A 56,454-nucleotide genomic window follows, 5' to 3' on the forward strand; every position below is an offset into this window, starting at 1 on the left:
CTGCTGTGAATGCAAAGTCAGCATTGCCTAAATCTCTTTTCGGACCACCTGTGAAATCCGCATTACCTAAATCTCTTTTTGGGCCACCTGTGAATGCAAAGTCAGCATTGCCTAAATCTCTTTTCGGACCGCCTGTGAAATCWGCGTTACCTAAATCTCTTTTYGGACCRCCTGTGAAAGCAAAATCAGCGTTACCTAAATCTCTTTTYGGACCTCCTGTGAAATCTGCRTTACCTAAATCTCTTTTTGGACCGCCTGTAAAAGCTGTTTGATTAGACAATATATCTGTTTTTTTATCTGCATTTACAAATGATGTAAGGATAGTACTCAATGCTAATGCTGCTATGATTGATTGTTTTTTCATGATTTTTATTTGAAGGAAGGGGATRTAATATTTTATTAGTTTTTAGATGCTATCGATGTATGTAATTAGTCGGCCTGGCCTAAATCTTTTCTGAAACCAGAGGTTGAAGGCGCAAGGGCTACGGCCTCTGGCGTTGCCGATTTTTTAACAGTAGTTTGCGATGATAAAATGCCGGTTGCAGCTGTTAAGCTCACAATGGTTATGATGATAAATTTTTTCATGTCGTTTTTAATTTTTTGAGTTTTTTTAATGTTTTTATTGATCATTTGAAATTTCAGTCGGCATTACCAAGGTCCCGGCGTGCGCTGTTTTCGTAAGAGTGCAGCGAAGCTGTTTCATGAGTTACAGTTTCCTTTTTACAAGAAAAGATTCCTCCGGTGAATAAAACTGCCAAGGTGATAGTGATAAATTTTTTCATGATCTTTTATATTTTTTGTACTTGCTATAATCTAATTCCGAATGCCTGTTTTGCTGTCCTGATAATCAGTCAGCATTTGCCAGGTCTTTTTTAAAGCCCGAATCAACCTTTGTAAAACCTGCGGCCTGTGGCTGCTCAGCTTTTTTTTGTGATATCAAAACCGCTGATGATAAAACTCCTGTGCTTGCTACAAGCAATGTTAAGAGTGTCAATTTTTTCATATTTATAAATATTTTATATTAAAATTTTATTGTTTTAAGTATTAATTAACCATATAGATCCAACAATTAGTAAAGGCTTTTTTTGATAGCCTGTAAAAAATCTTTAGCTATATTTTATCCTTTTTCTTTTGGCAACATTTTGCAATACTTTTAAAAGTCCTTGCATTTTTGCCTTCATTTTTACATATTTTATAAAAATAAATTATTAAATTTAAACACGATAACCTACAGTTATCAATAAAGCAACTTTATACTTTATCAATTATATTTAAGCAACAGGTAGCGTATTAATATCCATATAACGTTTTTCAATATTTTTCACTGCCAAAAAGCAGCATGAAGCACAATTTTTATGCTTAAAAATACTATTAAACGCACATCACAATACAAATTAATCAACTGTATATCAATCAATTAACAAGGCAAATATAGATATGTTTTTTAATTTCCAAGAAAAATCCATAAAATAATTATCAACATCTTTTTCTTTAGGATTACTGATATATTTCAGCATAATTTATAACTTTCACTTTAAATACATCGTAACAGCGCTTTAATGAAAAGAACCATCGTATTTCTTTTATATTTTTTTACCGCATTTGCCTTATACGCAAAGGATCTTGATGGGGATGCAAAGGCGGATACCAGCGAAATTATCCGCATAAATAAACAGGCGCTGGCCAATCGCTTAACCGATCCGGAGCAGACGGTTATTGATGCTACAAAGGCTATGGACCTGGCCCGCAAATTAAATTACAACAATGGCATAGCCGAGGCATACCGTGTTTTGGGCCTGGCCAATTATTATCTGGACCAACCTGAAAAATCATTCGAAAATTATTTAAGTGCCGCCACTTTTTTTGCCAAAGCCGGCAACCTGGGCGGTGAAGCCAAGGTGTACAATAACATGGGCAACCTGTACCGCGATCATGACGCCAATAAATCGCTCGATTATTTTTTTAAATCCCTGGCCATTGCCAACAAAATAAACAATGTAGATTTAATTGCTTCATTAAACCTCAATTTAGGTAACGTTTATACCCGCAAAAACAGCTACAGCCAGGCACTAAAATATTACAACAACAGCCAGGCAATTTTCAAGTCGCTGAAAGATTCGGTAAACCTGGTACAATGCGCTCAGAATATTGGCGTGGTTTATTTTAAACTTGGGCAATTTGATAAGGCACTGGCCATGTTGCTGGAGGCCAACGCAAACGCTAAACGACAGGATTTGAACGAATCAATTGCCAGTATTGATTTAACGCTGGCATCGCTGTACATGAACCAGAAAAAATTTGATGAAGCCGAGAAAATAGTAAACGAGGGCATAAATTATACCCGGCTGGTAAAAGACCCAAAACTGGAGTACGACTATAAACATACCAGTTACGAGTTGGAATATAACCGTAAAGATTACGCCAAGGCCATGTTTTACCTGCGTGAAATATATAAAGTTGATAGCGCCACTTTTAAAACCAATACATCGGTGCAAATGAAACTGATTGAGGCCACCAGAAAGCAGGAGGAACAGGTAAAGGAGAACGAACGGATTGCCGAACGGCAGGCATACGACCGTACAAAATTTTGGGCCGTAACCATTGTTGCCGGCCTTTTACTGGTTGTTATTGGCTTGCTTTTTGGCAACGTAAAACGAAAAGCCAAAACAAATGCCCAGCTTACCCTGCTTAACGGCGAAGTATCCCGGCAGAAGGATAACCTGGACCGTATAAACCATCACCTTGAAGAGATTATTGACGAGCGCACGAAAGACCTTCAAATTAAAAACCGAAAGCTCTCCGAACATTCATCTTACCTATCGCACCAGATTCGTGGGCCAATAGCAACCTTGCGCGGATTGATTAACCTGGAAAGAGAAGGCCTTGTTGACGAAAAGGAATGTATAACTATGATGGATAAATGTGTATCGGAAATTGACGAAAAGATCATCGAGATGAGCGATATGCTGCACGGGCCGGCAAGGACCTGATAAGTCAAAATTAAAAATTCAAAAGTCAAAACTAAACCTCGCGCCGGTAAATCGGAGTAGGCTATGTAAAATCAAAACGGAATTTACCTTCAGCCGCATTATAAATGCTACGCTGACGTAGCTTCAAATTGTACCCTCCCCCATCCTCAAATAAAAAGGGCTGCGTTAATTAAAATTAAAAGCCATGGGCAGTGTACTGTGTATCTGGGCTTCAAAAAGCCCCAGGTAAATACAATACCACGATATCATTTGTAGTATAAGCAACTGGCGATGCCTTTTGTAACCTTGCGTTTCAAAAGCAATGGTATCATTGCCAGCAGTAACAAAAAACCTTACTTCGCCCTTGCTGGGCTTAAAGGTTGACCTTAACATATCAAATGCTTTAACTTTTAGCTTGCTGTTCGGATCATGAATGGTGCCGTCTTTTAAAGCTTCGTTTTTTGAAATGGATATCAGGTAGTTGGACATAACAGTATATTGTTTTTCAGGGTAAAAAACAGGCAACAATTTTTACTCCAAAAACCTAAATAACAAAGCGGTATAAACCTTTTATGTTTATACCGCTTATAAATTTTACAAAAGTTTCCTTTAGTTAAATATAATTAATCAATATTTAACATCTAAAAAACTCTTTATGAGCAAAGTGTAGCAATTACTGTATGATAAACCCAGATGTGTTAGGTTTACAACACATCTATTAAATTATACCGCCACTGCGCTTTTATTGCGCAATTCTTCATAAAGTAAAATTACCTTACGCTGCAGGTTGGCAATTTCCGCTTCACGATCAACAAGTTTTTTCTGAGCTACACTCAGGTTTGATGGAGTCAGGTCAATTTCTTCAGCATCAAGTGCAAGCAGGTTCACCACATTCAGTTCAAATATATTTGCAATTTGTTCAAGTCGCGATAAGTTGATATCCGTGACACCTGTTTCAATTTTTGAAAACGCCGGGATAGAAATACCTAACCGGTTTGCTACGTCTTCCTGGCTCCAGCCATGTTGGTGGCGTAGGGTACGAATGTTTTTGCCGACAAACTTATTTGTCTTCTTTTTTGTAATCTCGCTCATTTGTGGGGTATCAATAATAAATTAGTTCAAAAACATAACCAAACGTTATGCCATTGTTAATTTACCTTAAAATATGTGTCCGTCGCACACAATAGATTGGGGACGGGAGCAAGAATGGGGAAACAATTCCACAAAATGTGGGGTTAACTGTTAGTTTATATTGTTAATTATATACAGCTTAGCAAATTTAAGTAATAGTTGTTTTTGGCCAATTTCTTTAAAAAAGATGGTTGCTTTAACATCGGGCTTGTTACCTTCCAGGCTAAGCACTTTACCAAATCCAAAACGCTCGTGTTCAACCTCCATACCTACCTGCAGGTTTGTTGTATCGGATGGTTTAAAACCAGCCGACACCACATGGGCCTTTGCCAGTATCGATGTTGTTTTTATTGGTGCCGATGTTGCCGGCTTGGGTTTCGAAAATGCGTCGGCCTGCTTATTGCCACCGCCTGTCCAGGCCTTGCGCTCGTCGTCAAAAAACGGGTTATTACTGGTGGTGGTTTTGGCACTATAATCAAGTTCCAGGTATTTGGCATCTATTTCATCTAAAAAGCGGCTTGGTTCGCAGCTAATAAGCGTTCCAAACTTAAAACGAGATGTGGCATAGCTGATGGTGAGCTTTGATTCGGCGCGCGTTACAGCCACATAAAACAGGCGGCGTTCTTCCTCCAGATCACTGCGCGAGTTGAGCGACATTTGCGATGGAAAAAGGTTTTCCTCGAGCCCGACCACGTTCACCTGCGAAAACTCAAGTCCTTTTGATGAGTGTATAGTCATCAATGACACCGTGTCGGCATCCTTATCTTTATCCTTATCATCATTGGTAAGCAGGGCAATATCCTGCATGAAAACATCCAGACCTTTCTCCTCGATGTCTTCACGTTCACTAAACTCCTTGATCCCATTCAACAGCTCCTGGATATTTTCGTAACGGTTAAGACCCTCTACGGATTTATCCTCATAGAGGTCTTTTAAAAGCCCTGAGTGCTGCGCAATATACAAGGCCGACTCATAAGCCGATTTGGTTTTAGCCAGCACCTGGAAGCTTTGAATCATGGTTGCAAAGGCAGCCAGGGTTGATGGTGGTTTACCATCATAATATTTAGCTGGTTCGGCAATTACCTCCCAGGGAGTTACCTGGTGAGCATCGGCACTTACAATTATCCTATCAACACTGGTATCGCCTATGCCGCGTTTGGGGTAGTTGATAACACGTTTTAGCGCTTCCTCATCATTGGGGTTAAACGTAAGGCGGAAATAGGAAATTAAATCCTTGATCTCTTTTCGCTGATAGAATGACAAGCCCCCATAAATTTTATACGGAATACCCAGCTTACGCAGGGCCTCCTCCATCGAACGGGACTGGGCGTTTGTACGATACAGAATGGCAAAGTTATTCCAGTTTTTGCCCAGGCGGCTCCTGTCTTCCATAATCGACTCGGCCACCATCTTCCCCTCTTCATTATCGCTAAAGGCACGCATGATCTTTATTTTATCGCCGGCTTCCTTCTCGCTAAAAACATTCTTTTTAAGCTGCTCCTTGTTATTGCTGATGATACTGTTGGCAACATTAACAATATTTTGGGTCGACCGGTAGTTTTGCTCCAGCTTAAACACCTTCAAATCAGGGTAATCCTTTTCAAAATTCAGGATGTTTTGAATATTTGCACCACGGAAAGCGTAAATACTTTGCGCATCGTCACCCACAACACATAAATTCTCGTTAACAGCAGCCAGTTTTTTCACAATCAGGTACTGCGAAAAGTTGGTATCCTGGTACTCATCCACCATCAGGTATTTAAACTTATGCTGGTATTTATTCAACACATCCGGGTGCAGTTTAAGTAGTTCGTTGGTTTTGTACAGCAAATCGTCAAAATCCATGGCTCCGGCACGGAAGCACCGGGTAGCATACAGTTCGTAAATTTTACCCAACTGCCCACGCCCAGTAGCTGTATCGTCGGCCTGTATCTGCTCGTTTTTATTATACTCTCTGAAAGATATCAGGTTGTTTTTTGATGCCGAAATACGGTTAAGCACAAAGTTTACCGCGTACAGTTTATCATCAAGGTTAAGTTCCTTGATAATGGCACGCAATACGCTTTTACTATCGTCGGTATCGTAAATGGTAAAGTTGCTGGGGTAGCCGATCTTCCCGGCCTCCACGCGCAAAATTTTGGCAAATACCGAGTGAAAGGTACCCATCCAGATATTTTTGGCTTCGGGGCCAACCACATGCGTAATACGCTCGCGCATTTCGCGGGCAGCTTTGTTGGTAAATGTTAATACTAATATATTAAATGAGTCGACACCCTTACGAATAAGGTGCGCTACCCTGTAAGTGATCACCCTTGTTTTGCCCGATCCGGCACCGGCGATAATCATCACCGGTCCGTCGGTTTGTTCTACCGCTGCCCTTTGTTCGGGGTTTAAACCCTGTAAATAATCCAAAATTTTTTCCTCTTTTTCTTAAAGCAGCGAAATTAAGGTTTTGTGCCGAAAGGGGAAAGTAAGATTAGTATAGAAATACTAACAATGAGTTTGGGATGTGCAGATTTCAGATTACAAATGTGCAGATGTTGCCTGATGTGGTCTGAAACCGGAATTTTTAGAATTCATCGAATTGGTTGAATTTTAAAATTCTTTAATTCGTTAAATTCAGGTTCAGACAGCATTTACACATTTGTAATCTACACATCCATAATCAGTTAACTCGATTTTTTTATTTATTCCTCTTCATTATTAACTATATATTTAATACATTCGTGTAATACATCAGTTGAAGCAAAAAAGCAGCTTAATAAATTAAAAACGTTTCTATTTTTGATATTAAAATGACATTATAATATTCAAAAATAAAAACAATTAACCTAAAAGAAACTTATCTTAATAACAATTAAAACACTGCTACTATGGAAACCAGGGAGAAAGAAAAGAACGAAGCCACTAAAGAAATGCGCGACCCTAAAACTATTAAACAGGAAAAAATCGACGCAGCGAAAGTTATTGCCAAAAGGTACAAGAAAAAGCCTTTGCTGTAAACGCGCCACGCAAAAAGCCTGTTGAACTTAGCCCACCGGGCTTTTTGTGTTTATAATTTAACTTTGCTTACCCCTATTTTGGCGGATGATTATATCGCATAAGTAACCTTGGCAGCGACAATTTAAATTCTCCCCATCCTATTCAGCATCTTGCTAAACTTTATTTCCAGGTGGCACATGTATTCGCACGGGCTCTATCAGCATAAATAAAACAGCCGCACGTAGCAAAGCTGTTACCAATTGAATAACAAACCATTAGCCCGAATTACTAAATTTGAACAAAACCTTTTTTATGAGCCAGATAAACAAAGATGACATTAAACAAGAAGTTTTTGACCTGTACGATGATTATGCGCACAACCGGCTTAACCGACGCGATTTTGTGCAAAGGCTATCGCTTTATGCCGTTGGCGGCTTAACTGTACCCGCGCTGATGAGTTTCCTGATGCCCGATTACCAGGGCAATGTTCAAATTAAGCCTGATGATCCGCGCTTAACGTCGGGATACATCAATTATCCATCGCCAAAAGGTGGCGGAACAATCAAAGGATTGCTATCAAAACCGGCAGACGCTAAGAATAAATTGGGTGGAGTTATCGTAGTTCATGAAAACCGTGGCCTTAACCCTTATATTGAAGATGTAGGCCGAAGAGCCGCCCTGGCAGGCTTTATTTCACTGGCGCCCGATGCACTTACGCCGCTGGGCGGCTATCCGGGTAATGACGATGCCGGCCGTGCCCTGCAAAGCAAACGCGATAAAGGCGAAATGGAAGAAGACTTTATAGCAGCTTACAATTACCTAAAAAACCATAAAGATTGTAATGGCAAAGTTGGCGTGGTAGGTTTTTGTTTCGGCGGCGGCATAGCCAATACCATGGCCGTACGTGTGCCCGATTTGGCAGCTGCCGTGCCTTTTTACGGTGCCCAGCCCGCGGTAACAGATGTACCTAAAATTAATGCACCGCTGATGCTGCATTATGCATCGCTGGATAACAGGATTACCGAAGGCTGGCCGTCCTATGAGGCGGCGCTAAAAGAGAATGGTAAAAAGTACCAGGCATTTATTTACCAAAACGTAAACCATGGCTTTCATAACGACACCACACCCCGGTATGATAAAGCCGCCGCCGAACTGGCCTGGAAACGTACGATTGATTTTTTTGGGGAGCAGTTGAAATAATGAAACCGTTTAAAAACTCATCCGCGCCTGTCTCCGCTGTTCGGTTTTCGATTATTGCTGCAGCAAATACTTTTAATGACATTAAAGCTTGACGGTACTATATTTTACTACCCGTAAAATCATCAATGCTCCATTTGTAACGGCCTATACCAGATAAAACCAATCCGGCGCCGGTAAAAACAAAAACGGGGTAATTAAACGGAGCTCCGATGCCTAAAAAAATAGCCATAGATAAGCCGAACGCAAGGGTCAGCAGCGCCGCTCCTAACGCTACCTGTTTAGTTTTATAACCTATTATAAGGCAAATGCCAAAAATAATTTCGGCGAGGGTGGCCAATGCTGCCATTACATTGGCCAAAGTACGGTTTAAAAAAGGTGTTAATGTATTGGTGTAATCAACAAAATGCTTCCAATCGCCCCAGGCTACTCCGGTTGATCCCTTTGGGCCCAATACGCCCAGCCTGTCCAACACCGGCAGTATAAATCCCAGTCCGAGCGCTATACGTAAAACTAATTGTGCTATTCCTGATGAGTTTTTCATTGATGATTGTTTGAAGCACCAAAGTTAAAAACTTATCCTTTCATTAACCGTTGGTTTAACTTGTAAAACCGCAAACTATAACCTACAACCATTTACTAAACCAATCCAGCGTCATTTTAAAATGTTCGGGCGTTGATGTATGAAAGAGCTTCGGCGTTACATCGCGACTAATTTTATCTGTAGCTTTTTTGGAGGCATAGGCCTGCATAGCCGATGCATAAGCAATGTTTGCGCCGGGCAATGGGCAATTAGGATCGTTCTCGGTACCAACAACCAACAACGCTCGTGGCGCCATCAGCCGAAGCATGGAAGGGCAGTCAAATTCGCCGGTAATATTGGGCAGTAATTTATCCCATACGGCTTTCACGTTGCGTTTATTTAAAACAGAATCGCCAAGGTCTTTAGCAGCTTGTAAATGCACCGACTGGATAGTCCTGGCACGCCCTTGCCATTTATCATTATCTAACGACCATTTAAAACTCTGTACCGAAATATCCAGCACAATTACCTTTATCCGCTTATCTGCCGATGCCGCAAGCCAGGTTTCCATACCGCCCATAGATATACCACCCATACCAATACGCTTTGCATCAACATCCGGCCTGCTCACCAGGTAATCCGTTACCCGCCACAAATCAAACGCGGTGTCGAATAAAAACGGGTGGGTTTGACGGGTTCTGTCCTTATTTTCCCAGGCGGCGGTGGCAGCTGCTACATACTCTGTTGAGCCATGCGCGCCGCCGGCAATGCGTTCGCCATGAAAACGGGCATCAATGGCCACGCCCATGATCCCGCGTTTGGCCAACTGATACAATATTTTTTTGTTATCCTCTTTGCGGCCGCCCGTGCCATGTAAAAAAATAACCGCCGGGCATGGCCCGGTTCCGGTAACCGGTTTGTAAATAAGCATGGGTACCCTTTCATTTTTTTCGCTGTAAATAAAACCATGCTCTATAATAACCGAATCTGTTTTGGTTACCTCAAACGCAGGATTTAACGGAACCCGCGGCCTTTCCAGCAGCTTTTTAAAATCGGCAGTCACCTTATCGGCAGGCAGATAATCTATTTGCTGCGCAAATGAAGCAAGTGAGCAAAACCACAACGCAACGGTTGGGTAAAGTATCCTGGTTTTAAACAACATAATGGAACAGATTTATGGGTACAATGTATAAAACATAGCGCTTAATATTTGTAACAATCCCATTAGATATTTATTTCAGGTATTGCAATCTTGCTCAAATGCGTTCGGCCCACGGCTGGTATTTCAGCCAGGCGCAGGCCTAACAGTGCAATTATCAATAACCAGCGCGGCAGCCCTTATTACAATACTTTATAAACCTGCCCTGTTTGGCTGCCCAGTACGCTTTTGAGGTAAGCCTGCGTTACCCGGTGCATGCTAACCGGGATATGACCATGAAAATATGGGAAATAGGCCGGCGATTCTTCTACCACATCGGGCGCCACAGCATTTATGCGTACGTTGTTTTCAAGCTCGACGGCTGCTCCGCGCACAAAACCGTTTATAGCGCCGTTCATCGCGCTTAAATTGGCCCCCAACACAATCGGATCCTCGGCCAATGAGCCCGATGTTAGCGTGAACGACCCTTTCGGGTTGATGTAGTGCTGGCCTATCAATACCAGGTTAACCTGTCCCATCAGTTTGCTGTTAACTCCTATCCTGAAATCGGCATCCTTCATGCTGCCCAACGGCCCAAAATGGCCATCACCACTTGCGCAAACCAGGGCATCAAACTTGCCTGCTTGTTTGTAAAAGTTTTCTATCGATTCGGGCGAAGAGATATCTACCTGCAGGTCGCCGCTTTTTGATCCGGCCTTTATCACTTCATTGTCCTTTTGTAATGCTTCGGTAATGTGTTTTCCAATTGTGCCGGTGGCACCAACAATAATTATTTTCATAGTTGCTCTCTTTTTTTCAACAATATTAAGCCAATACTCTACTTTTGTCAAGTAATGGCACAATTGTCAAGTATTGACAAATTTGTCACTAATGTTAAATACCAATATGTTAGCAGCAGAAATAAATAAAAAATATATCGACCCGGTTTGCGATTGCCCCATAACGGCAGCCATTGGCATTGTTGGCGGCAAGTGGAAACCCGTTATTATCTGGATTTTGATAACCGGACCCAGGCGCTTTGGCGAGTTACATAAAACAATACCCGGCATAGCGTTGAAAGTTTTATCGAGGCATTTAAAAGAACTGGAAGCCGATGGTATTATAACCCGGAAAGTATATGCCCAGGTACCACCGAAGGTAGAGTACACGCTTACCGAAAAAGGACAGTCGCTCAACGATGTTATGCAGCTACTGGCCGATTGGGGCCGCAAAAACATTGTGGTAGCGGGATAAACCCGGTGATGAAATTCGCACCATATTAAAGCCATATTTGTATAATAGTTGGCAGGATGTTAATGCAGCGAAAACTAAACTTACCTTTGAATCATCTCGCAAATAGCCGTAAAATGGAACAGTTAGCCGCTTTATTTACCCAAAAATTAGGAATGAATATCAATCATTTCGAAACGTTTTGTGCCCGGCTCAAAACAAAAAACTTAAGGAAAAAAGAACATTTGATCAGCGAGGGGGCGGTATGTGATTTTATTGGTTTTGTATCATCCGGAACACTCAGGTCATATGTAAGGAATGATGAAGAGGAATTTAACAATGATTTTTATTTTGATAATGATTTTGTAAGCGCCTATACCAGTTTTTTAACCCAAACAGCCACCAATTGCAATATAGAAGCCCTAACTGACTGCACCATCCATTATATCAGTTACCAAAAGCTAAATAACCTTATTGCGCAGGATAGCGCTTTTCTTAAGCTCAGCAAATATATTTCTGATACGTACTTCATCAGGAAATGTAAGCGGGAAACGTCGTTTTTAAAGTATTCGGCATCACAGCGGCTGGAAAGCCTGAATTCCCTTTATCCGGGGATAGAACAGCGGGTTTCGCAATACCATATCGCGTCTTATTTAGGTGTTAAACCCGAATCGCTCAGCCGCATCAAACTCTTAACATATATCAATAAATAAGATATGCTTTAAACTGAACTTCGTACTTCATTAATCAACATTGAAGTATGCCAATAATCAATTTAAAAATAAGCGGCCCCGAAGATCCCGCTTTAGCACAACGGCTTTCAGCCGAGATCAGCAGAATCACAAAAGATGTTTTGAACAAAAAACCTGAAGTTACGGCAGTCGCCGTATCGTTTGTTCCTGATTATCTCTGGTTTATCAATTCCATGTCCCTGGCCGAATTACAGGCAAAAAGCTTTCATCTCGACATCAAAATCACCGACTCATCCAACCTTAAAATTGATAAGGCCAATTATATTGATGCCGTACATATTGCTTTAACTACGCTTCTTGGCAATATCCACCCGGCAAGTTACACCGCCATCCAGGAAATGAAAGCAGATGCATATGGCTACAACGGCACAACTATGGAGTATAACTACATCACTAATCAAACAAAACCTAACATAGTTAGCCCTGGCGTTTAGCGCCGTATTAGTATCACATTCATCTGTATTTGTCACCTTCATAAATCTTATAAAATCACCCGGAATGAAAACCATAAAACTCATCTCGATAATACTATTGATAACCGTACAGCAATCACATGCTCAACGGGCCACAGCCAATAAAAAAGAAATAAGCACCATTATAAACACCTACATAAAAAGCGTAATTGAAAAGGATTCCACAGCATTTTACAATTTGTTCAACGATGGCCCTGTCACCTGGTGCGCCGCCCTTAAAGACGGGTCGCAGGCCAAAGAAATAGAGCGGAGGGGAGCAAAAAAGGCAGGCAGTAATTATTTTTCGGGAAGCTACAAAGGCTTTTTCAGATCATTATTCAACTATAAAACAACCGAAGACAAGTTTGATAATATTCAAATTATTGACGATGGAACGGTTGCATCGGTAACTATGGATTATAGTTTTTGGGCCGATAATAAAATGACCAACTGGGGCAACAAATACCTGGGCCTGATAAAACGAGATGGAAAATGGAAGATCACCAGCGTTATCTATTCCCTGGAACTCATCGAATACTTTAAGCAGCCAGCACTAAAAGAACGACAAAAACTTACTGTGCCGGGTGCTGTACAATGAATTTTCAGCCGGGATGCTCACAGCATGAAGCTTACAGGTAATATCCCGGTTTGAAATTTAACTTTCAGTTGTAGCTGCAACGCCATATCTTATTGCCGCTGCAAGTATATCAAGGCTTATATCTTTTATCGTTTTAAACTTAATGCAATAACCGGTCACGCTGGCCTTGCCCAATGTTTTTCCATACGTTTGGGCTAAGTATGTTTTATCCTTAATGCCGAGGATATAAACAGAGATTCCGGTTGTGTTTGCGCTCAGGCCAATCTGATAAAACTCCCTGGTTTTGCCATCAGCATATTTTATGGTGTAAGATCCATAGCCTATGTTAGGATTTGAAACCGTTTTATTTTCACTGTCTTTACCATCAAGAAACCATAGTTTGCATCCCGGTAATACCTGAAGTATAAACTCATGCAACTCTTGCATTTCGCCACGTTTCGGTTCGGGCTGGCTGCCGATATACGTTTTGATTTGTTCTTGTATGTTCATATCAAATATTGAATTATGGGTTTATTAATTCAGCTTTTTTAAAGCTCGCTTTATTTTTGGTCATTCACCAATTCGCTTCTTTTACGTTTCTTCGAAAGTAACTTCCGCTTTGCTTTGGTTCACCATTCAAATTTCAAACTGGTAAAAACTACCAGCTTACAAGCCTTATATTTTTTAAAAAACTTTCGCTTATTCAAGCAGACTAAAAAAAGTTAAATAGCTTAAATTGCGTTAACAGATTTATCAAGCCGCTATAAACCAAATCTAAGCTTAACAGATGAAAAATCCCGAAAAAAATACAGAGTCATTTATTCACACAGTCATTCGCACCATTATTACTGCAACTATAATTGCTGTCATTTTGAATTGGTTGCACGTATTCCCATCCGGCGGAAAAAGTAAACTTGTGCTGTTTGAAATGATTTGGGCGGTAGTCTTTCTCATTGTTTTTGGCGGGCATTGGCTGGAGTTATTATTTATTAACCGCGTAAAATTCTCCTTACCCAAAAACATGACATCGTTGTATGTAATAAGAATTGTTTACTGGTTTGTATGCGCTGTGCCCCTATTTTTTGCAGCGAATTTAATTGCTGATTTATTTTCGGCTAAAACAGTGCAAATGGGTCGCTGGTGGATGTTTGGCTTTTTTTATATCGGCATTCAACTGCTGATGCATGCTATTATGCAGGTAAGGTTTAAAAAGAGTTTTTATAACGGTGTTTACTAACGGCTTTTATAATTACTGAACCGCCAACTAGCCCGGGGCGCTATATTCTGGCTAAATCACTAATATAGACACCTCCTGTCCTTGAGCCATACAGGCAAGTAAATTGAGCCGTAAAAGACATAGGCCTTAGGATATTAAGCAGATATTTGTATTGTTAAAAGATAAAATATCAGCTATGAAAAACATAACAAAAATAAACCTCGGCAACAATGGGCCGCTTGTTTCTAAACTCGGCTTAGGCTGCATGCGCATGTCGTCAGTTTGGGGCGGACCGGTTAATGACGAAAGCGAAAGTATTGCAACCATTCAAGCGGCATTAGATAACGGGATTAATTTCCTGAACACCGGCGATTTTTACGGCAGCGGCCATAACGAGCTGTTAGTAGGCAAAGCAATAAAAGGTCGAAGGGACGACGCGTTTATCAGTGTTAAATTTGGCGCTATTTTCTATAACGGCCAATGGATAGGGTTAGATCTGCGCCCTGCAGCTATCAAAAACTTCATCAACTATTCGTTAGTGCGTTTAGGTATCGATACCATCGACCTTTATCAGCCTTGCAGGCTTGACAACAGCGTTCCGGTAGAAGATGTGATAGGCACCGTTGCCGACATGATTAAAGAAGGCAAGGTGCGCTACCTTGGCGTTTCGGAAATAACTGCAGATCAGTTGCGCAAAGCCAACAGTGTACACCCGGTAACGGCGCTGGAAATAGGTTATTCATTAGCCGACCGCCAGATAGAAACCGACCTGCTGCCCGCAGCCAAAGAACTGGGCATTGGCATAGTAGCCTTTGCCAACACCGCCGAAGGCTTGTTTACCGGCGAAATGAAGGCACCACTTGCCGCCAATGATTACCACAATCACTTCTCGCGTTTCCAGGGAGATAACCTGGTAAAAAACCTGGAGAAGGTGGAGGTATTGAAAACAATGGCCAGGGAAAAAGGGGCCACCCCCACCCAATTGGCTATAGCCTGGGTGAATGTACAAGGCAATCACATTATGCCGTTGGTAAGCATGAGCCGCAGAACCCGCCTGCCAGAGAACATGCAAGCCATGGAGATTGAATTTACTCCGGCAGAAATGGATGCCCTTAATACCCAGTTTTCGCCGGGCGCTATACTTGGCGGTACATACCTGCAACGATAACATGGGCTGCTCATAAAGGAACTATTGAAATATCGAACACTGAATGTCCAATATCGAATAACGAAGAAAACACTTCGGTGTTGGACGTTCGACATTCAGTGTTCGATATTATTTTTTTGCTTAATAAGGTTTGCCATAAGCCCCGCCCGTTTTATATCTTTATATAATGACAAATCCAACCGAAATAATACCAGGCGTTCTCTTTTATTCCTACCTCTCTACCAGGCAAAAGCATCGGGTGGGATTTCTGTCGCACAACACCCTGGTGTTGCAGGTTTCCGGGCAATTTACTTTGGAAACCGCCGGCCAAAAAATCTCGATGAAGCGTGGCGAAATGTTGCTGATAGGCAAAAATCAGCTGGGCCAAATCACCAAAACCCCGCTGCCCGATGAAGATTATGAAACGATAGTGATTTCGCTTCAGGAAGAATTACTGCGAAAGATAGCCATGGAGGAACAGATAGACATACAGCATAAATACACCGGCCCTTCCAACATCCTTATCCCAGCAAACGATTTTCTGCAAGGATATTTTCAATCTGTAATACCCTATGTACGGAACCCGGCAGAAAAGTTGACTACTGAGTTGGGCATTTTAAAAGTAAATGAGGGTGTAAAGCTGCTGCTGCATATTATGCCCGAGCTTAGGAACTTTCTGTTCGACTTCTCAGAACCTTATAAGATCGACCTGCAAAAATTCATGCTCAGCAATTTTCATTTTAACCTTCCTGTCGAAAAATTTGCGCAACTCACCGGGCGAAGCCTCGCGGGGTTAAAACGCGATTTACAAAAAACATTTGGAATGGCGCCCCGTCATTGGCTACAGGAAAAAAGGCTGACGGAAGCCCGTCATCTCATAGAAACAAAAAACAAAAGGCCATCTGCCATTTATCTCGACCTTGGTTTTGAAAGCCTCTCCCACTTCTCGCATTCTTTTAAGAAAATGTTTGGCAAGGCGCCCACCGGGTAGCAGCAGTATCTGTTGCTTTTTATTTGATTACCAGGTTTTGCCCACTATTACTAATCTTTATTTTCAATTAAGGCGGGCCTTATCTCTATTGCAATGGGTGCTACCTCAATCAGTTCCAGCGATTTTACCATTTTCAATGTCCCGTTTTTATATTTCAAAAAATGTGGCGTTTTTAAATGGGCCTGGTAAGCCTCTTCATTCGCGTATATTTCAAAAACGGTAACCTTAGTGGGATTCGCCTTATCATAAACAGCCTGTAAAGCAAGCACTCCGGGCTCAACCCTTACCGCGTTTTTTGCATGCTCGGCAAGCGCCAATTTGTATTCATCCAGGTAGGCGGGATAAATTTCAATCCTGGCAATCCTTACCTTTCTTTCGCCCTGCTGCGCAGCTGCCGAATTTAAACCTACAGTGAGCATAATGCTTAAAATAAATAATACAAAAATTGAATGCGTTGTTTTCATATGATATGATTCTTCCAGGTGATACCTTATTCAGTTTCAGTCTGGCTAAGTTAGCAGGTTGCTCTTACGTAAAGTATATTTAACAGTTTCTTTCAACTAATGTGTTATACGAACACCAATTTGGCTAGGTTATCATGCCTTGCGGTCGCCGGATCCCGAAATTGTACGTTATCGATAGCAGGCTTGCAATAATTTTATGCATAACTGTAGCGTTTGGCGCGCAAGCTACGTTATATAATAATTAGTAGTTATTTAATAATTACCTTTATATTTATTAATCAATAAACTAAACTTATCATGAAGTTAATTTACAAGTGTATATGTATCATAGCTTGCCTGGCCATAATGAGTTGCCATAAAGATAAAAACACCGGCGACAGCGCCGCTAAGCAACTAACCTCAACTGATTCGGGCAGCACAACCTCGGTTAGTATGGGCCAAACCATTTCTTTAACCTTAGGCAATCCCGGCGATGGTGGCTACCAGTTTAATGACCCTAAATACAATACCGCGGTATTAACATTGGTGAGCCATCAGCAAAATGTAGGTGTACATGCTGGCTTGATTGGCGATTTTGGCAAAGACATCTGGACGTTTACCGCAAAAGGAAGCGGCACAACTACCCTCGAAGTAACCGCCCACCGCGGCAGTACCGAGATTATATCGATGTTCTCAAACCAAATTGTCGTAAAATAAAATCCATTATAACAATAATGGCGGCGCATAATTACTGCCGTTTATAGTTTGTATGAGTCGCCATTATCAGGACTACTGGCTTTACGCAACTATAATTGAAACAGCGGATGCGGCACTAAAGGCCTGCGGTTGAGCATCCTGAATTTCAATGGGGATACCCCAGCTGCCTTGCGAAAAAAACGAATAAAATAGGCATAATCCGAATAACCCAATTCATGGGCTATTTGCTTTACACCGGCGTCGCTGTAAAATAACAGGCGCTTTGCTTCGCTGAATATTTCCTGCCGAATTAAATCGCTCACTGTTGAACCGGTAACTTTTTTTACTGCTTCATTTAAATAACCCGGCGAAACATTAAGCCTGGACGCATAGGCTGAGGGGCTTTTTATTGTATGACTTTGTGCGCTAAGTAAAATCTTAAATTGACGCACCAGCTCTACAGACCGGGTATGTTTACTCCCCGTAACGTCTACAACATGATAGGTACTGGCCGCCATAGCCAAAAACGATTGGGCCAGGGTGTGGATAACAGGCCGGTAATACAAATCATGCTGCCGCGCAATAAACTCTTCATGTAGCAAGCTCAACAATTTTGAATATTGCTTTAATTCGTAATCCGTTAAGGTAAGCGGGAACTGTACATTTAAAACGTTCTCAAAAACGGCCCTCAAATCCGGCGGAATTATTGAAGTGTCTACTGCGAGGAACCACCCTTCAGCGCCATCGGTTTTTATCCGGTAATGAACCTGCGAGGGTAATATATAGTAAAGCTGCCGGGCCGTTACAACAATTTCCTGCAAATCAACCACCAATGCTCCGGAACCATTGGTAAGCAGAAAAAAAATATAATGATCGTCGCGGTGAGCTATTTCCGTGTTGTTTTGCTGCGTATCCTCGGGCCCAAAAAGTTTGATCTGCAGGCCTGCGCCCGTTTTCTTTTGCAACTGATCTACCGGTATGCTTTTCATCAAACAAAAATACCGTTATATCTTCAAGTTCAGTAGCTTGTCTGCATTCCCGTGAGCTATCTTTGCTTTCTGCTCATCAGGAAGTTCAATTGCATTTAAAAATTCAGTCCCCTGTTCGTTGGTACTGAAGGGGTAATCTACAGAAAACATGATATTATCAATGCCAAAAGTATCTAAAGCAATTTTTAATGGCGGCTGCGAAAAAAAACCACTTGTTGTAATATAAACCTGGTCACGAAAAGTATCGGTTAGCGTTCGTTGATTGGCGCCCCCTGACCCGGGTTTAAATGCCCGCTCTGCCCTTGCCATTATCATTGGCAGCATTTCGCCCATATGGCCAATAATTAATTTTAGCTTAGGGTACTTATCAAAAATCCCCGCAAAAAGCAACCGTAAAACATGTAGTGCCGTTTCCGAGTGCCATCCCCATCCGTAACAAGCTAAAGCTTCAGCTATGCCCGAATAATTTGGTAAGCCACTATAGTATATATCGGCTACACCTTTTGGCGGCAGGCCAGGGTGAAGATAAATTGGAACGTCCAGCCTTTCGGCTCGTTCAAATATCGGTGCAAATTCCGGCTGATCTAAAAATTTTTCTTGTGTAAGCCCCCTGATCATGGCGCCGCGAAAATGATATTCTTTTACTGCACGTTCTAATTCATCGGCCGCAGCGGCTGGAGCTGTCGTAGGTAGATGGGCGAAAGCAGTAAACCTGTTCCCGAAACCGGCAATCCTCGCGGCAATCAAATCATTATATTGCTTTGCAAAAGCTGGGCCCTCTGTAGGGCTTAACAAATTAGCGCCCGAACTATCAACCGAGAGCACCTGCATGGTAATGCCATTGGCATCCATGGATTTTAAACGTTCGCCGGTTATATCGGCTAATTTTGGGGCCAACCGTTGCATAACTTCCGATTTACCAAAACCACCCAATGCTTGTTTGGGGATTTTATCGGCCATTTCCGGTAAAGAAATATGTTCCTCAAGTGTAATTATCCGCATATCAAATTGCTAATTAAATATTACAAAGAAACACACCCGACAGATAAACAACAATGCACCATTGATGGCAGTAACAGGACTATTCAGGGATAATCATAATTATTGGCGATGCCGGGTTGCGTCGCAATTGCGCTAATTGCCATTAACCAGCGGGATAACCTTTTTGCCAATCAATTCAATAGAACTCATTAACTGCGCATGCGTTAACCCGGCATTATCCATCTGGAAGGTAAACCTATCTACCCCGCCTAATGCTTCACTATGGCGCAGCAGTTTTTCGGCCACCGTTTCCGGGTCGCCTAACACCAATACTCCTTTTGATGCCGATACGCTGTCAAATTGTGCTTTGGTTACAGGCGGCCATCCGCGCTCTTTACCCAGTTTAGTCCAAAGTTCCACATAGCCGGGGTAATAATCGGCAATGGCTTGTTCATTGGTGGCGGCCACATAACCCGGCGAATGAAGGCCCACTTTCAATTGTTCAGGGCTGAACCCTGCCCTGCGGCCGGCCTCGCGGTAATGATCAACCAGGGGCCTAAACCGGTGCGTTTCGCCGCCAATAACGGCAACCATCAATGGCAGCCCCAGGGTACCTGCCCGTGCGAACGATTCGGGCGTACCGCCCACGCCTAACCATACCGGCAGCTTTTGCTGTAAGGCCCTTGGATAAACCGGCAAATCGGCTATTGGCGCGCGAAACCTGCCCGACCAGGTCACAAATTCATTATCTCTGACTTTAAGCAGTAAATCCAGCTTCTCCTTAAATAACGCGTCATAGTCATTCAGGCTAAAACCAAATAAAGGATAGGCTTCAACAGATGAGCCGCGACCAACCACCATTTCGGCACGACCTTTAGAAATCAGATCCAGCGTGGCAAAACTCTGGTACACGCGTACCGGGTCGGCAGCACTTAATACGGTAACCGCACTTGTAAGTTTAATACGCTTGGTGCGTGTGGCGGCGGCGGCCAGGATCACCGCTGTGGCCGAATCCAGGAACTCCTTTTTATGATGTTCGCCAATGCCAAAAACATCCAGCCCCACCTCATCGGCAAATGCAATACGATCAAGCAATTGCTCCATCGCGTCAACACTGCTCAACTCATTACTGCCGTACATCGCCGAGGCGAAACTATCTATTCCAATTTCCATTGTTTTACTTTGAATTAAATGTTACAACATTTAATTCAAAGGTCGGAAGTAATTTGATTTTAAGCAAGTGAGCAATAGCTATTAAGTGTCTGATTTATGACATAAGTTTTAAAACGAGCAAAGCCTTTAATCTTTCAATCAAAGGCTTTTTTAGTATACCATCTCAGCCCTACGATATTTAACCGTAAAGGGGGCATGTTAAATCTCGGAAACCGTAAATTCTGTTCTTACCGAAGCAGGAAATTGAGTACTAATACTAACATCCTCATCGCATACCAGCGGATTGGTAAAGTCGACGCTTGCACCCCCCCTAACTTCTCCATTCATCTTTATAACCTCCTCGTGATGTCCTGTAACCGTGTAGGTACTTTTGAGCTGCCACCACATATAAGATGCCCGTGGATCACGTGTTTTGGCATTGAAGGTCTTCTTTTTAGTAACCACCTCGGCAAGTGTCACTTCTGCCGAAAGCTCCAGGGTCAGTTTTGCACCTATATCTATAAACGAAGCCACTTTTAAACCAAGCGAAGCCGAAAATTCCTCGCGGGCGCCAACACTTAACGCCACACCAATGCTTACCGACTCTTCCTGTGAGAAAGGCGTATCAGGCGTAATAGTGCAACTGTTTACACGTACCCATTGTTGCTTGAATTCCAATTGCTGCTTGGTAAGCCGCTTTTCTATAACAATCTTAACGCCCGGCATCTGGACTTCCTTTATAATTGTGGTTTGATCGGGCACAGGTATTTTCATAATTACCTTCGCAGGCGGCGGAAGCGGAAAGTCATTAATTCCGTTGGGGGCCGGTGGATCCGGCAATAATTTAATTGTTGGCATTGTCATAATCTAAAGTTTTTAAGTTGCCGCAAAGTAGCGTGTTGCCATTTTTCACAACAGGGTTAAAAACACCTTTTTGTAGGATAGGAAAAGGGTTTTATCAAGGTGCTGTAAACCTTGTGGTAGGTTTTTGTCGGCGTATCTGTTCGGAGTTTTAAAGGGATAAAAAAGAAATACGGTTTAAATTTGAGTAAAACAAGCGATATTGTTTAAGAAGCCTAACAAACCAGCCAGCGGCACACTAATTAAGCTAAAGATTTTTTTTAGAGCACATTATGGCTGTGTAGTAAAATCTGCCGAAGCCTTCAACTTATCCCAGCTAAAGCTTATGGCCCCGCCGTTGCTACCTGTAGCAACTATTTCAGATGTCATCAGCTCGACAGACTGATTTAAGGTTTGCGTTTGCATCGGGATCTTTAAAAAATCATAATCCGCGTTATGCTCAGTTCCCCATATGTTGGCTTGCTTGTTAAATACCAACGTAAAACCGGTTGGAGTTGGTATGGTAAATATGGAGTAAGCACCTGCCGGAAGCTCCTTTCCATTGAAATAAAGCGGCTTGCTTAAATAAATTTTTGTGGCGGCATCAGCCCCGGTTCGCCAAATGCGGTTCCATGGCACAACTTCGCCAAAAATTACCCTGCCCCTTACCGACGGACGGGAATATTCGATTTTAATGTCGCCCCCATTTATCGTTGCTTTTACCGAATCGGGCTTGTTGATAATAGCCAACCGCGGGTGCAGCCGCTGATGGTTAACGTTTGCAGCAATTACAGAATCGATATTTAAATACGCGCCCACCTTACCTTTTATATTAAATGATGTGCCAATGCCGTTTACTGCTTGTATACTGCCATTTTTATCCAGAAGTATAGTAAACATACCCATTACGGCACTGCCCAACTGTAGCTTTTGGTTGCCCGTTTTCTTGATCATGAACTTCCTGGCACTATTAAACGCAATATGACTGCTCAAAACACTGTCGCCTACCCTTTTTGGTGCAAAATGGGCCAGCAAAGCGGGCATAAAAACAAGCACATCGCCGCCGAAGGCATTGGCTTCCATAATTTTCACAGGATATTTACGTACACCGCTCCTGGTTGAATTTTTTGTTTCAATAAAAGTAGTATCCCTGGTGTAATTTAACGTGTAAGCGTAAATCAATGAATCCTGGCCCTTTGCAGGCTCATAATTAAGGCCATCCAGGTGCAAGAGCTGGCCATCGGATAAAAATGTACCTTTTACTTTAGTTACATTCACGTTTGGGCTCATGGAAACTATCGTCAGTGCAAATTCGTTTCCGTTTAGTTCAAAATTGCCTGTTGCTGTGGTGTCCGGCCCCAGGGTATAAGTTAAGCTTCCTTTAAACCGGTGTGGTTGCTGGGCACTTGCCAAAATACACAAATGAAGCAGTAGCCCCACGAAAAATATTTTTATACGCATAAATTGTTTGAGCGAATTTAATGTTAATATAGAATTTTAATTATAATTTGTGCCATAATAAACCGGCCGGCAATTAAAACTTCATTATTTTTATAGCAGCATACTACAGCAACCGGGCCTTTAAAAGAACGATTTTTTGATTGCATGAAAAACAGCTACCTGAAATTTATCCTGATTTTTTTTACGCTCCATGCGGCTACAAGACTTTATGCCCAAAAGCCCGACATTTATTTCGACCATTTTGATGTAAAAAAAGGGTTGCCCGAAGGACAAGCCAGGGTGATATTGGAAGATAACCTGGGCTATATTTGGATTGGTACACAAAACGGGCTGGTACGTTATGATGGTTACCGGTCCAAAATTTACTACCTCGGATCGGCCAAGTTGAATAAAGACCCGGTAACCAATATCGAAAGTATAGTTATCGATAAAAATAATACCATCTGGGCAACGGCTGTTAACAATGGCTTATTCCGGTATAACAGGTATTCGGATACTTTTGAACAGTTTATTTTACCGGCTGATAAACACATTTTTAACCTGATAATTGCCGTAGCCGATGATCATGATAACATCTGGGGCAACGCTTTCACGTACGATGGCCGGTCGATGGTGGTTAAATATGCTGTTAAAAAAAACAAATTTGAGTTTTTTGGCGATAAGGAAAAGGGAATACATTATTTAAATGCCTACTATGTTTCACAAATCCTGAAAACCGCCTCGGGAGATGCTTGGTTTGCCACAACCAATGGTTTTTACAAGTACAGTGGCCCCAATAAGCCTTTAAAAGGCTACATGACGCAAACAGATACCGCGAAGCAACGCGGCGCCAACCCCATATACGAGGCCCCATCGCAACCCGGAATTTTGTGGATGAATACCTTTCATGGGCATAACATTGATTTGCGCCTGTCGCGTTTTGACATGCGCAATAACTCCCTGAAAGAATATGTACCGTCTAAACTGCCGGATAGCCTGCCAAATGCCTATATAAACGCCATTAAAGAAGATAAGCAACAGCAGCTATGGATTGCTACCGAGCAGGGCTTAATTAAGCTTGACAGAAAAACGGGCAGGTTTAGCAGTTATGTAACGGGCGACGACACAAAAGCGGAAGGTGCAAATAACCTTGTGTCTTTTTACGAAACCAGGAACGGTAATTTTTGGATTTCGTCTCAGGTGGGCATGTTATATTTTGATACTACAACAAAACAGTTTAAAAGATATGCAGCCAGCAGTACCAACCCCGGCGCTTTGGCTTCCAATTATGCCATAACGGGCCTGGTTGATCATACGGATGTATTATGGGTTGGTTTCAGATCAGCAGGGGCCGACAGGTTGAATTATGCCCGCAGCGCATTCAAAGTATATAAATATGACCCCGCCAAGCCAAACCAATATCCCGAAAATTTGAGTATCTCGCCGGCAACCAATGAATTTAGCTGGGCAACCGGCGAGCATGGCATCTATAAATGGGACCACATAAAAGATCAGTTTATCAAGCTTTATTCGCCCGATGCCGGCGGCAGCTTTAATCATATAGCCAAAGCCGGCAAAGATGGCTTGTTATATGCCGGCTCAGCCAGTGGTTTAATGATATTTGACACCAAGACAGGCAAACACGAAACGTATGGACATAATCCCGCCGATACAACATCTATTGCAGATAATTACATAACAACCTCTTACCAGGATCATACCGGGCTTATATGGTTAGGTAACAGCTATGATGGTGGCGTAAGTTCGTTTGATCCTAAAACAAAAAAGTTTAAGCATTACCCGTACCGCAAAAGCCAATCGTACGCAACGGGTAACAACGATGGTAAGCTTGATGACGAGCATGTGCTCTCGATATTTGAAGATAGCAAAGGTATTTTGTGGGTGGGTACCAATAATGGTGGGTTAAACAGGTTCGATCGTAAAACGCAAAAATTCACGTCATACTTTAATTCCGGCAACCGGAAGATTTATTGTGTGAATGATATTTTTGAAGATAAGGCCGGGCGGCTTTGGGTTGCCACTTATTTAACCGGCCTTTTTGTATTTGACAGGGATAAAGGTAACTGGACAAAGCATTTTGATGAAAGCTCGGGATTGTTATTTAACTCCGAAGTGGGTATAAATGAAGATGATAAAGGCCGTATCTGGATGCTGTCAGAAAGAGGCCTTTCGCGCATCGACCCCAAAAATTGGAGCATCAGAAATTTTGATATCAGTAACGTACTGGCCAATAACGATGCAAGCAGAGGCTTATCTATTTTAACCAGGCTGCCGGGTGGTCGTTTTGGTTTCACGCTGCGTAATGGCTACGCGGTTTTTAATCCGAACGACCTGGACGACAGCCCCTACCCGCCAATGGTACACCTGGAAAGCATCACGTATAACGATCCGCTTGCCGACGAAAAAATGGCAACCCAGGTGGTATGTTTTGGGCGTAAAACAATTAAGCTGGCATATAACGAAACCAGGGTACAGTTTAACTATGTGGCCCTGCAGTACGATGATCCAACTAAAAACACCTACGCCTACAAGCTGGATGGGTATGATAAGCAATGGATTTATGCCGGCACCCAACGCAGCGTTACTTACACAAATTTGCCCGCCGGCAATTATACCTTTCATGTAAAAGCCGCTAATAGCGATGGCGTATGGAATAATACGGGTGCCAGTATCGGGATTGTTATTACGCCGCCGTGGTGGTCAACCTGGTGGGCCTGGGTGCTTTATAGTGTAGCGTTGGTGCTTGCAGGTTATAGTTATATCAACTATCGCCAAAAGCATTTAAAAGAAGAGAACCGGGTACTGGAAGAAAAAATAAATGAACGAACCCGCGAATTGAGCCAGGCCAACCAGGCATTAGGCGAACAAAGCGAAGAGATAACAGCCCAGCGCGATCAATTGGCCGATACCGTGACCGAATTAAAAACTACCCAGCAGCAGCTTATCCAGTCGGAAAAGCTTGCTTCGCTGGGCGAACTTACCGCCGGTATAGCCCATGAAATTCAGAACCCGCTCAACTTTGTAAATAATTTTAGTGAGGTAAGTATTGAGCTATCTGCCGAAATGAGAGAGGAACTTGCTGCCGGGAATACAGACGATGCCGCGGCGCTTGCGGGTGATATTGAACAAAACCTGCAAAAAATACTACATCATGGCAAGCGCGCTGATGCTATTGTAAAAAACATGCTGCAACACTCGCGTAATAACTCGGGCGACAAACAGCTCACAGATATCAATGCACTTGCCGATGAATACCTTCGTTTAGCTTACCATGGTTTGCGCGCCAAGGATAAATCATTTAACGCCACCTTGGTAACGAGCTTTGATGAAAATCTGCCTAAAATAACCATTATCCCGCAGGATATCGGGCGCGTGCTGCTTAACATCATCAACAATGCATTTTATGCGCTGCAGCAAAAGCAAAAGAAAGCGGACGCGAATTACAAGCCAACGCTTGACTTAATCACCATGAAAAAAGATGGCGCTGTTATAATTATTGTAAAAGATAATGGTGTAGGCATTCCCGAGCAGGTTAAAGACAAAATTATGCAGCCGTTTTTTACTACAAAGCCAACAGGCGAGGGTACCGGCCTGGGCTTATCACTAAGCTATGATATTGTTGTAAAAGGGCATGGCGGTAAAATTAACATACAAACGCAGGAAGGGGAATTTACAGAGTTTATAATTGAGTTGCCCGCGGCCAGCCTATAAAAGCTACCCACGGCTCTGCAGCTTTAAGTCCATTTTCCCGAAATTGTGACTATCCATATAACCAGCCACAGGTCGGATTAGCCGCACCTACGGCCTTTCTTATCTGGCGTTTATTTACCACGGGATTAACCCTTTATAGAAATGGGTGATCACACTACTGCTTTATTACATTTAATTTGATACTCACAACTTTTCCTCGTCCTCCTTCTTTTCATCAACCATTTCAATCAGGGTTTCGTTATCATTAAAACGTTCTTCGTTTTTGGCAAGTATCGGGGCTGCACCGGCAATGGAAATACCGGTTATAGCCAATAATAAAAACAGGCCAAGGCAAACAAGCCTGAGCAGCTTTTTTAGCTTTTTCATGCATATAGCAATGTGCTCAACAAACGCTGAGGCGTGTTAAGCGGGTAAGAAATTTTTACTTATTCCATTAAATGGATAAACTGGAAGGCACTAAGCGATAGCAGGATATTCCTGATCGGCAGGATGTAAAAGCGGGATAACTTGAAAATTGGTAATGCTTTTATGCACTAAAAAAAGATGCTTTAAATGCACATATCTACCGACAATGATTTTATTATAAACAGAAATCCGGGCGGAAGGGTTTTCTTTTGCAACTAAATGAACAACAGTTCTGCCACAAAAAGCCATGGAAGCCCTTTTGTAGCTTATGCCTCGCCAGCCTGTAGCATCTCTAATGACCAGGGCCTCGCTATTTACCGGCCTTGTTGCCGACCGGTTATTACTTATGTAACCCGAGATTGCAAAAAAGCTCAACAATAAAGTAAACGCCAGCAAACCATGCCTGGCCTTATTTTTTATGCTGACTATGATCTCGTGGTTGAGCATGCGTAAATATAGTAAATGATTACTTAAATACGTGTCGGGCTAACTAAAAACAGGCCAGTTATACTCCTGGCAAAATTCAAGCTAATCAACCTAATCCAACTTAATCAACCACTCACTCAATCAACCTAATCCAACTTAATCAACCACTCACTCAATCAACCTAATCCAACTTAATCAACCATATTTAACAATAAGTTAATATATTAGCAATAGTTAATTACATAATAATCACCAAGTTTGACACACAGTTAATAAACACATACTTATACATTAATCACCTAAAAAACACACTATGCTAAAACTTACCAATGTAAGGCTGCTTTTTGCTGCCTTGATGGCTGCCGGTGCGCTTATGAGCGGCTGCCAAAAAAACGGCAGTTTGCCCGCTCAAAATGCCTCAGCAACCCAAAACACAACAAAGCTGAAAACCGAAGCGGTATCACTTACCCAGGGGTTCGAGGTTGGTTCAACAAGCCCAAAAACGGCTTATGATGTATCGCCCACAGGATCGAGCAGTGGCGATAACGTTACACTATCGGGCAACTCATGGAATTTATATGATGCTTTAATTGGCAACCTATCCGGCGATTTAAAGGCAGGCTCATGGGCAGCACGCATCCGCAATACAGGTAAAATCACCATGTTGTTTGATGTTACCACCGGCATTAGCACCGTTACCGTAAAAAGCGGCACCTACGGCGCCGACGGCGCAAGCACATGGGGGCTTTTTTACTCAGTTAATGGTGGCAGCAGCTGGACTCAGGCGGGATCAACCATTACCAGTACTTCAACCTTAAGCTTATCAACTTTTACAATTACCGGCGTAACCGGTACTGCCCGTATCGAAATCCGCAAACTAAGCGGCGGCACCAACCGTGTAGATATCGATGACATTACTATAAACGACAATGGCGGCACCGGCGGTGGCGGCGGCACAGTACTTACAGGCAAAAAATTCCTGTTTGATGCCAGCCATCTTGAAAATGCAGGCAGTGCCGATTGGCAGATTGATGCCGATGGCACCGAAAGCGTGCCACTTTATACCGGTGGCACCACCGTTGAAACTAAAGCACAACGCATCCCAACGGCATCATATACAGGCATTACTTCGGGCACTGCCGAAACATATTGGAAAGGCGCTATTTCGTCATGGGCTGTCGAACTGGTAAAACGTGGCGAACTGGTAGAATCATTGCCAAGCGGGACAGCCATTACCTATGGTACCGCAAACGCGCAGGATTTGAGCAATTATGATGTATTTGTGGTTGTTGAGCCCAACCGTTTATTCACTGCTGCAGAGAAAACTGCCTTAATGAACTTTGTTGCCAACGGCGGCGGTTTGTTTATGATAGCCGACCACACCGCAGCTACAACTGCTGGTACCGATGCCAATGGCTACAACCCGTCTGACAGAGACGGAGACGGCTACGACTCGCCCCGTGTATGGAACGATTTGATGACCAACAACGGGATTAATAACAACAATCCTTTTGGCTTCAATATCAATTACGTTGACATCAGCGAAGGCCCTTCAACCAACGTTTATACAGGTACCAATACCAATGCGCAGGTAGTATTAAACGGTGCGGCTGGCACGGCTTCAAAACTGGCTTTCTATAACGGCTCGACCGCTACCTTGTACCCTGCAAATAATTCAAGTGTACAGGGTTTATTTTGGCGTAACAGTGCTACTAATGGCGGTACTGCCAATGCAATGGCACTTTTAGCAACATACGGCAGTGGCAGGGTTGTATTTATTGGTGATAGCTCACCTGCGGATGACGGCACAGGCGATACTAACGACAGCTTATTTAACGGCTGGTCAGGCGATGCGCCATCAGGGTACACTTCGCACCCGGCCTTGCATTTAAATGCTTCGCTGTGGCTGGCTAAAGCTCAATAAAATCGCACTACAAACTCTTAAAAAGGATATAGTCTCAAATAAACAAAATGTCTCGTTACTTAAATGTAATGAGACATTTTGTTTTAATATAGAATTATTGGAGGCTTATTATTCATTAAATCAAAACAACATCAATAGTTTATTGGTTACACAACTACGCGCATTATCAAACGCTATTACTTAAACAAAACTCACCATCATGAAAAATTACGAAAGCCTGCTTGATGCCACCAATGATCTTTTCAAACGCGGATATACAGCCAACCTCAGCCTGGAAGGCGACACAATAGATGATAAATCCCAGGCAATTCATATGGGTGCCGACGATTTTATAATTGACGAGTTTTACCGTTTTGAAGGCGCCAGCAATCCCGATGATATGTCGATAGTATATGCAGTGTCATCGCCCAAATATAACCTTAAAGGCGTATTGGTAAATGCCTATGGTACATATGCTGATGATAGTTCGTCTGCCATACACGCCAAACTACGCCACGGCCAGGTGAGCCACAACCTGCACGGAGAAGATAGACCGCAGGCGTAATTAGATGTGCAGATATGCGGATTACAGATGTGCAGATGAAGCCTTTCGATTCGATCACCTGCACATTTAAAATTTCCATATTCCGAAGCTCATCCATCTGCACATCTGAAATTTGAAATCTGCACATCTGTAGTTTAAACATCTACAAGCCTTTCAATATTTTTTTTCCACCTGCCTGAATAGCTGCGCTGCCGTTGCGCATTAAAAACTCCATTTGGGCGCTAAGCTCGTCCTTAACCCAGGGGAATGAATCTTTTAGATTATATAGGGCATAAGCTGCAAATACCTTTACGGCAACCTTTACTTTTGGGTTTATCATCCAATCAAAAAGTTGTTCTACAACCGGTTCAAGGTTAATTTTCTCCAGTTTCAATCGTAAAGATGCGGGCACCGTGGCATCTGTTATGTGCATAATTATTTTGGCATAATGCCGCATACAGCCCGGATTTTTCACTTCGCTAATACGCGATATCATATACTCCAGATCGGGCAGGTAGCTTTCGGGATCTGTCAAAAAAACATTTTTCCAATATCCACACCGCCCTGAAAGCGACGGCTTTATCCGGGTGAAAGGTAATATCAATCAAATCGTGTAATGCAAATTGCTGTGCCTTCAATATCCGGCTTAGTTCAAGCACTTTTGGTTTGCCTACAATGCTGGTAATGCACTCAATAAGTTCCGATTTGGTCATTTACTTATAAAGATAAAAAGTCTTTATAAATATATTATATCGCCAAAACTCAACCGTATAAAAATTGAACGGTCAGCTACCATAACAATTTGTTAATGAAAGCTTAAAGCAAATACAATCTGAAACTTAATAATATTGGGTATCATTGTAATAAACATAATATACAAACATCATGACCAATTCAATTCTGGAGATCACCGAAAACGAATACCTGATAAAACTAAACAGGAGTAATTTTAACCTGTCGTTCATCAGGAGTTTATTAAAGATGGTTGAAGTGGCCAACCCAAGCGACGAAAGCGAGTTTTCATATAGCGACCGCATAATCCACCCCTATCAAAACCACTCTGCCACAGCCGACTATTTTAGCGCTATTGACGAAAAATAAAAGGGACCCAGTTTTGGGTCCCTTTTATTTTTTATCTTTTTTTCTTTGATTTTATTCTATCTACCCACAATCCGGATTAAAACTGGCGATATCCGCCTCTTACAACCTGTTTATCCATTTGAGCCAGCTGGCCTTTCATCATTTTTATCTGTTCGGTAAGTAGTTTATTCTTATCATCTTTTGACGCTTCGGATAAATACATCTGCGCCTCGCGCTTGTTGCGTTTTGCCATCGAGATACCTGCAAGGCTTAATTTAGCCAATGCTATATTATGCGACATTTTCATGCCCAGTTGCAACGATTTCTTAAAATATTTTTCAGATTTCATTGGCGCCTTGCGCGATTCAATTAAACCTATCAACAGGTTATAATACCCATGTTGATTTTTATGTAATTGTTTCTCGTAGTCGGTAATTTTCAATAACCAGGCTTCCGCTTTTTCAGAATTCTCTTTACGCAAAAAATATTGCGCCAGTATCATGTTTTCGTTAAAAAAGAAGCTTAACAGTAAAATACCACCAAATAACAATACTAAAATCCCCCAGCCCCAAAAGCCAAAAGCACAAAGCGCAACGGCTGCGCCAAAGAATACACACGCTACTACTAACCGAACTATATTTGACATAATTTGCTTTACTATATATTAAGCGCAAATATCTGTTTATTTGTACGCTAAATCAACATCTATTAAAATATTTATGGCTAATTCATTAGACCCATCATGGCAGGCGGTTTTACAACCCGAGTTTGACAAGCCCTACATGATAAAACTGAAACAATTTCTGCTAAAGGAAAAAGAATCGGGACAAATAGTTTACCCCAAAAATGCCGACATTTTTAACGCTTTTAACACCACCCATTTTGATGATGTTAAAGTGGTTATCCTGGGGCAGGATCCTTATCATGGCGCACACCAGGCACACGGGCTATCCTTTTCTGTTCAAAAAGGAATTGCTATACCGCGGTCATTATCCAATATTTACAAGGAATTAAAAACCGATATCCCAGGGTTCACCATCCCAACACACGGAAACCTGGAGGAATGGGCCAAGCAAGGCGTATTGCTATTGAACGCCACATTAACCGTTAGGGCAAGCACACCAGGCTCGCACCAAAAACAGGGCTGGGAAGAATTTACCGACGAGGTTATTAAAACTATATCCGATAAAAAAGAAGGCATCGTATTTATACTCTGGGGAGCCTTTGCCCAATCAAAAGCTGCACTGATTGATGATAAAAAACACTTCATCATTAAAAGCGCCCATCCCTCGCCCTTCTCGGCCGACAGGGGTTTTTTTGGCAGCAAGCCGTTTTCAAAAACAAATGAGATATTGAGAAAAGAAGGAAAGAAAGAGATTGATTGGCAAATTAGCCCCCTAACCCCCTGAAGGGGGAACTTTGATTTGTTAAAATACGAAGCCCGTTTCATCATAGATAAAACAGGCTTCGTATTAAATTTTAAACTCCCCCTTCAGGGGGCTGGGGGGCTAATACTCCAGCGGCACTATCGGCTCCTTTTTACTGGTCGACATGATCATCATGGTTTGGAAGGTTTTTACAACCGTGATGCGGCTTATTTTCTCCATGATCAATTGCTCGTATGATTTAATGTCGCGCACGTAACACTTCAGTAAAAAATCGCACTGGCCGGTTACATGGTGGCACTCGGTTACTTCTTTAATGTTTTTTATCTCATCTAAAAAAGTTTGGATGGTGTTTTTTTGATGAAAATCTAACGAAATCTGGATAAAGGTTTTGATGCCCAGGCCCAGTTTTTCTTCATCAACCAGGGCATGATAACTTTTAATGTATTCGGCATTTTCCAGCTTGCGCACACGCTCAAGCGTTGGTGCCGGCGAAAGGCCAATTTCGTTGGACAATTGAAGGTTGGTTATCCTTCCATTTTCCTGTAATATCTTCAGTATCTGTAAGTCTATTTTATCTAATTCAGCGCCCATAGTGTTGCAAATATAATATATTCCGCATTTCACGAAATTAAATTTCAATTAAAACGAGTAAAACAAAAATATATTTCTCAACTCTTCATATTTTAGATTAGTCTAAATTTTTTATTAGATTTGTATAAATGAACACGTTAGCCGAGGAAAACTATTTAAAATGCATTTACCACCTGGCAACTGATGCCGGAATGGCCAGCACCAATCAAATTGCGGCATCATTAAATACCAAGGCTTCATCGGTAACAGATATGCTGAAAAAGCTGGCGGATAAAGCGCTTATTAACTATACCCGCTACCAGGGTGTAAGCCTTACGGCTGCCGGCGAAAGGATAGCCATTGGCATTATCCGTAAACACAGGCTTTGGGAATATTTTTTGGTTGAGAAACTGAACTTTAAATGGGACCAGGTACATGATATGGCCGAAGAGATGGAACATATCTCGTCGGAAGAATTGATTGACCGGCTTGACGAATTTATGGGCCACCCAAAACACGATCCGCATGGCGACCCCATACCGGATTGCAACGGCAAATTTAAGTCGGCCGAGCTTAAGCCGGTTTCGGCATTAACAATTAACGATTGCGGGGTAATTTCGGGAGTGCGCGACCATACATCGCCATTTTTACAATACCTGGAAAAGCAGCAGCTCACCATCGGCAAAAAAATAACCATTACCGATATCATCGAATATGATCATTCGGTAGCATTAAAACTCGACACAGATAAAGAAGTACACATTAGCCGCGAGGTTGCCAATAATTTACTGATAGCCCTATGAGCAAAACTCAAACAAACGATAATCATTCTTTAGGTAACGTACACGGTTCGGTTAACCCGGAAAGCCTGACAGGCTGGCGCAAAATAATGGCCTTCCTGGGCCCCGCCTACCTGGTTAGCGTTGGCTACATGGATCCGGGCAACTGGGCAACCGATATTGCCGGAGGAAGCGCCTTTGGCTATAAACTCATCTGGGTTTTGTTCGCTTCAAATCTCATCGCGTTATTACTACAATCGCTGGCCGCCCGGCTGGGCATAGTGCGCGGGCTCGACCTGGCACAGGCGTCCAAAAACGCCTACCCCCGGTTTGTAAATTTCTGGCTGTATATATTGGCCCAAGTTGCCATTATAGCCTGCGATCTGGCCGAGATTATCGGCATGGCCATTGGTTTAAAGCTGCTATTCCATTTACCGCTTATCTGGGGCGTATCGCTTACCATAACTGATACAGTGCTGATGCTTTATTTGATGAACAAAGGCATGCGCAAGCTGGAGGGTTTTATTATTTCGATGATCTTTATCATCGGTGTTTCGTTCCTGGTAGAGATGTTTATTGTTGGGCCACATGTAATGGATGTTGCCAAAGGATTTATTCCCAGTAACTTGTTTAAAAATGATGCAGTGAGCCATCAAATGCTATACATAGCCATCGGTATCATTGGCGCTACGGTAATGCCGCATAACCTGTATCTACACTCGTCGTTAGTGCAAACCCGTAAAATTACCCGTACCGAAGAGGGCTTTAAATCGGCCATAAAATTCAACCTGTTTGATACCGTTATAGCGCTAAACCTTGCATTTTTTGTAAATGCTGCCATATTAATCCTGGCAGCTACCGCCTTTTTTAAAAATGGTTATTTCCAGGTAGCCGAAATACAGGATGCCTATAAACTGCTGGAACATATATTTGGCCGGATAGCGCCTGTATTGTTTGCTATCGCCCTTATTGCTTCGGGCCAAAGCTCAACCATTACGGGTACCCTTGCCGGGCAAATTATTATGGAGGGGCATATTAACCTGCGGATTGAGCCCTGGCTGCGCCGCTTACTGACCAGGGTATTGGCTATAGTGCCTGCGGTGTTTACTATTATTTACTTTGGCGAAGATGCTTTGGGCAGCCTGATTATTTTAAGCCAGGTAGTATTAAGTCTTCAGCTTGGTTTCGCGGTTATTCCGTTAATACACTTCACATCCGATAAAAAGCGGATGGGAAATTTTGCTATCAGCCTTAAAGTAAAAATATTAGCCTGGGCAAGTGCTGTACTCATAGTTGGCCTTAATGCCAAGCTGGTATATGACCAAATTGGCGACTGGCTGAAAGGCAACCCACAGGCTGATTTATACATTTATATTTTTGTTGTGCCGATAGTTATCGGCATAGCTTTACTGCTGGTTTATGTATTTTTAAGACCGATGCTTTATAAACATGCCGACACCCCCATCTACGTGCCGCACGGTATTGCAAATGCAATTAATGAGCTGGATGCCGTTGAATACAAACACCTGGCCATCACCATTGATTTTTCGAAAAACGATAACGACTGTATGCGCCATGCCATTATGCAGGGTGGTAAACACGCTACCTATACCCTCATACACGTAGTAGAAACTGCCGGGGCCCGCTATTACGGAGGCCAGGTAATGGACAACGAAACCCAAAGCGATTTTGACAACCTGGATAAATACGTGCAGGCCATGAAAAAATTAGGCTACAAAGCCGAGGGGGAAATTGGCTTTGGTAACCCCGCCGATGCCATTGCCGATATTGTAAATAAAAACGGGATAGATTTTATTGTAATGGGCTCGCACGGGCACAAAGCTTTAAAAGACCTGATATTTGGAACAACCGTAAACTCCGTTCGGCATAAGGTTAATGTACCGGTGTTGATTGTGAAGCCACAAAAAGCATAGACCCACCTTAATCCTCCCCTTCAGGGGAGGATTACAAAAACAATCAAAAGGTTTCGCCATTTAAGTAAGATAGAGAGCGGGTTATTTTTTTGTAAGTTTGCAAGCTTTACATCTGAATACAATGGCCGAGGATAAAATATACATCAAAAACAAAAAAGCTTACTTTGAATACCACGTACTGGATAAATACACGGCCGGCATAAAATTACTGGGTACCGAAATTAAATCCATCCGCGAAGGTAAAGCCAATATTAATGATGCCTTTTGCACATTTATCAGTAATCAGCTATATGTGCGCAACCTGCACATATCCGAATATTCATACGGCTCGTTCTACAACCACGAAGCCAAACGTGATCGTGTGCTGCTGCTCAACAAAAAAGAGCTCAAAAAACTCCTCACCCGCGGTGAAGAAAAAGGCTTAACCATTATCCCTCTTGCACTGTTCATTAGTGAGCGCGGATTTGCCAAATTAGAAATCGGTTTAGCACAAGGTAAAAAAACCTTTGATAAGCGGGATACCATGAAAGAGCGTGATACCAAAATTGAAATGGACAGAGCGATGAAGAGGTAGATTTTGATGTGCAGATATGCAGATTTCAGATGTGCAGATGATTTGAAATGAATCATCATATCAATCAATTTAACAATTATCCAATTCTTTTTTCATCTCCACATTTGCACATCTGAAATCTGCACATCAATTTACCAGGCCTTATCCCCTACCAGCGGCACAAACCTAAAGGTATCCAGCACAATTTTTTCATAGTCATGCTCAGCCACTTTCAGGATGGTTACCATTTTTTGGGTATCTTCATCGCCAACAGGGATTACCAAAATGCCGCCAATTTTCAATTGCTTTAATAATACTTCGGGCACTGTGGGCGCGCCGGCAGTTACAATGATCTTGTCATAAGGAGCATGTTGAACTATACCTACCGAGCCATCGCCACAAAAGAAATGCGCTTTGTAGCCCATTTTTCCGGGCAACACATATTTTGTTTTTTCGTAAAGTTTTTCCTGTCGTTCGATGGTGTAAACAGTAGCGCCCATCTCTAATAAAACGCAGGTTTGGTAGCCAGATCCTGTTCCAATTTCCAGCACTTTATCGCCCTTACGGATGTGGAGTAATTCCGTTTGATAGGCTACGGTATAGGGCTGTGAAATAGTTTGCCCTTCACCTATCGGGAAGGCAATATCTTTGTAAGCCTGGTTCCAGAAAGTTTCGGCAAAAAAATAGTGGCGGGGTACGGTACCAATTGCTTTTAACACCTCCTGATCCTGGATCCCCTTTTTCTCCAACAAATCAACCAGCCGTTTACGGGCACCTTTTTCGCGATAATTATCGATGTACTTTTGAGCCATTACACAGTAAAGTTAGCAGGATTTTGGTGATTTTGGGAGAGGGATTTATGGGTTAAGGGTAATTGGTTAACTGTTAGCAGGAAATCTTTTACACGATTTACAGGATTAAGCAGGATTTACAGGATTTTTTTGATTTGCGAGACGAGGGAGGATTTTTTTCAAATTTTATTAGTTTGGATGGGGTGGTTTTGTTTATTTTGAGTAAAAATATTTAACCTTGTCATGTCTACAAAGTCAACACAGGCAATTAACGAATTGACCCATAAAATCATTGGCTGTGCCATGCAGGTATATAACACACTTGGCAGCGGATTCCAGGAGGCCATTTATCAAAGGTCATTAGCAATTGAAATGAAATTGGGTGGCCTTCGCTTTGAAAGAGAAAAAGAAATATCAATTTTTTACCGGAACGAATTAGTAGGAAACAGAAGGGCCGACTTTTTTGTAGAAGAATGCATAATGTTAGAATTGAAAGCCGTTGACACAATTAATGATCTGTACAAAGCACAAACTATCAATTATCTTGAAGCGTATAGCTTAGCAGATGGATTACCCATAAATTTCGGAGGGCTTAGTTTAGAATTTAAAAGAATGTACAACAAGAAACTAATCAAACCAAAAGCAAGTTAAAAACCAATCTAACCAAATTGTCTCGTCCTGAAATAGGTTTACTAAATTAGTAAATCATTTAAATCATGATCAGACGTGAAATAGTATCAAAAAAGCAACAAATTATATCGGAATATTTAACCGGGAGCGCGACTTTGGTTGGGCTTTCAGAAAAATATGGGGTGAATGCCCGTACGATTCAGAGTTGGGTTCGGGCTTTTAGAAAACAGGAATCGGTGTTGCCCTCAGCAGAGCCGGAAGATGTGAAAGCATTAAAGAAAGAGCTTGCGCAGGCGAAATTGAAGAATGAATTGCTGGAAGAAATGTTGCGGCTATCGGAGGAGCATGCTGGTATAGATTTTAGAAAAAAGTTTGGTTCCGGGCAGTAATGAATATTGTAAAGAGAAGAAACAGGAAGGTTACTTCTCTTTGCGGACTGCTCGGCTATACCAGACAGGCTTTTTATCAGCAAAGAATAACTATTGAACAGGAAGCATTACGAAGCGAATTGATCATACAGGAAGTTTTGCTTATCCGTACCCGTCAAAAACATATTGGTACCAGGAAGCTGTTATTGTTGTTAAGCCCGTTTTTATCGGCACATAAAATACAGATAGGCAGGGACAGCCTGTTTGAAATGCTTTCGGCGCATAAATTACTGGTTAGAAGAAGGAAAAGAAAGGTTCCGAGGACAACATTCTCAGACCATTGGATGAGAAAATATCCCAACCTGATTGTCGGGATGCGTGTTTTGTCTCCAAACAAACTGTGGGTTAGTGATATAACATATATCACTTTAAAGGATGACTTCGCCTATCTGAGCCTTATTACAGATGCTTATTCCAGAATGATAATAGGTTACCATCTGAGTAAAAACCTGTCGGCTGGAGGCTGTGTTAAAGCTTTAAAAATGGCATTGAAGCAGTTGCCTGCTGAAAGCGAACTGATCCATCATTCGGACAGGGGAAGTCAATATTGCAGTACCGAATATGTAGAGCAACTGGAAGGCATAGCAATCAGTATGACACAGAACTCTGATCCAAGAGAAAATGCCATAGCGGAAAGGGTTAATGGTATCATCAAACAGGAATTCCTCGAAGCATGTTATAATAGCTTTGAGCAAGCAGCCAGCGGAGTGGCCAATGCTATAACCATTTATAATTATGAGCGCCCTCACAGCAGTATTGATATGCTTACACCCTTTCAGGCGCATACATCAAGCGGAGAATTGAAAAAGCATTGGAAAAGCTATTGGCCGGTCAATAAAGAGAAGGAGGTAGCCATGACGTAGATGAGTTTTAGCAGGCATAGGAACTCTAAAATAAATAAGGCTTATAGTTATAGTTACAAACCTTATGAAGTTATTTATCGTTCATCGGCTTATTCCTGGCAGGATGCTCTCCAGCAGTGCCTGCTTCCGCTTCAGCCAGATACAGCAAATGTAAAGCGTATTTAGGATTAATCTATATTTGTAAACAACTAACAGGACTAAAGAAAAAAAGTGTAAACTTTTTTCAGGACGAGACAAATCTACAAATCAAAAAAATCCTGTAAATCCTGCCTAATCCTGTAAATCGTGTTTAGTAGGGATCCACATCCGGCTGCACAATACTTCCCTTACTCAGCTTAGTGGTCTGAAACTGTACAATCATATCCTTCAGTATCGCCTTAGCCTTTACAATGGAAATCCCATCCTTTTCAAACTTTAGCATAATAGATTTGATATAAAAATTACGGATGCGGCTTATCAACGGCGACTCGGGGCCAATTACCCTTTCGCCGAAGTGTTTTCGTAACTCATTGGCCAGGTAAACAGACTGGTTATACAGTATTTCGGGATTTTTATGTTTAATGTCTAAATTAATAATACGGTAGAACGGCGGGTATTTGAAGCTTTTACGCTCGGCCATTTCTGTGTAGTACAAATCGCTGTAATCATTAGCTATCACCTGTTTAATGATGCGATGGAACGGATCATAGGTTTGTATTACCACCTTACCCTGCTTGCCTCTGCGCCCGGCCCGGCCGCTTACCTGGGCCAGCATCTGGAAACTGCGCTCATTAGCGCGGTAATCCGGAAACTTGAGCAAACTATCGGCATTAATGATCCCGATTAAGGTAACATCGCTAAAATCGAGCCCTTTGGCTACCATTTGGGTGCCTACCAGTATATCGATTTTTTTTTCTTCCAGGTCGTTCAAAATGGTTTGCAGCGAATTGCGTGCACGGGTGGTATCCAGGTCCATACGGGCAATACGTGCATCGGGTAGCAGCAGGCTTAATTCATCCTCAATTTTCTCTGTACCAAAACCCTTGTATTCCAGGTGGGTAGATCCGCAGGCCGGGCAAATAGATGGTGAATCTTCCTTATACCCGCAGTAATGGCAATGCAGCTTGCCACTGCTTTTATGATAAGTAAGACTTACATCGCAATTGATACACTTGGGTGTAAAGGCGCAAATTTTGCACATCAGCACCGGTGCATAACCGCGCCGGTTCTGAAACAGGATAACCTGCTCTTTATTAGCCAAAGCTTCGGTTATCCCGGCCATCAATACGCTGGTAAAGTGCGATTGAATGGTCTTTTGCTTCGTCTCGGTGGCTATACTCACAACTTCCACATTAGGCAACTCTACCCCTCCAAAACGCTCTGTAAGTTCTGCAAAACCATATTTGCCGGTTTTAGCGTTATGATAACTTTCAAACGAAGGCGTGGCCGAACCCAGCAAAACTTTGCCATGGTGCATGCCGGCCAAAAATATGGCAGCATCGCGCGCATTGTAGCGGGGAGCAGGATCGAACTGTTTGTATGATGTTTCGTGCTCCTCGTCAACAATGATCAATCCAAGGTCATTAAAGGGCAAAAACAAGGATGACCGTGCACCCAATATCACCTTATAATCGTTATTAAGTACTTTTTGCCAAACCTCTACCCGCTCGTTATCATTAAAACGGGAGTGGTATACCCCAATGTCGGCTCCAAAATAAATGCGCAACCGTTCTATGATGTGGGTGGTAAGCGCAATTTCGGGCAACAGGTAAAGCACCTGCCTGTCGTTGCGCATCATCTCCTCAATCAGCCTAATATAAAGCTGTGTTTTACCAGACGAAGTTACGCCATGCAGCAACGTAACATCTTTTTCGAGGAATTGCCGCCCGATGCTTTCCAGCACTTCTGTTTGCTGCTCGCTTAAGTCAAAGTTGGTGATGGCATCTAAATCTTCCTCAAAATGGAGCCTGCTTACATTCTTTTCAACCGCGAATAAAATTTCTTTTTCTATGAGTGATTTTATACTCGATTCTCCCGCCCCACTCTCCTCAATCAGTTCATTTTTGGTGACAGCCTTTTGGGTGCGCGACAGTTTGATGTATGCCAGTAAGGCATCGGCTTGTTTAGGCGCGCGTTTTTCCAGTATCGGAAATAACTCGCGCAGGTTATCGGGATTATTATAAACCGGGTTTAAGGTGATAAACGTACGTTTGCGGGGCTTGTAACGCTCGCTTACCTCTTCACTAATGTGGATGAGATTTTTCTCAAACATCAGCTTCAAAATAGGCATAACTGTTTTTTGACCCAACAGTTTAGCTATGTCGCTTATGGTTAGCTCCGGTTGGATATCCAGCGCCTCCACAATTAAAAACTCTTTATCGTGCAGCGCGCTCCGGTCAATATCAAATTCTTTATTAAGCTCTATTTTGGTTTCGCTGGCCAGTTTCAGGGCGGCTGGCAGCGCAGCATTCATTACCTCCCCTACGTTGCACATGTAATAATCGGCCACCCATTGCCAAAAGTGCAATTGGTGCGGCGTAACCACCGGCAGGTTATCCAATACTTCAATAATATACTTGGCCTCATACTTCTCGGGGGCCAGCTCGCTTATTTCTTTTATAACGGCTGTATAAAGCTTGCTTTTACCAAATTGCACCACTACCCTTTTGCCAATGGCAATAGCATTGTTCATTTCAAATGGTACACGATAGGTGTAATTTTTTGAGATAGACAGCGGCAAAATCACCTCTACAAAAAGTGTTTTACGATCGGTATGCTCAAATTCGGTAAACTCCAACATATTGTTTTAGTAGAGTCAAGAATTAAGAGTCAAGAATCAAGACAACCCTGGTCTATTTCTTGTCTGAATTCTTGATGATAAACTTTAAATTCTTGTTTGTTAATGCTTGTTAAGAATCCCAATCTAAATGGCACCTGTTTCCTCTCTTGATTCTTGATTCTTGACTCTTAATTCTTGACTCTATTTAACTTTATCGCCCAAGGCAGCTATCGCCATCATCAGCCAGCCTAAAATAAACAACAGACCGCCCAATGGCGTTACGGGACCCATGTATATCAGCCAGCTCCAGCCTATGATATCGCGGCAGCTTAACAGGTATAACGACCCCGAAAAAAATATTATTCCGAAGGTAAACAGGTAATAAGCAGCTTTAATCAGCTTCCCCTTTGGTTCTTTAAAGGTAGATAGAAAAAGCAGGGCAAATACGTGGTAAAAATTATATTGTACGGCGGTATGCCAAACCTCTAACTGGCCGGGTTGCAAAACTGCTTTAAGCCCGTGTGCCCCAAAAGCCCCGGTTATTACGGCCAGCATTCCTAAAAGCGAAGCGGTGACGATTATTTGTTTGTTCATGCAGATATAAAAAGCTAAGTTAACCAATTGAAAGTATTACTTTAATGCCGCAGGGTAAAATTCTATCTTTGTAAAGCAAACCGCTATGAGACGACTGATAGTAACCACCATAATTTTACTGGCTGCCACTGTATTTATAACGGTTGTATATTTTAAAAATTTAAACCCGCCCGGAGTACGCAACAACCAGGTGATGCAGAGCATCCCCGATAACGCTGTAGCTGTATTTGAATTTAATAACGAGAAAGGTTTTTATGATATTTTTAATGGCAACCACCTGTTGGCTGCCGTTGTTGGCAAACAAAAATTAAGCGACCTGGATACTTTACGTAAGTTGCTGATGTCCTCGGCTTTGTCGGATCAATTTTTTTCGGGCCAAAATGTCTTTATTTCCGTTCATCCTGCCGATAGCGACGATATCGGATTATTGGTAACTACAACTGCATCTGTAGGTTTTGAGCCAAACTCGTTTAACCTGATAGCCGCACAATCAAAAGGAGCCCTTTCAATAGCTGTAAACCACAATGCTTTTGGGCTTGAATATGATATTTTGATAAAAGCCATTAACAAGCACTTTTACCTTATTAAAAAAGAGGATAATATTGTTGTGGGTAGTTTTTCAAAAGCTTTAATAAACCAAAGCGCACTATATAAAAGCGATAAAAGCAAAACCATATTTGTACCCCTGCCCGAACAGCAGAACGCCAACTCGCTGGCCAATTTATACATCAATTACGGGCAGCTATCTCCATTGTTTGACGAGTTTTTTAAAAACAAAAACACCGACATTTTTAAAAGCTTCCGTTTATTACCGGCCGTGGCCGCACTCAGTATAAATTACAAAAACGATGCTTTAATGTTTAACGGGCTAACCAGCTTAAACAGCCATACCTACAGCTATTTAAACCTTTTTACCAGGCAACAGCCGGTTATCAACCATTTAAAAGATATGTTCCCGGCAACTACGGCCTATAGCATTTGTTTCGCCGTTTCCGACCCTCAAAAGTTTGAGACCGACTTATCGCAATGGCACATTAAGGCAGGCGTAAACAGCGAAAAAGGTAAGCTATTTGATAAAATAAGACAAGAAACCGGCTTATTCTTAAAAACAGAATTTGAACCCTTGTTAAGTAACGAATTTGCCGTAGTAACTACCCGCTACCAGGAAAAATTTGCCGTTATTACTGTTAAAGACGGATCAAAACTATTGCCTTTGATGACTAACATCAGTACCATGGTAACCGACCATATAGGGCAGTTTAATTACGAAAAGTTACCGTTTTTTTTACTGGGCGATGCCTTCAGTATTTTCAGGAAACCCTATTTCATGATTATTGATAACTACCTGGTGCTGGCGGCATCCTCATCCGAGTTGGTTAGTTATACAGACACCTATATCAACCGTAAGTTCATCAGCAAAACCGAACAATACAACCAGTTTGACAATTTGCTGGCCGAGCGGAGCAACGTGGCTTTTTTTATCAATTTTAAAAACGCCCAACCAATATTAAAGCGCGACCTTAAAAACCCGTTTTATGATGCCTTTGAAAACAACCATCCTGGCTGGAAAGATTTTTATGGCGCAGCCTATCAATTCACAGCATCCGACAAGAATTTTTACACAAACTTTTGCATAAAAGCGAACAATATCGACACGACAGCGTTAACAAAGTAAAATTACTTTGGCCATTTCACAACCAACTTACGCTTAAATACGTTAAAACTACTGATTAATTTATTCTTTTTTACAGATAACCGTTTTTGAATTTTATCTTTAAAAAATTAAACGGACTAAGGCTCGCGAGATATTATATGAATAAAATTTACATTCTTTTCTTCTTTTTGCTCATCTCTTTCTCGGCTTCGGCCCAGCAATTTTCGCAGTATAACACCGGTACGCTCTACGATTCATTTGAAAACCCATCTGTAAGATCATTTATACCCGATTCAAGCAGGCAATACGCATTTAACTTTTTTTTACCAAACTTTGGCGCAAACGCCTACGTAACCGGAGATATCCAACAGGCGCTTAAAAACAGGATTTTTTCTACTACTCCAACTTATAAAGCATCGGCACTTCAAATTGGTAAAAGCAAGTACAATCATTTTAATGCCAATGTTAATGCCTACGGCCTAATGCTTAAATCGTTCACAAGCCTTAATGGCGATGTGGAGATGGGTTTTTCATACCAATTAAAAGCAGAAAGCCGCGGCCTGGTATCCGATGAAACTATTGCCTTATTTGACAATGTTGCCAATTTTAAGGGCAACCCATATGATGATATCTTCAACAATCATTTTCAATTACAAACCTATAACCAGATCAGTTACTCGTACCGCGAACGGATCAACAAACAGTTTGCTTTTGGTTTTAAGTTGAGTGCTTTGTTAGGTGTAAAATATTCAAAGTTTGATATTACAGGTTCGCACGCTGTGTTTGATTCGGTGAATAACCAGGCAACTCTCAGCATGCGCGGTCGTTATTATTCAAGCTACATACCGGGCCAGCCTTCTGCTCATGATTACCTGCCTACATTTCGAAGCCCGGGTGCTTCGATAACCATTGGAACATCGTACATAACCGACGACAAAATAACCATACAGGCAAATATTAAAGATTTAGGATTTATACACTGGAGCAGCCGTTCGCTTGCTTCTGATTTTGATAATACTACAACTATAACCGGGTTAGGATCGGGTCACCGTGAAGACAGCATATACAACGCGGTAATTAAGCTATTTAAAAGTACTGAAGCGATGTCAAAAATTGGCTCGTTTACCACAAAAACCAATGCGAGGGGTGAATTGAGCGCGTCAAAAACATACTGGATAGATTACGACAATAATTTCAAATACACCCCAACCCTAATAGGCTCAAAAGAGTTTTGGTTTACAGGTTTTACCGCGGCGCTGGTTAATCATGTGCAATATCAAAACTATACCGCTACAATTACAGCCAGTTACGATGATATGAAGCTATTTAATGTAGGTGCCCAGTTAATGTATAAAACCCCGAACTTTGAGGTATACGGAGGTACCGAGAGGCTTATTAACACAGGTAGGCTTGCATTTGCCGCCTTAGGTAACCAAACACAGATAGATCATATTGGCACCTACTCAGGCATGGACATATTTCTTGGTTTCTCGCTAAAATTTGGCGCGGTGATTGAACATCCGATGAACTCAAGCTACATCCCGATGGGCGAAAAAGGCTTTTTTGGAAGGTTGTGGGGACGATTGTTTAAAACAGGCAATTAAAAAAGAGTCAAGAGGTTAGAGTCAAGAATCAAGGCAGCATCCTTTGTTGGATAGGTTGTGTTTTTTAGGTAGCCTTAATTGAACACGGACAGATTTATTACAAGTTGCTTTTTTCTCGACCATCGCTCCAAAAGTCTTAACTCCTGACTCTAACTTCTTGCTTCTTTCTTAACTCCGGCTATAAAATCCTTGAGATAATAGGGTTCAAAATAGGCAACATCTTCGAAATCTTTATTGGCAAATTTTTCGGCTGCTTTTTGGGTAAGATAGGTTGCAGAGTTTTCGAAATTGCGTAAAAAACCAGCGTTTGGATGGCGGCCTAAAACAGCTTCACATTTGTCGGCACCATCGCCAAAAAAAAGGATTTGGTTATTATTTAGCAAATGAGCAAAACTGTGCTCATCAATAATTTCGGCGGCTGTATCTTTAAGTTTTTCGCCGGCTATATTAAAAACAGCACAGTAAACCTCCATTCTTCGGGCATCAATCATGGGGCATAGCAACGTGTTTTTATCAATAGATATGGTATTATCATTTATAACACCATAAGCCATCGCCTCCAAAGTTTCTATAGCTATCAGCGGCTTATCAAGTGCGAAGCACAGCCCTTTTGCTGTAGATACGCCGATGCGCAAACCTGTGTACGAGCCTGGGCCGCAGCTTACCGCAATAGCGTCAAGGTCGCGGTAAGTAAAATTACCGCTGGTTATAAGTTCTTCTGTAAATAAAGTAATAACCTCGGCGTGTTTATTCCGCTCATTTACCTGCTTAAAAGCCAAAACCTTACCGTCAGCAGCTAATGCTACTGAGCATGATGTTGTTGCAGTTTCTATTTGTAAAATAAGGCCCATCTTTTTAGTTGTGAGTTGTGAGTTTGAAAAGTTCAAAAACGCAATCATATTAACAATACAAAATGCTAAACCATTTAAGCCCCGAATACCACCATTGAGAAAAACTCAAAACCCATCCCTCAAAACTTAAAACTAATTAAGGTACAGGGTCATGCCCATGCCCTCCCCAGGGATTACAGCTGGCAATCCGTTTAATGGTTAGCCACCCGCCTTTAAAGGCACCGTGCTTCCTGATAGCCTCTACCCCATATTGCGAGCATGTTGGCGTGTACCTGCACGAAGCACCCGTCATAGGCGAAATAAAATACTGGTATACTTTTATCAAGACTATAAAAATATAGCCTATAAGCTGTTTAAACAAATTCACCAGCGCCATCATACAATTACATTATTGGCGGCAGTTAATTGCTCAGACAACAGCGCAAGCATCTTCAGCATTTTTTTTTCAATGGTGCTGTACGGCACAATCTCCTTACCAATATAACCTATAGACAGTACGATGGTTTTATCGGCTGTTTGCAGCAACTTGTATAAGTTTTGTTGTTTATGCAACCGGTAGCTTTCGCGCATACAGCGCTTTATTAAATTGCGGTCAACAGCATGTTTATAGCGCTTTTTGGAAACCGAAAATAATATTTGTGCAGGAAATTGCTGTGGTTCTGTATGATACAACCACGAGGCCTTAAAAGGATAACACAAAAAAGAAGAGCCGCTATGAAAAAGCTTATCTATAAGCCTTTTATTACATAACCGTTCTTCTTTTTTAAAAGTATACATAGTTGCTTATCTGGAACCGGGATTTAAGCAGACAATCGGTATCCATTGATTGGCAAAATGCCAACCAGCGCAACCGGTTTATGCTTTATGACGACCCTCGTCAGAAACTGATAATCTTTTTCTGCCTTTAGCTCTTCTGGCTGCTAATATTCTCCTGCCGTTAGCAGTTGACATGCGTTCACGGAATCCGTGTTTATTTCTTCTTTTTCTTTGAGAAGGCTGAAACGTTCTTTTCATAACTATTTATTCTATTCGTCGTTTTAAAAACAAGAGCGCAAATGTAGTAATATTTTAAAACTTTTCAAACACTATTTTTCTTATTTGTCGCTCTATATTTATTGCTGTAAATTAAGCGTTTTAAAACCACAATATGAAACTATCTATCCTGCTGCTTGTCATTTGTTTACCCTTTACTGCATTAAGTCAGGCTATCCCGGCAATTCATTATAAAATATATAGCACCGCAACACAAAAACCGGCAACAATTGCCGACATTATCAATAACATGGCCAAGGCCGATGTATTATTTTTTGGCGAGGAACACAATGATTCTACCGGGCACCTGCTCGAGTTGCAAATTTTCACACAACTGGCACAACAATATCCCGGCAAAACAGCTTTATCTGTGGAAATGTTTACTACCGATTGCCAACTGGTTTTAAACGAATACTTAAACGGTCTCATCCGCGAAAAAAACCTGGTGAGCGATGCACGCACCTGGCCCAATTACAAAGATTATCGCCCAATGGTTGAACTGGCTAAACAAAGCCAAATACCTGTGGTAGCGGCAAACGCTCCATCGCGCTATACCAACATGGTAACTCGCAATGGTTTAAACAGCCTGCAGCAACTTGATACGCAAGCCAAAGGTTATCTCGCTCCCCTGCCTATTGATACGGCTACGGGCCCCTATTACGATAAATTTGTAAAGATAATGGGCGGCCACTCCGCTATGGCAGGAATGCAAATTTATCAATCGCAAAACCTTTGGGATGCAACAATGGGTTGGTCAATAGCCCAATTTTACAAAAAACATACTGACTTTAAAATACTTCAAATTAACGGCGGCTTTCATAGCGAAGAAAAAATGGGTGCCGTTGCCCAGCTTAAGAAATACGCTCCAAAAGCGCGTGTTATCTCCATAGGCGCTTATGCGGATGATAGTTTTGATAACCCCGACTGGGCCAAGTTCAGTAAACTGGCGGACTATATTATCCTCACAGACCCCAAGTTGCCAAAGAGCTTTTAGATCATAGCTGATGGTTCACGGATCACATCAAAGCTACAATCTATGAACTATCAGCTATTGAACATTAAGATTTCCGGGCTGCTAAAAGATCCCTGATTTCAGTAAGTAAAACCTCTTCTTTTGTCGGGGCTGGATCGGGTGCCGGAGCAACCTCTGGTTCGGGCGGGCGCTTCATGGCATTGATTGTTTTTACAATAAGAAAAATACAAAAAGCCACTATTAAAAACTCAATGGTGATGTTAATAAAATTGCCAATATTAACAGTCACATCGGGTATTTTTTTAGCAGCATCGCCATGTTTCAGCAATATCTTGATATCTTTAAAATCTACACCACCTGTAATAAGGCCAATTGGCGGCATAATGATATCTGTTACCAGCGAGGTAACTATTTTACCGAAAGCGGCGCCAATAATAACACCTACTGCAAGGTCAACAACATTGCCACGCAGGGCAAATTCCTTAAATTCTTTAATTACGGCCATGATATTGATTTTTGGTTAAGATTATTAACACACTAATCAAACAAAAGTTTTTATTTAGCATTTATCATCATTGTTCCTATTGCCGTAAGTTATTTTAAAGTTAACGGTAATTGATGTATTTTTGGACACGTCTTAACTATGCTAAAACAGAACCTTCAACAAAAACTCTTACAAAAGCTATCCCCACAGCAAATTCAATTTATTAAATTGCTGCAGGTACCTACCGTATCCCTTGATACCCGTATTAAAGAAGAGCTGGAAGAAAATCCCGCACTCGAAGATCTGAGCTTAACAAACCTGAATGAGCCTGTTGAAGAATACCCGGACCGCGACCCCGACGAAGATACCTTTAATGGCGATGAAGAAAAGGGCGAAATGGATGAGTTTAACATAGACGATTATTTACAGGACGACAATGTAAATGATTACGGATCGCGATATGACCAAAATGGCGATGACGAGGATGAGCGAAAAGAAATCCCTATTGCTGTACAAAGCTCGTTTTTTGAAAGCCTGCAACTCCAGCTTGACCTATTGCCGCTAAGCGATAAGGATTTCAGAATAGGCAAACAAATTATTGGCAGCCTTGATGATGATGGATATCTGCGCCGCCCTATCATGTCACTTACCGACGACCTTGCCTTCTCGCAAAACGTAATGGCCGAAGACGAGGAAGTTGAAGACATGTTAAAAGTGATTCAAAACTTTGACCCGGCCGGCGTAGGCGCACGCAGCCTGCAGGAATGCCTGCTAATTCAACTTCGTAAAAAAGACCCTAATGACCTTATCATAAAAAAGGCAATTATTGTTGTTGAGCAATACCTTGACGAATTTACCCGCAAACATTACGATAAGCTGGAAAAATCGTTAAACATGGATTCGGATGAGTTGCGTGGCGTTATAAACGAGATTTTAAAACTTAACCCCAAGCCAGGCGACAGTAACGAGATTAACACCAAGCAAATGCAGGTGATACCTGATTTTCACATCATCAATAACGATGGGGTGCTGATACTCACCTTAAACTCCAAAAATGCGCCTGAACTGCGCGTAAGTCGCTCATACCAGGAGATGTTTCAACATTACGATAAGGCATCACAAAAGGATAAAAAACTAAAGGAAGCCGTGCAGTTTGTAAAACAAAAGCTCGACTCGGCCAAATGGTTTATTGATGCCATTAAACAACGGCAGCAAACATTGCTTAAAACAATGAATGCCATTATGCAATATCAGTACGAGTTTTTCCTTACAGGTGATGATAAAAACCTTAAACCGATGATCCTGAAAGATATTGCCGACAGGATAAACATGGATATCAGTACCGTATCGCGCGTGGCCAACTCCAAGTACGTTCAAACGGAGTTTGGCACATTTCTGTTAAAATCCTTTTTCTCTGAAGCTATTCAGACCGAAAGCGGCGAAGAGGTATCTAATAAAGAAGTTAAAAAAATACTGGAAGAGCATATTGGTAAAGAAGACAAGCGTCATCCGCTTGCCGATGAAAAACTGACCGATATATTAAAAGATGCCGGCTATAACATAGCCCGCCGCACCGTAGCCAAATACCGCGAGCAAATGAATATCCCGGTTGCAAGGTTACGCAGAGAATTATAGTTTGATGTGCAGATGTGCAGATGTGCAAATTTCAGATGTGCAGACGAAAAAAATACAAAAACAGTAAAACAGAAAATTCCCTGATTGATTTCAATCGGGGAATTTTTATAACGGAGTCCAATCTGCACATTTGAAATCTGTCATCTGCACATCTAAAAGGTATGCTGTGGACAGGTAACTTTATAACGGTTATTAAGCAGGATTCCTATAACTATTTCGTGCGATCCATTACTCACGGTGTTTAGGGCCGAGGTGGTAAAATCATAAGAGTAACCTACATTTATAAATGAGCTAAGGTTGAAACCAACCATGGCCGCAAAAGAATCGCTGCGGCGGTATGAGCCGCCTAACCAAAACTTGTCCTGGAACGATACTTTCATGTTTACATCAAAGGTAGTAGGCACCGGTTGTATCACCTTAACCAATACCGACGGGATAAGTGTAACATCATCAGACAAAAATAGCTTGGTGCCCGCCGTAAAGAAGTAATGAGGTACTGTTTTATTTAGCGATGAAGATCCGGTTACATACAAGCTTTGCGGCAATATTTGCTGCACCGATACACCAAAAAAGTAATCAGAAGCATAAGCCCAAACTCCAAAACCCAAATCGGGTTTCCACTGATTAGTGTTAAGGTTGGCCAGGATGGGATCAGAATCATCTACCCCACCAAAATGAAGTGCCGCGCGATCGAGCACGTTGTGGCTTACCCCCGCCGATACACCAACCGCCAGGTTTAACCTGTCGGTAAGCCCTAAATGATAAGCATACGTAGCATCGATAGTTGTTTGGCTTATGGGGCCTGTTTTATCGGATACCAAGGTTAAGCCAATACCGTGGTGGGGTTCTGCAGCCTGGTACTGCTGCGTATACAGCCTGCTTGAAGGATTAAGCCCGCCGCTTGCCGGGAAGGCCGTAGCATCGCCCTGTACAAACCTATCCCCAATGGGCGCGTTGATGCTTAAATAACCGGTTGTGGGCGCACCTTCAAGGCCAGTCCATTGGCTGCGGTAGCCTGCTTTAACATCAGTATAATTCTCAATCCCGGTTAGGGCCGGGTTTAGCAGGTAATTATTAAAAATATATTGCGTGTATTGGGGCTTTTGCTGCGCATAAACAAATTGTGCACCGGCAATAAAAAAAACAATCGCGTATAAAATTCTCTTCATTAATTTAACTTATAATGGTTACAGGTCCCAACGTAACCTGACGTTCTTTCTAGGGTTTTATTATATAATAATAAATTCCGGAAGGTAGTTTATTTCTTTTATACCTACCATTCCACGGGACATTGTAACTGATTGACGAATATAATCTTTCTCGGTATCTTATTGTATAAAGCACCGATATAATTTGATAAAATATCGACATATAAACTTTATCTGTTATAATTTGTATCCCAATTCGGGCTCGCCAGCACCATTAACCGGGAGTTTCAAGGCAAAACGTTTCCATATTTACACACTGTTTTATCTAACAATAATTACATAGCCCGACATTGGGCTGCTTCCGTTTTTAAGATTGATAACATAGTAATAAGTTCCGGATGAAACTATAATACCATTATATTTCCCGTCCCAGGGAACAGTATAACCAACTGACGAAAAAAGCTTTGCACCATAACGGTTGAATATATTAACCGTACAGCCCGGAAAAGCATCCAGGTTTTTAATTTGCCAAATGTCATTGCTACCATCACCATTTGGCGAAAATGCATTCGGTATAACAATATCAAGTTTAACAGGCTCTACAGTCAACACACCATCAATATAAGTAAAATCGTAATTACCAGACTGAGCTCCGCCCGCCTTTATGACATATTGCCCAACAGGCGACAATACATTAGCTGATGTTGTTACAGAAGGCAATACCGTCAGCTGCGAAATACCATCAAAATTCCTGAAACCGATATAAGTTATATCTAAATCGGGATTTGGCTCGCCGTATTTTCTGTTTTTACTATTGGCAATAACGGTTAAATTTGCTTTATTCACCATAATATCGGCATGGGCATAGTCAATTTTATAGTTAGTGGCTTTAAACGTTCCGCCAACTGCATAATCCAGTGATACCGAACCGCTGTATACGCCCACATTATCTGTTGCGGCCGCACCGGATGCATAAGTTACAGACACGCTTCCTATAGTTTCGGAATTTTGCAAGCCAACCCATGTAAATGAAGTAAAACCGGTGCCACCACTCAAGGCATCGCCGTAGGTTTTGTTTACGTTATTTGCAGTAATAATTAAGGGCGCCCTATTCACCGTATTGCTAACCATCGGTACATTTACATCTAATGCACCCTGGCTGGTTAGCACAATATTGCCGGGATAACTGCCTGCATTTGTAACGGAGGCAAGCCTAAAGTATATAATTGTTGATGTAGACAAACCGCTTGTCCCTATAGTGACAGTTTTTGTGAAAGTAATATTATCTGTGCTCACCTCTAAACCCACAGGTGGCGTAACCAAAATACCCAACGACAAATTGGCACCCGAAACCGTGAAGCTGGTTGTTGCCGACGGGGTGCCATAAGTAGTAACCAAGGGTTGTAGTGTTCCGGTTGCCGAAATGACAGGAACAGCGTCGACCACGATATCACCTGGCAAGTAGGTAATTATATAATTGCTGGCTTTAAAAGTTCCGCCAACAGCTAAAAATGCCTTTACTGAGCCTATGTAGGTGTTAATGGCATCGCCGGCTGCGGCACCCTGCCCGTAGTCAATACTTACACTGCCTATTGTTTCTGAGTTTTGCAAACCTGTTTGAGTAAATGCAGTTGAACCTGTAACGCCTGTAAGTGTATTTCCATATACCTTATGTACGGTATTAGCTGTTATAGTTACTGTTGCCGGCTTCACTGTTCCGGTGGCAGCCACGACAACATTGCCAGCACCTTTGCTGGTTAATACAATATCGCCTACGTAACTACCCACATCTGTTTTTGACGCCAGGCGCACATAAATAATTGTTTGGGCAACAGTTCCCTGGCCCCCTATTGTTAGCACGGGGCTAAAGTTAACATCATCTAAACTAACCTCAAAACCTTCCGGTGGCGTAACAAGGATGCTGGTAGTTAAATCCGAGCCTGACACGGCAAAACTGGGCGGCGCTGCAGAAGGGCTACCATAAGTGGATGTGATTGCCACTAAAGTACCTGTGGCAACAATGGTTGGCGCGGCTGTCGGCTTTACGGTTATGGTAAAAGTTATGGGCTCGCCATCACAAGGCGAACCAGCTGTTACAAAGTTACCTACAGAACTTGGGCCTTGGCCGGCAGGGACATCAGCAACAACTTTCTCTGTCTGGGTATCAATAACCTTCACCGAATTATTGTAAATATTGGATACATAAACCCTGCTGCCATCAGGGCTGATGGCTAATCCCTCGGTTGCCGAGCCAATAGCGATTTTATTTAACGTGGTAAAGTTGCCAGTATCAAAAACGTATACCAGCGAGTTTGTTGGCGGGTTATTGTTTGCATACAGGCGGGTACCGTCAGGGCTTATTGCCAGCCCCAATACAATTGATTCGGTAGCAATGGTGCCTATCACATCGTCTGTTAAAGTATTAACAACTGAAATTGAATTCCCGCTGCTATTTGCAACGTATAACCTGCCACCATCCGGACTTAAAACGGTATTTGATGGACCATTGCCAACAGGGATATCTTTTATAAACGCGTTGTTGGCTGCATTGAGCACTGTTATTTTATTAGCCAGATCGTCAGCTACATATATTTTACTACCATCCTTGCTTACCGTAATTCCAATTGGATAATTACCAACTTTAACCGTAGCAACAACCTCATTTGTGGCGGCATCAATTACCGACAGGCTGTTATCATTACTATTGGATACGTATACCTTACTGCCATCCGGGCTTACGGTTACACCGTTAGGACTTTTTCCTACCGTAATGGTTGCTAATACGGAATGAGAAGCAACATCGATAACAGTAATGCTATTTGAACTAAAGTTTGTTACATATACCCTTGTTCCCTTTGGATTTGCCGATACACCAATAGGATTTGCACCTGCAGTTAGCGTATACATCACTTTATTAGTAGCCGTATTGATCATGGATACGGTTCCGCCGTTAAAATTGGCCATAAAAACAAAACCCGCAAGTAAGGGCGTTACCTTAATTTTTGCTGTTATAGGAGTTTTGCCTGTATTAACTGCGGTAAACGCACCAATGTCGCCCGTTCCCGTTGCAGGCAGCCCAATCGCAGGGTTATCGTTACTCCATAAAAAAGCGTTCCCATTTCCGCTAAAGTTAACCGCATCAGTGGTTTGGCCGTTTGATTTTACCTGATCCGGCACTTTATCAACGGTTGGCAGCGGGTTAATAGTGGCGGTTAAGGGTACCATTTCTTTTACAGATCCTGATGTCAGAATCACATCTCCGGATATATTACCAACCGCTGCGGCGGCGCTACTTCTGATATAAATTACCTCTTCTGCAACACTTCCGTTATCAGGGGTTATTAACAACGTTGTCCCATAACCCGTATTTGGCGAAAGCGAAAATTCAAAACCAGCCGGGGCTACGGCAACAATATCTTCGGCCAGATTACTGGCCGACAACTTAAATTGTAACAAAGCCGGGGTTTGCGAAACAGTTCCGGCACACGAGGAAATGTTGCCGGTTACAGCGCTTGCAAAAATTGAAGGTTGCAGCCCGGCTGGGTTTACGTTTATATAATAGCGAAGTGGCTTATCAGTGCAATTCAGTCCATTTTTTATAAAATGCCCCTGCCCGTTTGGCGATGCACCTACCGCAACCGTTGCAATTACCTTATTGGTAAAGGTATTGATAACACTAACGTTGTTGGAACCTTGATTGGAAATATATAATCTGCTACCGCCCGAACTAATAGATATCCCGACAGGCATATCGCCAACATTGATACTGCTCACAATTTTATTTGAGGCCGTACTGATAACAGAAACTGTACCCGCTACAAAGTTAGTAGTGTACAGCCATTGCCCATCCAAACTTATGGTTATATCCGCAGAAGTTTGGCCGGTGACCGACGTATCAATTACCTGATTGACGGATGTATTAATAATAGATATAGAACCTGAATCTTGATTGGTTACATACAACCGACTACCATCAGGATTTAATACCAGGGCCGATGGGCTTGTGCCAACCGCTATATTTGTAATAAGCGTGTTTGTAGCTGTACTTACAACAGAAATGTTATTGTCGTTAAGATTGGCGGTATATATAAACCTGCCATCAGGACTCATTGTAATACCAAATGGCGATGCGTTTAATGCTATTTTTTGAATGATGCTGTTATCGGAAGTATTTACTAACAGTAAATTATTTGTGCCGGTGCAGGCTACGTACAATTTACTACCATCCAGGCTAGTTACTGTTCCTAATGTTATTCCGCCGGTGGCGATTGTTGTTGTGACCTTATTTGTTGTAGTATTAATAACACTTATACTTTGTGCAGTTTCGTTTGATACATATGCCGTTTTTCCATCCGGGCTCACGGTAACCCATACGGGATCTTTGTCGACACTTATTGCCGAAACCGTTTTATTGCTTGTCAGATCCACAACAGAGACGGTTCCATCGCCCATATTAGGTATGTAAGCAAAACCTGTAGGCTGCGCCACCGCCGTAATGGTTGCTTTAACACCCACCTTGCCGGTGTTGATAGCTGTAAAGGCCTGAATATTGCCGGTACCGTTTTGCAATAAACCAATAGAAGTATTATCGTTTTCCCAATCAAAAACACAACCCGCACCCGGGAAATTAATAACCTGCGTACTTGAACCACTTGTAACAGTTTGTGTAATTTGGGCCGAAACGCGGCAAGCAAAACAACAGAGAAATAGGAAAAGGTTTATTAAGGTAAAAATTTTATTCATGCAGGTCAGGCTCACTGTACCTGTATAATTTACAGGCTCATTTCGACCCTATAAATATAAAGCATTCTTAAACATCTACCTAATTATGGTTACACTTCCTGACACC

At 42.1% G+C, this 56,454-nt stretch carries 60 protein-coding genes (1 of these 60 only partly in view); 26 read left to right on the top strand and 34 right to left on the bottom strand.

Translation table 11 applies throughout. From position 1 onward, the window contains the following. From AC1DU2_RS22155 to AC1DU2_RS22170, 4 genes are all read right to left on the bottom strand, one after another. Positions 1-364, bottom strand: a 364-nt coding sequence (locus tag AC1DU2_RS22155; protein WP_477386938.1) for a hypothetical protein, incomplete at its 3' end; no start/stop codon positions are given. Positions 365-429: 65 nt separating this feature from the next. Continuing rightward, a complete protein-coding gene (locus tag AC1DU2_RS22160; protein WP_477386940.1) occupies positions 430-585 on the bottom strand; it encodes a hypothetical protein in 156 nt (51 codons plus the stop codon). A gap of 53 nt (positions 586-638) precedes the next feature. Then, on the bottom strand, positions 639-782 hold the full coding sequence (locus AC1DU2_RS22165; RefSeq protein ID WP_477368641.1) for a hypothetical protein: 144 nt from the start codon (positions 780-782) through the stop codon (positions 639-641). Between the two features lie 65 nt (positions 783-847). Then, positions 848-1,003, bottom strand: coding sequence for a hypothetical protein (locus tag AC1DU2_RS22170; RefSeq protein ID WP_477386942.1), 156 nt, complete (start codon positions 1,001-1,003; stop codon positions 848-850). Positions 1,004-1,559: 556 nt separating this feature from the next. On the opposite strand from AC1DU2_RS22170, the gene AC1DU2_RS22175 reads away from it, so the two are divergent. Beyond that, positions 1,560-2,990: a tetratricopeptide repeat protein gene (locus tag AC1DU2_RS22175; protein ID WP_477366375.1), complete on the top strand. Its 1,431-nt coding sequence runs from the start codon at positions 1,560-1,562 to the stop codon at positions 2,988-2,990. 165 nt (positions 2,991-3,155) lie between these two features. Here the strand turns inward: AC1DU2_RS22175 and AC1DU2_RS22180 are convergent, their stop codons facing one another. The 3 genes from AC1DU2_RS22180 to AC1DU2_RS22190 all read right to left on the bottom strand — a co-directional run bounded on the left by AC1DU2_RS22180 (position 3,156) and on the right by AC1DU2_RS22190 (position 6,512). Beyond that, a complete protein-coding gene (locus AC1DU2_RS22180; RefSeq protein WP_147052186.1) occupies positions 3,156-3,458 on the bottom strand; it encodes a hypothetical protein in 303 nt (100 codons plus the stop codon). Between the two features lie 234 nt (positions 3,459-3,692). Beyond that, positions 3,693-4,061: a helix-turn-helix domain-containing protein gene (locus AC1DU2_RS22185; protein ID WP_147052187.1), complete on the bottom strand. Its 369-nt coding sequence runs from the start codon at positions 4,059-4,061 to the stop codon at positions 3,693-3,695. 150 nt (positions 4,062-4,211) lie between these two features. Further along, a complete protein-coding gene (locus AC1DU2_RS22190; protein ID WP_477366372.1) occupies positions 4,212-6,512 on the bottom strand; it encodes an ATP-dependent helicase in 2,301 nt (766 codons plus the stop codon). A 461-nt stretch (positions 6,513-6,973) separates the two neighbouring features. On the opposite strand from AC1DU2_RS22190, the gene AC1DU2_RS22195 reads away from it, so the two are divergent. Together AC1DU2_RS22195 and AC1DU2_RS22200 are read left to right on the top strand one after the other, a co-directional pair. After that, a complete protein-coding gene (locus AC1DU2_RS22195; RefSeq protein ID WP_477366369.1) occupies positions 6,974-7,102 on the top strand; it encodes a hypothetical protein in 129 nt (42 codons plus the stop codon). Positions 7,103-7,394: 292 nt separating this feature from the next. Next, positions 7,395-8,282: a dienelactone hydrolase family protein gene (locus tag AC1DU2_RS22200; protein WP_477386944.1), complete on the top strand. Its 888-nt coding sequence runs from the start codon at positions 7,395-7,397 to the stop codon at positions 8,280-8,282. A gap of 97 nt (positions 8,283-8,379) precedes the next feature. On the opposite strand, the gene AC1DU2_RS22205 is transcribed toward AC1DU2_RS22200, so the two are convergent. The 3 genes from AC1DU2_RS22205 to AC1DU2_RS22215 all read right to left on the bottom strand — a co-directional run bounded on the left by AC1DU2_RS22205 (position 8,380) and on the right by AC1DU2_RS22215 (position 10,740). Then, a complete protein-coding gene (locus AC1DU2_RS22205) occupies positions 8,380-8,823 on the bottom strand; it encodes a DoxX family membrane protein (RefSeq protein WP_477386946.1) in 444 nt (147 codons plus the stop codon). 82 nt (positions 8,824-8,905) lie between these two features. Beyond that, positions 8,906-9,964 (bottom strand): acetylxylan esterase, encoded by a 1,059-nt coding sequence (locus AC1DU2_RS22210; RefSeq protein WP_477386948.1) that lies wholly within the window; start codon positions 9,962-9,964, stop codon positions 8,906-8,908. A gap of 179 nt (positions 9,965-10,143) precedes the next feature. Further along, on the bottom strand, positions 10,144-10,740 hold the full coding sequence (locus tag AC1DU2_RS22215) for a short chain dehydrogenase (protein WP_090649264.1): 597 nt from the start codon (positions 10,738-10,740) through the stop codon (positions 10,144-10,146). 106 nt (positions 10,741-10,846) lie between these two features. Here AC1DU2_RS22215 and AC1DU2_RS22220 point away from each other — a divergent pair, with 106 nt between their 5' ends. The 4 genes from AC1DU2_RS22220 (at position 10,847) to AC1DU2_RS22235 (ending at position 12,972) form a co-directional block, all read left to right on the top strand. Further along, positions 10,847-11,194, top strand: a complete 348-nt coding sequence (locus AC1DU2_RS22220) for a winged helix-turn-helix transcriptional regulator (RefSeq protein WP_477366354.1) — start codon at positions 10,847-10,849, stop codon at positions 11,192-11,194. A gap of 113 nt (positions 11,195-11,307) precedes the next feature. Then, positions 11,308-11,883: a Crp/Fnr family transcriptional regulator gene (locus AC1DU2_RS22225; protein WP_477386950.1), complete on the top strand. Its 576-nt coding sequence runs from the start codon at positions 11,308-11,310 to the stop codon at positions 11,881-11,883. Between the two features lie 47 nt (positions 11,884-11,930). Next, entirely contained in the window at positions 11,931-12,356 is a 426-nt protein-coding gene (locus AC1DU2_RS22230) for a tautomerase family protein (protein ID WP_477386952.1), read from the top strand. A gap of 64 nt (positions 12,357-12,420) precedes the next feature. Beyond that, positions 12,421-12,972, top strand: coding sequence for a nuclear transport factor 2 family protein (locus AC1DU2_RS22235; protein WP_477386954.1), 552 nt, complete (start codon positions 12,421-12,423; stop codon positions 12,970-12,972). A gap of 57 nt (positions 12,973-13,029) precedes the next feature. On the opposite strand, the gene AC1DU2_RS22240 is transcribed toward AC1DU2_RS22235, so the two are convergent. Beyond that, the gene (locus AC1DU2_RS22240) at positions 13,030-13,461 is read right to left on the bottom strand and encodes a DUF1801 domain-containing protein (protein ID WP_477386956.1); all 432 of its coding nucleotides are present in this window, start codon (positions 13,459-13,461) and stop codon (positions 13,030-13,032) included. A 277-nt stretch (positions 13,462-13,738) separates the two neighbouring features. Here AC1DU2_RS22240 and AC1DU2_RS22245 point away from each other — a divergent pair, with 277 nt between their 5' ends. The 3 genes from AC1DU2_RS22245 (at position 13,739) to AC1DU2_RS22255 (ending at position 16,305) form a co-directional block, all read left to right on the top strand. Beyond that, complete coding sequence (locus AC1DU2_RS22245) at positions 13,739-14,188, top strand: hypothetical protein (RefSeq protein WP_477386958.1); 450 nt, start codon at positions 13,739-13,741, stop codon at positions 14,186-14,188. Between the two features lie 175 nt (positions 14,189-14,363). Beyond that, a complete protein-coding gene (locus AC1DU2_RS22250; protein WP_477386959.1) occupies positions 14,364-15,335 on the top strand; it encodes an aldo/keto reductase in 972 nt (323 codons plus the stop codon). 166 nt (positions 15,336-15,501) lie between these two features. Continuing rightward, entirely contained in the window at positions 15,502-16,305 is an 804-nt protein-coding gene (locus tag AC1DU2_RS22255) for a helix-turn-helix domain-containing protein (RefSeq protein ID WP_477386961.1), read from the top strand. Positions 16,306-16,355: 50 nt separating this feature from the next. Here AC1DU2_RS22255 and AC1DU2_RS22260 read toward each other — a convergent pair whose 3' ends face one another. After that, complete coding sequence (locus AC1DU2_RS22260) at positions 16,356-16,769, bottom strand: putative quinol monooxygenase (RefSeq protein WP_477366330.1); 414 nt, start codon at positions 16,767-16,769, stop codon at positions 16,356-16,358. Between the two features lie 297 nt (positions 16,770-17,066). On the opposite strand from AC1DU2_RS22260, the gene AC1DU2_RS22265 reads away from it, so the two are divergent. Then, complete coding sequence (locus AC1DU2_RS22265; protein WP_477366327.1) at positions 17,067-17,465, top strand: protease inhibitor I42 family protein; 399 nt, start codon at positions 17,067-17,069, stop codon at positions 17,463-17,465. 89 nt (positions 17,466-17,554) lie between these two features. On the opposite strand, the gene AC1DU2_RS22270 is transcribed toward AC1DU2_RS22265, so the two are convergent. From AC1DU2_RS22270 to AC1DU2_RS22290, 5 genes are all read right to left on the bottom strand, one after another. Further along, positions 17,555-18,433, bottom strand: a complete 879-nt coding sequence (locus AC1DU2_RS22270) for a helix-turn-helix domain-containing protein (RefSeq protein ID WP_477386963.1) — start codon at positions 18,431-18,433, stop codon at positions 17,555-17,557. 15 nt (positions 18,434-18,448) lie between these two features. Beyond that, the gene (locus tag AC1DU2_RS22275; RefSeq protein ID WP_477386965.1) at positions 18,449-19,435 is read right to left on the bottom strand and encodes an amidohydrolase family protein; all 987 of its coding nucleotides are present in this window, start codon (positions 19,433-19,435) and stop codon (positions 18,449-18,451) included. A 132-nt stretch (positions 19,436-19,567) separates the two neighbouring features. Continuing rightward, positions 19,568-20,587 (bottom strand): LLM class flavin-dependent oxidoreductase, encoded by a 1,020-nt coding sequence (locus AC1DU2_RS22280; protein WP_477386967.1) that lies wholly within the window; start codon positions 20,585-20,587, stop codon positions 19,568-19,570. A gap of 198 nt (positions 20,588-20,785) precedes the next feature. Then, entirely contained in the window at positions 20,786-21,430 is a 645-nt protein-coding gene (locus tag AC1DU2_RS22285) for a hypothetical protein (protein WP_477366314.1), read from the bottom strand. A 267-nt stretch (positions 21,431-21,697) separates the two neighbouring features. After that, the gene (locus tag AC1DU2_RS22290) at positions 21,698-22,867 is read right to left on the bottom strand and encodes a DUF2911 domain-containing protein (RefSeq protein ID WP_477386969.1); all 1,170 of its coding nucleotides are present in this window, start codon (positions 22,865-22,867) and stop codon (positions 21,698-21,700) included. 144 nt (positions 22,868-23,011) lie between these two features. On the opposite strand from AC1DU2_RS22290, the gene AC1DU2_RS22295 reads away from it, so the two are divergent. Beyond that, on the top strand, positions 23,012-26,578 hold the full coding sequence (locus AC1DU2_RS22295; RefSeq protein ID WP_477386971.1) for a two-component regulator propeller domain-containing protein: 3,567 nt from the start codon (positions 23,012-23,014) through the stop codon (positions 26,576-26,578). A 183-nt stretch (positions 26,579-26,761) separates the two neighbouring features. On the opposite strand, the gene AC1DU2_RS22300 is transcribed toward AC1DU2_RS22295, so the two are convergent. Beyond that, complete coding sequence (locus AC1DU2_RS22300; protein WP_477386973.1) at positions 26,762-26,944, bottom strand: hypothetical protein; 183 nt, start codon at positions 26,942-26,944, stop codon at positions 26,762-26,764. Positions 26,945-27,034: 90 nt separating this feature from the next. Beyond that, positions 27,035-27,430, bottom strand: a complete 396-nt coding sequence (locus AC1DU2_RS22305) for a hypothetical protein (RefSeq protein WP_477386975.1) — start codon at positions 27,428-27,430, stop codon at positions 27,035-27,037. Between the two features lie 292 nt (positions 27,431-27,722). Here AC1DU2_RS22305 and AC1DU2_RS22310 point away from each other — a divergent pair, with 292 nt between their 5' ends. After that, entirely contained in the window at positions 27,723-29,333 is a 1,611-nt protein-coding gene (locus AC1DU2_RS22310) for a hypothetical protein (RefSeq protein WP_477386977.1), read from the top strand. 199 nt (positions 29,334-29,532) lie between these two features. Next, a complete protein-coding gene (locus tag AC1DU2_RS22315; protein WP_477386979.1) occupies positions 29,533-29,877 on the top strand; it encodes a phosphoribosylpyrophosphate synthetase in 345 nt (114 codons plus the stop codon). A gap of 142 nt (positions 29,878-30,019) precedes the next feature. Here the strand turns inward: AC1DU2_RS22315 and AC1DU2_RS22320 are convergent, their stop codons facing one another. Then, positions 30,020-30,391, bottom strand: coding sequence for a hypothetical protein (locus AC1DU2_RS22320; RefSeq protein ID WP_477386981.1), 372 nt, complete (start codon positions 30,389-30,391; stop codon positions 30,020-30,022). Further along, positions 30,336-30,569: a hypothetical protein gene (locus AC1DU2_RS22325; protein ID WP_477386983.1), complete on the bottom strand. Its 234-nt coding sequence runs from the start codon at positions 30,567-30,569 to the stop codon at positions 30,336-30,338. The genes AC1DU2_RS22320 and AC1DU2_RS22325 overlap by 56 nt, the downstream gene beginning before the upstream one ends. A gap of 172 nt (positions 30,570-30,741) precedes the next feature. On the opposite strand from AC1DU2_RS22325, the gene AC1DU2_RS22330 reads away from it, so the two are divergent. Then, complete coding sequence (locus AC1DU2_RS22330) at positions 30,742-30,957, top strand: hypothetical protein (RefSeq protein WP_090649923.1); 216 nt, start codon at positions 30,742-30,744, stop codon at positions 30,955-30,957. A gap of 76 nt (positions 30,958-31,033) precedes the next feature. On the opposite strand, the gene AC1DU2_RS22335 is transcribed toward AC1DU2_RS22330, so the two are convergent. Beyond that, complete coding sequence (locus tag AC1DU2_RS22335; RefSeq protein WP_477366290.1) at positions 31,034-31,582, bottom strand: DUF2892 domain-containing protein; 549 nt, start codon at positions 31,580-31,582, stop codon at positions 31,034-31,036. A 73-nt stretch (positions 31,583-31,655) separates the two neighbouring features. Here AC1DU2_RS22335 and ung point away from each other — a divergent pair, with 73 nt between their 5' ends. Then, positions 31,656-32,345: a uracil-DNA glycosylase gene (gene ung, locus AC1DU2_RS22340; RefSeq protein WP_477366287.1), complete on the top strand. Its 690-nt coding sequence runs from the start codon at positions 31,656-31,658 to the stop codon at positions 32,343-32,345. Positions 32,346-32,444: 99 nt separating this feature from the next. Here the strand turns inward: ung and AC1DU2_RS22345 are convergent, their stop codons facing one another. Then, on the bottom strand, positions 32,445-32,915 hold the full coding sequence (locus AC1DU2_RS22345) for an Lrp/AsnC family transcriptional regulator (RefSeq protein ID WP_090649916.1): 471 nt from the start codon (positions 32,913-32,915) through the stop codon (positions 32,445-32,447). 128 nt (positions 32,916-33,043) lie between these two features. Here AC1DU2_RS22345 and AC1DU2_RS22350 point away from each other — a divergent pair, with 128 nt between their 5' ends. The 3 genes from AC1DU2_RS22350 to smpB all read left to right on the top strand — a co-directional run bounded on the left by AC1DU2_RS22350 (position 33,044) and on the right by smpB (position 36,181). After that, positions 33,044-33,697 carry a metal-dependent transcriptional regulator gene (locus AC1DU2_RS22350; protein ID WP_477366284.1) on the top strand — a complete coding sequence of 218 codons (654 nt, stop codon included), beginning with the start codon at positions 33,044-33,046 and terminating at the stop codon, positions 33,695-33,697. Further along, entirely contained in the window at positions 33,694-35,607 is a 1,914-nt protein-coding gene (locus AC1DU2_RS22355; protein WP_477386985.1) for an Nramp family divalent metal transporter, read from the top strand. The genes AC1DU2_RS22350 and AC1DU2_RS22355 overlap by 4 nt, the downstream gene beginning before the upstream one ends. Before the next feature lie 121 nt (positions 35,608-35,728). Continuing rightward, on the top strand, positions 35,729-36,181 hold the full coding sequence (gene smpB, locus AC1DU2_RS22360) for an SsrA-binding protein SmpB (protein ID WP_184543504.1): 453 nt from the start codon (positions 35,729-35,731) through the stop codon (positions 36,179-36,181). Between the two features lie 131 nt (positions 36,182-36,312). Here the strand turns inward: smpB and AC1DU2_RS22365 are convergent, their stop codons facing one another. Beyond that, positions 36,313-36,972: a protein-L-isoaspartate(D-aspartate) O-methyltransferase gene (locus AC1DU2_RS22365; RefSeq protein ID WP_477386987.1), complete on the bottom strand. Its 660-nt coding sequence runs from the start codon at positions 36,970-36,972 to the stop codon at positions 36,313-36,315. Positions 36,973-37,194: 222 nt separating this feature from the next. Between AC1DU2_RS22365 and AC1DU2_RS22370 the strand changes: the two genes are divergently transcribed. From AC1DU2_RS22370 to AC1DU2_RS22380, 3 genes are all read left to right on the top strand, one after another. Further along, a complete protein-coding gene (locus tag AC1DU2_RS22370; protein WP_477386989.1) occupies positions 37,195-37,602 on the top strand; it encodes a GxxExxY protein in 408 nt (135 codons plus the stop codon). Positions 37,603-37,667: 65 nt separating this feature from the next. After that, positions 37,668-37,970, top strand: coding sequence for a transposase (locus AC1DU2_RS22375; protein ID WP_477386991.1), 303 nt, complete (start codon positions 37,668-37,670; stop codon positions 37,968-37,970). Then, positions 37,970-38,872, top strand: coding sequence for an IS3 family transposase (locus AC1DU2_RS22380; RefSeq protein ID WP_477386993.1), 903 nt, complete (start codon positions 37,970-37,972; stop codon positions 38,870-38,872). Before AC1DU2_RS22375 ends, AC1DU2_RS22380 begins: the two co-directional genes overlap by 1 nt. Before the next feature lie 289 nt (positions 38,873-39,161). On the opposite strand, the gene priA is transcribed toward AC1DU2_RS22380, so the two are convergent. After that, a complete protein-coding gene (gene priA / locus AC1DU2_RS22385) occupies positions 39,162-41,651 on the bottom strand; it encodes a replication restart helicase PriA (protein ID WP_477386995.1) in 2,490 nt (829 codons plus the stop codon). 180 nt (positions 41,652-41,831) lie between these two features. After that, positions 41,832-42,224 carry a DUF423 domain-containing protein gene (locus AC1DU2_RS22390; protein ID WP_477366268.1) on the bottom strand — a complete coding sequence of 131 codons (393 nt, stop codon included), beginning with the start codon at positions 42,222-42,224 and terminating at the stop codon, positions 41,832-41,834. 85 nt (positions 42,225-42,309) lie between these two features. Here AC1DU2_RS22390 and AC1DU2_RS22395 point away from each other — a divergent pair, with 85 nt between their 5' ends. Together AC1DU2_RS22395 and AC1DU2_RS22400 are read left to right on the top strand one after the other, a co-directional pair. Beyond that, a complete protein-coding gene (locus AC1DU2_RS22395; protein ID WP_477386997.1) occupies positions 42,310-43,899 on the top strand; it encodes a hypothetical protein in 1,590 nt (529 codons plus the stop codon). Positions 43,900-44,036: 137 nt separating this feature from the next. After that, positions 44,037-45,482, top strand: coding sequence for a DUF5723 family protein (locus tag AC1DU2_RS22400; RefSeq protein WP_477386999.1), 1,446 nt, complete (start codon positions 44,037-44,039; stop codon positions 45,480-45,482). A gap of 149 nt (positions 45,483-45,631) precedes the next feature. On the opposite strand, the gene tsaB is transcribed toward AC1DU2_RS22400, so the two are convergent. The 4 genes from tsaB to rpmH all read right to left on the bottom strand — a co-directional run bounded on the left by tsaB (position 45,632) and on the right by rpmH (position 47,347). Then, positions 45,632-46,381 carry a tRNA (adenosine(37)-N6)-threonylcarbamoyltransferase complex dimerization subunit type 1 TsaB gene (gene tsaB / locus AC1DU2_RS22405; RefSeq protein ID WP_477387001.1) on the bottom strand — a complete coding sequence of 250 codons (750 nt, stop codon included), beginning with the start codon at positions 46,379-46,381 and terminating at the stop codon, positions 45,632-45,634. Between the two features lie 88 nt (positions 46,382-46,469). Further along, positions 46,470-46,712, bottom strand: a complete 243-nt coding sequence (gene yidD, locus AC1DU2_RS22410) for a membrane protein insertion efficiency factor YidD (protein ID WP_477387003.1) — start codon at positions 46,710-46,712, stop codon at positions 46,470-46,472. Then, complete coding sequence (rnpA, locus tag AC1DU2_RS22415) at positions 46,709-47,110, bottom strand: ribonuclease P protein component (protein WP_477365704.1); 402 nt, start codon at positions 47,108-47,110, stop codon at positions 46,709-46,711. The genes yidD and rnpA overlap by 4 nt, the downstream gene beginning before the upstream one ends. A 78-nt stretch (positions 47,111-47,188) precedes the next feature. Further along, positions 47,189-47,347 (bottom strand): 50S ribosomal protein L34, encoded by a 159-nt coding sequence (gene rpmH, locus AC1DU2_RS22420; RefSeq protein WP_076375290.1) that lies wholly within the window; start codon positions 47,345-47,347, stop codon positions 47,189-47,191. A gap of 133 nt (positions 47,348-47,480) precedes the next feature. Between rpmH and AC1DU2_RS22425 the strand changes: the two genes are divergently transcribed. Beyond that, entirely contained in the window at positions 47,481-48,359 is an 879-nt protein-coding gene (locus AC1DU2_RS22425; protein ID WP_477387005.1) for a ChaN family lipoprotein, read from the top strand. A 64-nt stretch (positions 48,360-48,423) separates the two neighbouring features. Here AC1DU2_RS22425 and mscL read toward each other — a convergent pair whose 3' ends face one another. Further along, complete coding sequence (gene mscL, locus AC1DU2_RS22430; protein WP_477387007.1) at positions 48,424-48,843, bottom strand: large-conductance mechanosensitive channel protein MscL; 420 nt, start codon at positions 48,841-48,843, stop codon at positions 48,424-48,426. Positions 48,844-48,981: 138 nt separating this feature from the next. On the opposite strand from mscL, the gene rpoN reads away from it, so the two are divergent. After that, entirely contained in the window at positions 48,982-50,457 is a 1,476-nt protein-coding gene (gene rpoN, locus AC1DU2_RS22435) for an RNA polymerase factor sigma-54 (protein WP_477365713.1), read from the top strand. A gap of 152 nt (positions 50,458-50,609) precedes the next feature. Here rpoN and AC1DU2_RS22440 read toward each other — a convergent pair whose 3' ends face one another. From AC1DU2_RS22440 to AC1DU2_RS22450, 3 genes are all read right to left on the bottom strand, one after another. Continuing rightward, positions 50,610-51,626 (bottom strand): PorP/SprF family type IX secretion system membrane protein, encoded by a 1,017-nt coding sequence (locus AC1DU2_RS22440; protein WP_477365716.1) that lies wholly within the window; start codon positions 51,624-51,626, stop codon positions 50,610-50,612. Between the two features lie 300 nt (positions 51,627-51,926). After that, a complete protein-coding gene (locus tag AC1DU2_RS22445) occupies positions 51,927-56,348 on the bottom strand; it encodes a beta-propeller fold lactonase family protein (RefSeq protein ID WP_477387009.1) in 4,422 nt (1,473 codons plus the stop codon). 75 nt (positions 56,349-56,423) lie between these two features. Further along, a protein-coding gene (locus tag AC1DU2_RS22450) for a PKD domain-containing protein (protein ID WP_477387011.1) crosses the window boundary here: on the bottom strand, positions 56,424-56,454 show its end. It continues 3,452 nt past the right edge of the window; 31 of the gene's 3,483 nt are visible here — the last part of the coding sequence; the start codon falls outside the window, past its right edge; the stop codon is at positions 56,424-56,426.

It is taken from the genome of Mucilaginibacter sp. P4_C11, assembly GCF_056402115.1.

What these genes read in the sequence shown, in the direction of transcription:
- AC1DU2_RS22160 (WP_477386940.1), bottom strand. Translation starts at nt 585, where the DNA reads ATGAAAAAATTTATCATCATAACCATTGTGAGCTTAACAGCTGCAACC.
- AC1DU2_RS22165 (WP_477368641.1), bottom strand. Translation starts at nt 782, where the DNA reads ATGAAAAAATTTATCACTATCACCTTGGCAGTTTTATTCACCGGAGGA.
- AC1DU2_RS22170 (WP_477386942.1), bottom strand. Translation starts at nt 1,003, where the DNA reads ATGAAAAAATTGACACTCTTAACATTGCTTGTAGCAAGCACAGGAGTT.
- AC1DU2_RS22175 (WP_477366375.1), top strand. Translation starts at nt 1,560, where the DNA reads ATGAAAAGAACCATCGTATTTCTTTTATATTTTTTTACCGCATTTGCC.
- AC1DU2_RS22180 (WP_147052186.1), bottom strand. Translation starts at nt 3,458, where the DNA reads ATGTCCAACTACCTGATATCCATTTCAAAAAACGAAGCTTTAAAAGAC.
- AC1DU2_RS22185 (WP_147052187.1), bottom strand. Translation starts at nt 4,061, where the DNA reads ATGAGCGAGATTACAAAAAAGAAGACAAATAAGTTTGTCGGCAAAAAC.
- AC1DU2_RS22195 (WP_477366369.1), top strand. Translation starts at nt 6,974, where the DNA reads ATGGAAACCAGGGAGAAAGAAAAGAACGAAGCCACTAAAGAAATGCGC.
- AC1DU2_RS22200 (WP_477386944.1), top strand. Translation starts at nt 7,395, where the DNA reads ATGAGCCAGATAAACAAAGATGACATTAAACAAGAAGTTTTTGACCTG.
- AC1DU2_RS22205 (WP_477386946.1), bottom strand. Translation starts at nt 8,823, where the DNA reads ATGAAAAACTCATCAGGAATAGCACAATTAGTTTTACGTATAGCGCTC.
- AC1DU2_RS22210 (WP_477386948.1), bottom strand. Translation starts at nt 9,964, where the DNA reads ATGTTGTTTAAAACCAGGATACTTTACCCAACCGTTGCGTTGTGGTTT.
- AC1DU2_RS22215 (WP_090649264.1), bottom strand. Translation starts at nt 10,740, where the DNA reads ATGAAAATAATTATTGTTGGTGCCACCGGCACAATTGGAAAACACATT.
- AC1DU2_RS22220 (WP_477366354.1), top strand. Translation starts at nt 10,847, where the DNA reads ATGTTAGCAGCAGAAATAAATAAAAAATATATCGACCCGGTTTGCGAT.
- AC1DU2_RS22225 (WP_477386950.1), top strand. Translation starts at nt 11,308, where the DNA reads ATGGAACAGTTAGCCGCTTTATTTACCCAAAAATTAGGAATGAATATC.
- AC1DU2_RS22230 (WP_477386952.1), top strand. Translation starts at nt 11,931, where the DNA reads ATGCCAATAATCAATTTAAAAATAAGCGGCCCCGAAGATCCCGCTTTA.
- AC1DU2_RS22235 (WP_477386954.1), top strand. Translation starts at nt 12,421, where the DNA reads ATGAAAACCATAAAACTCATCTCGATAATACTATTGATAACCGTACAG.
- AC1DU2_RS22240 (WP_477386956.1), bottom strand. Translation starts at nt 13,461, where the DNA reads ATGAACATACAAGAACAAATCAAAACGTATATCGGCAGCCAGCCCGAA.
- AC1DU2_RS22245 (WP_477386958.1), top strand. Translation starts at nt 13,739, where the DNA reads ATGAAAAATCCCGAAAAAAATACAGAGTCATTTATTCACACAGTCATT.
- AC1DU2_RS22250 (WP_477386959.1), top strand. Translation starts at nt 14,364, where the DNA reads ATGAAAAACATAACAAAAATAAACCTCGGCAACAATGGGCCGCTTGTT.
- AC1DU2_RS22255 (WP_477386961.1), top strand. Translation starts at nt 15,502, where the DNA reads ATGACAAATCCAACCGAAATAATACCAGGCGTTCTCTTTTATTCCTAC.
- AC1DU2_RS22260 (WP_477366330.1), bottom strand. Translation starts at nt 16,769, where the DNA reads ATGAAAACAACGCATTCAATTTTTGTATTATTTATTTTAAGCATTATG.
- AC1DU2_RS22265 (WP_477366327.1), top strand. Translation starts at nt 17,067, where the DNA reads ATGAAGTTAATTTACAAGTGTATATGTATCATAGCTTGCCTGGCCATA.
- AC1DU2_RS22270 (WP_477386963.1), bottom strand. Translation starts at nt 18,433, where the DNA reads ATGAAAAGCATACCGGTAGATCAGTTGCAAAAGAAAACGGGCGCAGGC.
- AC1DU2_RS22275 (WP_477386965.1), bottom strand. Translation starts at nt 19,435, where the DNA reads ATGCGGATAATTACACTTGAGGAACATATTTCTTTACCGGAAATGGCC.
- AC1DU2_RS22280 (WP_477386967.1), bottom strand. Translation starts at nt 20,587, where the DNA reads ATGGAAATTGGAATAGATAGTTTCGCCTCGGCGATGTACGGCAGTAAT.
- AC1DU2_RS22285 (WP_477366314.1), bottom strand. Translation starts at nt 21,430, where the DNA reads ATGACAATGCCAACAATTAAATTATTGCCGGATCCACCGGCCCCCAAC.
- AC1DU2_RS22290 (WP_477386969.1), bottom strand. Translation starts at nt 22,867, where the DNA reads ATGCGTATAAAAATATTTTTCGTGGGGCTACTGCTTCATTTGTGTATT.
- AC1DU2_RS22295 (WP_477386971.1), top strand. Translation starts at nt 23,012, where the DNA reads ATGAAAAACAGCTACCTGAAATTTATCCTGATTTTTTTTACGCTCCAT.
- AC1DU2_RS22300 (WP_477386973.1), bottom strand. Translation starts at nt 26,944, where the DNA reads ATGAAAAAGCTAAAAAAGCTGCTCAGGCTTGTTTGCCTTGGCCTGTTT.
- AC1DU2_RS22305 (WP_477386975.1), bottom strand. Translation starts at nt 27,430, where the DNA reads ATGCTCAACCACGAGATCATAGTCAGCATAAAAAATAAGGCCAGGCAT.
- AC1DU2_RS22310 (WP_477386977.1), top strand. Translation starts at nt 27,723, where the DNA reads ATGCTAAAACTTACCAATGTAAGGCTGCTTTTTGCTGCCTTGATGGCT.
- AC1DU2_RS22315 (WP_477386979.1), top strand. Translation starts at nt 29,533, where the DNA reads ATGAAAAATTACGAAAGCCTGCTTGATGCCACCAATGATCTTTTCAAA.
- AC1DU2_RS22325 (WP_477386983.1), bottom strand. Translation starts at nt 30,569, where the DNA reads ATGACCAAATCGGAACTTATTGAGTGCATTACCAGCATTGTAGGCAAA.
- AC1DU2_RS22330 (WP_090649923.1), top strand. Translation starts at nt 30,742, where the DNA reads ATGACCAATTCAATTCTGGAGATCACCGAAAACGAATACCTGATAAAA.
- AC1DU2_RS22335 (WP_477366290.1), bottom strand. Translation starts at nt 31,582, where the DNA reads ATGTCAAATATAGTTCGGTTAGTAGTAGCGTGTGTATTCTTTGGCGCA.
- ung (WP_477366287.1), top strand. Translation starts at nt 31,656, where the DNA reads ATGGCTAATTCATTAGACCCATCATGGCAGGCGGTTTTACAACCCGAG.
- AC1DU2_RS22345 (WP_090649916.1), bottom strand. Translation starts at nt 32,915, where the DNA reads ATGGGCGCTGAATTAGATAAAATAGACTTACAGATACTGAAGATATTA.
- AC1DU2_RS22350 (WP_477366284.1), top strand. Translation starts at nt 33,044, where the DNA reads ATGAACACGTTAGCCGAGGAAAACTATTTAAAATGCATTTACCACCTG.
- AC1DU2_RS22355 (WP_477386985.1), top strand. Translation starts at nt 33,694, where the DNA reads ATGAGCAAAACTCAAACAAACGATAATCATTCTTTAGGTAACGTACAC.
- smpB (WP_184543504.1), top strand. Translation starts at nt 35,729, where the DNA reads ATGGCCGAGGATAAAATATACATCAAAAACAAAAAAGCTTACTTTGAA.
- AC1DU2_RS22365 (WP_477386987.1), bottom strand. Translation starts at nt 36,972, where the DNA reads ATGGCTCAAAAGTACATCGATAATTATCGCGAAAAAGGTGCCCGTAAA.
- AC1DU2_RS22370 (WP_477386989.1), top strand. Translation starts at nt 37,195, where the DNA reads ATGTCTACAAAGTCAACACAGGCAATTAACGAATTGACCCATAAAATC.
- AC1DU2_RS22375 (WP_477386991.1), top strand. Translation starts at nt 37,668, where the DNA reads ATGATCAGACGTGAAATAGTATCAAAAAAGCAACAAATTATATCGGAA.
- AC1DU2_RS22380 (WP_477386993.1), top strand. Translation starts at nt 37,970, where the DNA reads ATGAATATTGTAAAGAGAAGAAACAGGAAGGTTACTTCTCTTTGCGGA.
- priA (WP_477386995.1), bottom strand. Translation starts at nt 41,651, where the DNA reads ATGTTGGAGTTTACCGAATTTGAGCATACCGATCGTAAAACACTTTTT.
- AC1DU2_RS22390 (WP_477366268.1), bottom strand. Translation starts at nt 42,224, where the DNA reads ATGAACAAACAAATAATCGTCACCGCTTCGCTTTTAGGAATGCTGGCC.
- AC1DU2_RS22395 (WP_477386997.1), top strand. Translation starts at nt 42,310, where the DNA reads ATGAGACGACTGATAGTAACCACCATAATTTTACTGGCTGCCACTGTA.
- AC1DU2_RS22400 (WP_477386999.1), top strand. Translation starts at nt 44,037, where the DNA reads ATGAATAAAATTTACATTCTTTTCTTCTTTTTGCTCATCTCTTTCTCG.
- tsaB (WP_477387001.1), bottom strand. Translation starts at nt 46,381, where the DNA reads ATGATTGCGTTTTTGAACTTTTCAAACTCACAACTCACAACTAAAAAG.
- yidD (WP_477387003.1), bottom strand. Translation starts at nt 46,712, where the DNA reads ATGATGGCGCTGGTGAATTTGTTTAAACAGCTTATAGGCTATATTTTT.
- rnpA (WP_477365704.1), bottom strand. Translation starts at nt 47,110, where the DNA reads ATGTATACTTTTAAAAAAGAAGAACGGTTATGTAATAAAAGGCTTATA.
- rpmH (WP_076375290.1), bottom strand. Translation starts at nt 47,347, where the DNA reads ATGAAAAGAACGTTTCAGCCTTCTCAAAGAAAAAGAAGAAATAAACAC.
- AC1DU2_RS22425 (WP_477387005.1), top strand. Translation starts at nt 47,481, where the DNA reads ATGAAACTATCTATCCTGCTGCTTGTCATTTGTTTACCCTTTACTGCA.
- mscL (WP_477387007.1), bottom strand. Translation starts at nt 48,843, where the DNA reads ATGGCCGTAATTAAAGAATTTAAGGAATTTGCCCTGCGTGGCAATGTT.
- rpoN (WP_477365713.1), top strand. Translation starts at nt 48,982, where the DNA reads ATGCTAAAACAGAACCTTCAACAAAAACTCTTACAAAAGCTATCCCCA.
- AC1DU2_RS22440 (WP_477365716.1), bottom strand. Translation starts at nt 51,626, where the DNA reads ATGAAGAGAATTTTATACGCGATTGTTTTTTTTATTGCCGGTGCACAA.
- AC1DU2_RS22445 (WP_477387009.1), bottom strand. Translation starts at nt 56,348, where the DNA reads ATGAATAAAATTTTTACCTTAATAAACCTTTTCCTATTTCTCTGTTGT.